Below are 56,651 nucleotides of genomic sequence, written 5' to 3' on the forward strand. Positions count from 1 at the left end.
TCCAATACCTGCATTTAGGCTAAATTGCTCACTAATATCTACATTTCCACCTATGATGATTTGTCCATAAGTTTTTTTCTTATCATTACCTTTGATGATAAAATTTGAATTTGATCCAACAAATCCAGCTACATAATCATCTCCATTATTCATTACATATTGTTCTATTTTTGGAGTGATAAATAAATACGATGTTTCGCTCATATATTTTCTAAATTCAGCACCAAGTTCTAAAGATATGGAATTATTTGTCATACTTTGAACATCTTTTGCAAACATACCACTTTCTTTATAACTTGGAGTGTGTGCGTAGTAGTAATTTATACCAGCAAAAGGCTTGATGAATAATGATGATGAATTTGGATTAAAAATTCTACCGGCATTAGCACTTAAACCAAAGAATTTACTATCAAAATCAGCCTTATTAGAATCATTTAACATTACAACACTTTGATCTGTTGGAGAAATTTGCCCGTAAGCTCTTAGATTAATTTCCCATTGATCGTTTGGATTAATTAAAGAATAAATACCAAATTGATAGTTATCTGATTTTTGTTCCATAACTCCATCTTTGATAGTTGAATCAGCATAAGTAAAGTAAAAACCAAGCAAAGCATTATCATTGATTTTTCTATCAGCACCTAGTGTAAATCCATATAAAGCACCACTATCTCCATCTATGATATTTGCACCACCAAAAACATTACCCCAAAAGCTATTATTAAATGAAGAATTTCCATAATAATTATAAACATCGCTTGCTAGTGCTGCTATATGGGTTGTAGCAAATTTTTCTACTAAAGCTTTATCTTGATAAGGATTTGAAAGTTTTGCTATTCTTGTTCCAATTGCTAGGTCATTTGCTACACCTATAGATGAATTAACAGAAGAATTTTGAGCATTATTTACTATAGCTTTTGCACTTGCTTTTGTATTTGTGGTAAGTGTGTTTAGATTTTTTCCTGTGGTATCTAGAGTGAGTTCTGCGATAGCATCATTGCTAAGTTTAGAATCTAAAATACTATTTAGCATATTTACAGCTAAATTTTTATTTTCTAAGCTAACATCTTTCATATTTTCAACTAAATCACTACCATCAAATTTTCCACCATTATCTTGTATATCTTGGATTTGTTGTTCTAATTTTTTAATTTGGTCCTGTAGTTCTTTTTCTGCTTGTGCTATGGCTTCAAGCATAGCATCATCGCCAATATATCCTGGTTTTTGGTAGGAATTTTTATTATATTCTTCATCATATTTTATATTCTTTTTTATATTCTCAAAAGTATCTAAGGCTTCTTTTCTAATATCAATTTCAGATTTTAATATTTTTGATAAATCTCTTACATTTTCATTAGCACCACCGCTAATTAAAAGACTTTTGCCATCATTAGAAACACTAAGTTTATAATCTGTAAATTGAGCCAAATCAGTATCTTCAAAAAATACATTTTTTGGTAGTAAATTGCTTGTTTCAAGCATGCTTGTTATATCTTTAGTATATAGTGCCGTTACTAAGTTTTTATCTATATCTTGGTTAAAACTACCTGTAGTTTTTATAGCTACATAGTTGTTTATACCTAAATTTGAAACACTATTTGTGCTTATGCCTATAGCTGAATCTTTTATATTTACATCTCCATCTACAGAGATTAAGCCACCTTTTTTATTTGCATCAAATATACCAATAAAAGAATTATTTACATTTAAATTTCCCTGTATGCTCATATAGCCATCTTTTTCGCCATATCCATTCCATACATCTAAACTAGGTCTATCAAGTTCTTCGTTGCTTATATTATCATTTGTTATAGGTGAGCTACCATTAAGTGTAACATTTCCTTTTATATTAAAAGCTTTATTTGCTTCTAATGTAGCTCTATCAGAATTTAAAATGATTTCTTTTGCTTCTAAATTAACACTATATAAATCATATTTTGCTTCATTAGTTGAAGTGCTACCTACATCTATCCAGTCTGAATCAGATCCTATGGTTAAAACGCCACTTGTTTTGATGTTAAATTCATTTATAGGCTTATCATGATTTTCTCCACCATAGTATGATTGAATATCTGAAGGGCTTATTTTTAATTCTATATTTTCTTTAGAATCTAAACTCCAAATTCCATCTTTATAGTTAAAAAAATCAGAAAAATTTCCATGATTTATTTCTTGAGCTAAAGCAGCACTGCTTAATAAAGCACTAATGCTAACTCCCATTAAAACTTTACTTGTGTAATAAGAAAGTTTCATTTGATTACTCCTTGTAAATTTAAATTGAAAAAAGCATTATACCCCCCCCCATAAATTTAAGTTTAAAGTAAACGAAAATCTGTAAAAAACAAATAACAACTAGTAAGAATTTTTACTTTAGCTTGTTAAAATAAGCAATAATTTTTAAAACAAAGGTAAATTATGAAAATTTCTGTGCTTATTTTGGCTGCTGGACTTGGCACGCGTATGAAATCACAAAATCCAAAAGTACTTCAAAAAATTTGCTCAAAAGCAATGATTTTACATATTTTAAAACAAGCATATAAAATTAGTGATGATGTATGTGTGGTGCTTTCTCATCAAAAAGAAAAGGTTGAACAAGTTGTTTTAGAGTATTTTCCAAATACACGCTTTTTAGAACAAGACTTGCAAAATTTTCCAGGTACTGCAGGGGCTTTAAGGGGTTATGAGAGTAAGCATGAAAAAGTATTGATTTTATGTGGCGATATGCCTTTAGTTAAAGCAGATGGTTTAGAAAAAATAGCTTTAAATGAGAGTGATTTTAATGTGGCAGTTTTTGAGGCAAAAGATCCAAAAAGTTATGGAAGAATAGTTTTAAAAGAAAATAAAATTCAAAAAATAGTAGAAACAAAAGATGCAAGCAAAGAAGAGCTTGCTATAAACATTTGCAATAGTGGTGTTTATGCTATAAAAGCACAAATTTTAAAAGAAGTATTGCCTTTGATAAAAAATGATAATAAAGCTAAAGAGTATTATTTAACCGATGCGGTTTATTTAGCAAAAGAAAAGGGCTATGAAATCGATGCGGTGTTTGTAAATGAGCAAGATTTTATGGGGGTAAATGATAAAATTGAGCTTTGCCTAGCTCAAGATCTTATGCAAGAAGCGATTAAAAAAGAATGGATGAAGCAAGGAGTGATTTTTCACATGCCTGCGACGACTTTTATTTCAGATGAAGTTGAGTTTGTAGGTGAGTGTGAAGTGTATGAAAATGTGCGTATAGAAGGAAAATCAAAAATCATTAATTCTATCATTAAAAGTTCAAGTGTGATTGAAGATAGTATAGTAGAAAATAGCGATGTAGGGCCTTTAGCGCATTTGCGTCCAAAATGCCAGCTTAAAAATACCCATATAGGAAATTTCGTAGAATGTAAAAATGCTTTATTAAATGGAGTTAAAGCAGGGCATTTGAGTTATTTAGGGGATTGTGAGATAGATGAGGGAACTAACATAGGTTGTGGTACTATCACTTGTAATTATGATGGGGTTAAAAAGCATAAGACCAAAATAGGTAAAAATGTTTTTGTGGGTTCAGATACGCAATTTATCGCTCCGGTTGAGATAAAAGATGAGGTAATCATCGCAGCAGGAAGCACCGTGTGTAAGGATGTAGAAAAAGGCTCTTTGTATATTAATAGAGCAAAGACGCAAATTATAGAAGATTTTTACTATAAAAAACTAGGTAAAAAATGAAAACAATCTTACTAGCAGTAAGTGGAAGCATAGCCTTTTATAAAGCTTATGAGCTGATTTCTTTATTAAAAAAAGAAGGCTTTAGGGTTAAAGTTTTGCTAAGTTTGGGAGTTTTAAAATTTGGCACTAAGCTTAGCTTTGAAGCTTTAGCGGATGAAATTTTATGTGAAGATAATGAAAGTTGGCAAAATACTAATAATCATATAGCTTTTAGTAAGACTTGCGATTGTGTGCTTTTTGCGCCTGCTAGTATAAATTCTATTAATAAATTAAACTATGGTATAGCAGATAATTTATTTATTCAAACTTTAATAGCAGTAGATAAAAATAAACCATTTTTAATCGCACCCGCTGCAAATACAAACATGTATTTACATTTTAGCACTCAAAATTCTTTAAAAAATTTAAAAGAGCAAGGTTATATTATCATTGATCCTATAGTTAAAACTCTAGCTTGTAAAGATGAGGGCTTAGGAGCTTTGGCTGAGCTTGATAGTATTATAAATGTTTTAAAAAGAAGTCTAATGCAAGAAGATTTTTTTAAAGATAAAAGTTTTATTGTAAGCGGTGGTGGCACTAAAGAAAAAATTGATGATGTAAGATGTATTAGTAATTTTTCAAGTGGAAAAATGGCAAAGGCGGTTGCTGATGCCTTGTATTTTTTAGGTGCTAAGGTGGTGCTAGTTAGCTCAGTAGAGTTTAAAACACCTTATAAATTAGAAAAATTTGAATCTTCTTTAGAACTAAAAGAAAAATTGCAAAAATACAAAGATTTTGATGCTTTAATTATGGCTGCTGCTGTGAGTGATTTTACTCTTGAGGCTTATAAGGGTAAGATTAAGAAAAATGAGCATTTAAACGGACTTGATTTAAAATTAAAGCCGAATGAAGACATCTTAAAAAATTTAGATTTTAAAGGCAAAAAAATAGGCTTTAAAATGGAATTTGATGCGCAAAATGCTTTAGAAAATGCTAAAAAATCTTTAATTAGTAAAAATTTAGATATGGTGTGTTTAAATGTCTTAAATGAGCAAATGAACTTTGGAAGTGATGAAAATAGCATTTGTTTTATCACTAAAGATAGTATCTTTGAAAGTTCTAAACAAAGCAAAGAAAAACTTGGTTTTGTTTTAGCACAAGAATTAAGGAAACTTTGGTGAATATCATCAATTCAACCTTACCTGTAAGAATGCAAATTTTAGAAAAACGCGCATATAATCGCTATGTATTGCTTTTAAACACTAAAAAGCTTGAAACAAAAAGTTTGATAGAGCTTGAAGTAGGGGAGGAATATTTAGCTGAAGTTTATGAAGATAAAGGCGTGATTTCTTTTAAAAATCTTTTGAAAAAGCCTAAAATTAGACTTTTTGAAGAAGGGACTGAACTCATAGAAAAGCTTTTACAAGAAGGTGATGAAAAAGCTTGGTATAAAAAATTCATTATCCAAAGACTTATGGAAAGCAAAAGCACATATGAGTTTGAAATTTATAAGGAAATGTTTTTTGCATTTTTTGAAGGAATTTATCATATACCTTTTGTTTATGAGGGAAATAGAGCTTTATTTGAAGCTAAGAAAAATGGAAATATTTTAGAGGTATATTTGTATTTTGAAATTTTTGGTGCTTTAAAAATTATAATTGATAATGGTAAAATCATACGCATACAAACACCTTTTGCCAAAGTAGCACATTTTTTAAACGAGTATTTTAAATTTGAAGTAGTTAATACGCTCAATCCTATGTTTGTTTTTAAAAGATTGATGGATATAAAGGGATAGAATGAATGAGTTAAAGCATCTTGCTGTAGTAATGGATGGCAATAGAAGATGGGCTAGAAAAAATGGACTTTTAGAAAAAATTGGCTATAGTCAAGGTGCTAAAGTTGTTGAAAAAATTATAGAAGTATGTATAGATGAAAAAATTCAAAATCTAACCCTTTATGCTTTTAGTACAGAAAATTGGCAAAGACCAAAAGAAGAAGTGGAGTTTCTTTTTAAGCTGTTAAATAAATATCTTGATGAATCTTTAAATAAATTTATAGCTAATGAAGTGCGTTTTAAAGCCATAGGAAATTTAAGTCTTTTAGATGAATTAACCTTAAAAAAAATACAAAATTTTCAAGAACAAACTAAAAATTACACAAAATTATGCGTAAATTTAGCTATTTCTTATGGAAGCAAGGATGAAATAGTTAGAGCGGTTAAAAAGGTGATTGAAAAAAATCTTGAAATTAATGAAGCAAATATACAAGCAAATCTTGACTTAAGTGAAGATGTGGATTTGTTTTTAAGGGTAGGGAGCGCTAAAAGAATTTCAAATTTTTTATTATGGCAATCAAGTTATGCAGAAATTTATTTTAGTCAAACCTTATTTCCCGCACTTACTAAAAAAGAAATCACAAATATCATTACTGAGTTTAAAAAACGCAAAAGAACCTTTGGTAAATGATATTTTTATTTTTATTACTAGGGCTTTGTGTGGGTTCTTTTGTCAATGTTTTGATTTTAAGAACGATTAATAAAGAAAGCATAATAAGCCCAAGATCAAAATGCCCTAAGTGTTTTAAAACTTTGAAATTTTATCATCTTTTTCCTTTGTTATCTTTTGTATTTTTAAAAGGCAAATGTGCCTTTTGTAAAGAAAGAATTTCTTTGATTTATCCTTTTAATGAATTTATTTGTGCGTGTTTGTTTGTCTTTGCTTTTTATTTAATTGAAGATGTTTTTCAAATTTTAATTTTTGCTTGTATGCTAGCTGTATTATTAGCACTTTCTTGGATGGATTATTATCTAAAAGCAGTGAGTGAGCTTTGGCTTTGGATTTTGTTTGTTTTAGCTTTTTGTTTTGATTTTTTGCAAAATGGTTTAAATTTAGAGGATTTTCAAGATAGCTTTTTATTTAGAGTGTGTTTTGGAGCGGGGTTAATTTTTATACTAAAAAGTGTGATTAATTTTATTAAAAATTTTAAAAAAAGAGATGAAATTTTAGAAAGTTTAGGGGAAGGTGATGTTATAATAATAGCTTTGATTTTTGGAATTTTTGGCTATGAAAAAGGCTTTTTGATTTTATTTATTGCAAGTTTTTTAAGTCTTTTGATGTTTATAAAAATAGCCAAGAAAGATTATCAAATGCCTATGATTCCTTTTTTATTTTGTGGAATTTTGATTAATCTAAGTGTAGAAAGTATATTATGAAACTAGTTTATAAGTATTTGCTTAATCAGTTTTTAAGTACAATGTTATCTTTATTTTTTACTTTATTTATTATTGTTTCGATTATTTTTTTTATACAACTTGCTAAAATTACTGCTTATATTGAAATTACTTTTTTTGAATTAATCAAATTATATATTTTTCTTTTACCAAAGATATTAATTTTTACTCTACCCATATCTTTTTTCATAGCTTTGACTTTAGCCTTTTATAGGCTTTCTAGGGAAAATGAAAGCACAGTGTTATTTGCTTTGAGTATAGCTCCAAGTATGATAGCAAGTTTTTTTGCAAAAATTGCAGCTTTAGTAAGTACTTTTATGCTTGTGGTGGTTTTGGTTTTTATACCTATATCTTTTGAACTTTTTGATAATTTTGTAGATTATAAAAAAATTAGTGCTAAAGTAAGTATAAAAACAGGGGAATTTGGACAAAGATATGGAGAATGGCTTGTTTTTATCGATGCCAAAAATTCTGATGAAACTTATAAAAATATCATAATGTATCATCCAAAGAAAAACCCACAAGATAAAGAACAAGTGATTTTAGCCAAAGAAGGAAAGTTAGAAACAAATGATGGGGTTATTACTTTTAAGCTAGATGAAGGAAAAGCTTATGAGATTAAAGAAGAAGATTGGCATATTTCTAGTTTTAAAAATTTATTAATTAAAAGTAAACTTTCTTCTAAAGAATTAAATACTCAAAGTTTTTATGGGTATTGGTCTGATGTAACAAGCAATAAAGAAAAAGCAAAAGAATTTGTTATTTATATTCTTATAGCTTTATTTCCTTTAGCTAGTGTGCTTTTTGCACTCTCTTTTGGTATAGTAACTTATCGTTATGAAAAAGGTTTTGCTTATTTTGGAATTTTTGTGATTATTTTTGCTTATTTTACGCTTTTGATTAGTTTTTATAATCCTCCTTTTGTAGCTATTGCTGTGATTTTTTCAAGCTTTTTAATTACTTCTTTGTTTTATTTTAAAGCAAAAATTGCAAGTAAGTATTAATGCTTTTAAAATTAACTTTTTCTTATGATGGTTCTAAATTTCAAGGTTCAGCCACCCAACTACATAAGCTTAGTGTCCAAGATACCTTAGCGCAGGCCTTGTCGCATTTGGGTATTTATGAAAAACCTTTATTTGCTTCAAGAACTGATAAAGGTGTGCATGCATTTAATGCAGTCGCTTGTGTAAAAGCAGGAGAACATTTTAAAGATTTTGTATATTTAAAAAATAAAATCAATCATTTTGCACACCCATTTATACATATAAAGCATATCCAAAGAATGCAAGAAAATTTCCAAGTGCGTTTTGATGTGCAAAAAAGAGCATATCGCTATATTATAAGTCATGAAAAATATAATCCTTTTTTAGCCTCATATGTGCATTTTTATCCAAAAATAAATATTAAATTAGCCAAGGAAATTGCTTTTTTATTTGAAGGAGAGCATAATTTTAAACTCTTTCAAAAAGAAGGTTCTGATAATAAAACAAGTATAAGAAAAATGTATAAAACTAGAGTTTATGCTTATAAAAATTACACTGTGTTTTATTTTGAAGCAAATGGTTTTTTAAGATCTCAAATTAGAATGATGATGGCAAGTATTTTAAAAGTACTAGAAGGAAAAATGAGTAAAAATGAGCTTTTAGAGCAAATCAATGCTAAAAAAGCTCATTGTAGATTTTTAGTTCCTGCTAGTGGTTTGTATTTGAGTAAGATTTCTTATTATAATAATGCATGATTTTTTTATGTATAAAAAATGAAAAAAGAATGATCAAGGTCCCTATGCAAAAAGGTAGTAGCTCTACATCTACTCCAAAAATACTCATATTGATAAAAATACTTATAGGTATAATGGCATTATTCATCAAGGCTAAAACCCCGCTATCTACTTCAGTGGAGCCTTTGTTCCATAAAAAATATCCAAGTCCTGAAGCAATAGTCCCAAGATAAATCAAAGCTATCCAAGAACTTAAATTGGATGGTAAATTATTATAATCTCCAAAAAATAAAAAAGCAGGTAAGGTTATACTGGTTGCGCCTAAATAAAAATAAGCGAAAGCTTCTTTTTGATTTAAATTTGTATTTTTTTCTAATAAAATTTTATAAAAACTTTGTCCAGCGCCAAATACTAAATTAGCTCCTTGAATAAGTAAAAAGCCATATAAAAAATTAGAGTTAATATTATCAAATTTAACTACAAAAGCACCTACAATACATATAAAAATACTTATAAAATATAAATATCTAAGATTTTTTGAAAAAAGCCCATAAAAAAGTACAACATAAAAAGGTGTAAAAATCGTAAAAAGTGCCACTTCGCTTACACTTAAATATAAAAAAGAATGATAATAAAATAAATTCATCACACCAAGTTGTAAAGCTCCAATGCTTATGAGTTTTAGTTTTAAATGCAAATTCAGCTTAAAATTTAAAAAAGGTAAAAATACTAATAAAGACAAAAAAACTTTTGCAAATGCAGCAAAAAAACTATCCATTTCTAAGGTTATAAAATGCCCAATTAATGGAAAAGAAAAAGCCCAAATAAAACTTGCTAGTAATAAACTTGGCATTTTAAAGCACACCTTCTAATTTAAGTAAAGCTTCTTTGATAAATAAACCACCATTGTATCCGCCTAAGTGATTTTTAGCTACCACTCTATGACAAGGTATAAAAATTGCAAGTTTGTTTTTAGAATTTGCATTACCTACCGCTCTAAAAGCTTTTGGATGATTGACAAAAGAAGCAATTTCTTGATAGGTTTTAGTTTGTCCATAGGGAATTTTAATTAAAGCTTTATATACTTTTTGCTCAAATTCGCTCCCCTGAAGAGCTAGGGGTGTATTAAAGAAAAAAAGTTTTTTATTAAAATAAAGGTCTAACTCTTCTAAGGCTTGTTCTAAAATAGTGTGTTTATCTTTAGTAAAATTGGGCTTATATGTTATAAAATCAACATTGATAAGTTTATTTTCATTGCTCTGCAAAAGAATATAAGCAAAACTAGCTTTGTAAAAACTTTGATACATTTTTTCCTCATTTTAAAATAATCATTGTATGAATTTTAAATTAATTAATTGTTATTAAAGCAAAAATTTAGTTAAAATAGTGATTTAATTTATATCAAAGGAAAATATTTGAGGATTTTATTATTTAGTTTGATTATAAGTTTAAATGCATTAGCTTTAGATTACACTTGCGGGTATGTCAAAGAAAATAAGATGGATTTTTTTAAAGAGTTTAAACCACAAGTTTCTCAAGATTTTGCTCAAGTAGATTTAAATTGCGATTTTTCTTTAAAAAATAATCAAATTACAAAAAGATTATATGAGCTTGCTAATGAAATTAGAGGAAGTAATAGTGCCTGTATGGGAGGGGAATATTTTAGCGATTTGAGAAAATTTGATTTTAAATTATTAGAAATTGCGCTTGATCCGCAAGTTTATCAAAAAACTTTACAAGATCCTATAATACTTGAAGAAAAATTTGCAAAATTAAAAGCTTATTTTAGATTTTGGGCTTATCAAAGTATAGGAAATTTTAAGCTCTTTAAGGAATTTTGGAAAGAGTATAATAATGCGATTAATCCTTTAACAAAATATTTTCAAAACGAATTTAATCTAGATAAAGCAAGTGCTATTTACTTTGCTAGTAATGCTTTGAATGAATTTTTAAATTGGGCAGTTGGTGAGACTAAAATCTTTAAAGATATTTCGGACTTTGAAAAATTTGTGGCTAATAAAAACAACTCTTTAGAACAAATAAAAGAATATATTTATTCTAAAAAAATTAGCAATTTAGAATTAAATAATGGTTTTAAATCTGCTTTGTTAAACAATAGAGAAAGTCAAATTATAAGTGAGTTTATAAAATTAGGTGTAAAAATAAATGAAGGTTATGAGTCTGCTTTGTTTTTTGCATTAGATAGTGCAGATAATGTCAAGCTTTTATTAGAAAATGGAGCTATTATTGATTATAGAAATTCTTTTGGAAAAACACCTTTGTTTTATGCAGTTGAATATAACAATTATAAGGTCGCAAAAGTTTTGTTAGAAAATGGAGCTAATGTAAATCAAAAATACATTAACGATAATGAAAAACTTTCTATTACTAGTATGGGAAGCAATACGCCATATTTCATTACTTTATGTGCACTTGAGCATACTTCTAAAAATATTTTTATGCATGGAGCAAACTATGCAGATGTAAAAATGCTTAAGTTACTTATAGATTACAAAGCAAATTATAAAGAAATTGATGATTTGGGATTTAATGCTCTTGATTTTGCCATAATTGCAAAAAAAGAACAAAATATTAAATATCTAAAAAAACTTGGTTTAAAGGAAAATGAGAATTTAATGCTATATGAAGAGACACAGCCATGAAAATTGCTTTAATAACTGGAGTAAGTTCAGGTTTTGGACTAGAGAGTTTAAAAGCTTTAATAGAACTTGATTATAAAGTTATAGCTATAGCAAGACGCAAAGATAGATTAGAAAAACTACAAGAGCTTTATGGGGATAAAATTTATCCCATAGAACTTGATGTTAGAGATAAACAAGCAGTTTTTGCATCAATTGAAAATTTACCTCAAGATTTTGGCAATATTTCTTTGCTTGTTAACAACGCAGGTCTTGCTTTAGGTTTAAATGAATTTGATTCTTTGGATATTGAAGATATTGAAGCCATGGTAGATACTAATATCAAAGGCTTTTTATATGTAGCAAGAGCTGCTTTACCTTTACTTAGAAAAGCAAAAAATGCCCACATAATTAATCTTGGCTCAATTGCAGCTAATGTGCCTTATTATGGAGGTAATGTTTACTGTGGAACTAAGGCTTTTGTGGCGCAATTTTCCAAAGCTTTAAGAACGGATTTGCGTGGAAGTAATATAAAAGTAACAAATATCGCTCCAGGGCTTTGTAAAACTGAATTTAGTGAAGTGAGATTTAAAGGTGATATTAAAAAAGCTGATGAGGTTTATGAAAATACTAAATATATCAAAGCTGAAGATATAGCAAAAATTATTACTTTTATCGTTAGCTTACCTGAGCATATTAATATTAACGAAATAGAGCTTATGCCTGTGACTCAAACATGGGCAGGAACTTTTAGCGAAAAAATATAAAAACTTAAGGATAATTATGAAAATTTTTTATTTATTATTAGCTCCTTTGTTGTTATTTGCTGATGCACAAGCAAATGCAGAACTTTTTGGAGCTTGGACGCTTTTACCACCGGTGATAGCTATTATTTTAGCTTTTGTTACTAAAGATGTAGTACTTTCGTTATTTATTGGTGCATTAAGTGGTACTTTTATGTTAGGACTTATTGAAAATAGTATTTACCATGCTATCATTGCTTCTTTTACAGGCTTTATTTCCAAAGTGGTAAATGCCATGGCAAGTCCGGGTAATGCAGGAATTTTATTGCAAGTTTTAACTATAGGTGGTGTTGTAGCTCTTATTACCAAAACAGGGGGGACAAAAGCAGTAGCTCTTTGGCTTTCTACTAAAGCTAAACAAGCAAAAAGCTCACAATTTGCTACTTGGTGCATGGGAATTTTTATTTTCTTTGATGATTATGCCAATTCATTAATCGTAGGTCCTATCATGCGTCCGGTAACAGATAAATTTAGAGTAAGCCGTGAAAAGCTTGCTTTTATAATGGATGCAACTGCAGCACCAATTACCGGTCTTGCTATCATTTCTACTTGGATAGGACTTGAAATTTCTTTAATTCGCAGCGGATATGATCTAATTGATAATGCAACTTTTGCACATTTAGGTGTAGTAAAAGAAGAAATTAACGCTTTTGAAATCTTTGTACAAACCTTACCTTATAGATTTTATAATCTTTTTATGTTGATTTTTGTTGTTTTGACTATTTATACAGGTAGGGAATTTGGACCTATGTTAAAAGCTGAACTTAGAGCTAGAGCAGGTAAATTTTCTCATGGTCATGAACAAATTGATAATATAGAAGATAAGGTCTTAGAGCCAAAAGAGCATGTAAAATTACAAGCTTCTAATGCTATTATACCTTTGGCTGTTTTGATTGTGTTTTCATTTATAGGTTTTTATTTTAGTGGTTATAATGCCTTAGATGATGTGAGTGTTAAAGCACAAATTGATGCAGCACCGTTTAGTTTATTTGCTTTTAGAGAGACTTTTGGCGCAGCTGATGCTTCAGTTGTATTGTTTCAAGCAGCACTTTTAGCTACCATAGTGGCTATTATTTTGGGAATGTATAGAAAAATATTTACTTTAAAAGAAGCTATTGCGGTTTGGACTCATGGCTGGAGAACTATGATTATGACTGTGATTATTTTACTTTGTGCATGGTCATTAGCTTCTGTGATTAAAGATTTGGGAACTTCTAAATATTTAATTGACTTATTTTCAGATAAAACACCTCTTTATTTGCTTCCTACAGCAATTTTTATTTTTGCTTCTATTATTTCTTTTTCAACGGGAACTAGTTATGGAACTATGGGTATTTTAATGCCTTTGGCTATTCCTTTAGCTATGGCTGTTGGGGTTCATAATGAATTAAGCGGAGCAGAGTTGCACCAATATATGATTATTAATATTTCAGGGGTTTTAACAGGAGCTATTTTTGGAGATCATTGCTCACCAATTTCTGATACAACTATACTTTCATCTATGGGAAGTAAGTGTGATCTTTTAGCTCATGTTAGTACACAAATGCCTTATGCTTTGAGTGTTTGTGCTATTAGTATACTTTGCGGTTATTTACCGGTAGCATTAGGACTTAATGTATGGCTAGGACTTGTTTTTGGAATCTTAGCTATGATAGTTTTACTTTTTGTGGTTGGCAAAAAGGTAGATGCGTAAATGCATTTTGAAGAAAAAATTGCTTTAAACAAAGCATTGTTTTCTTCTTTATATGATGGAGAAATTCAGTGCTTTAAATCACCTTTAAAAGCTTATAGAACTAGGGCGGAATTTTCTATATATCATCATGAAAATGGGAAAATTTCTTATGCAATGTTTGAAAATAAGAAAAAAATTCCTATTGAAAATTTTGATATAGCAGATGAAAAAATTCAAAAATATATGCCTATTTTATTAAATAATCTAAATGAAAATTTAAAAGAAAAGCTTTTTGGAGTAGAGTTTTTAGCTACAAAATTAGATTTAAGTATAACTTTACTTTTCCATAAAAATATAGAGCTAATCACACAAGATTTACAAGAATTAGCAGAAAAATTAAATCTCAAGCTCATAGCAAGAAGTAGGGGTAAAAAACTTGTATTTAATGGAGAAAATTTAAGACAAATTTTAAATATCAATACAAATGAATTTTTATATGAGTTTAATAATGATTGTTTTATCCAACCCAATACTTTTATTAATGAAAAGATGATCGAATGGGTTGTATCTTGTGTAGAGAGTGATTTTAAGCAAGATTTATTAGAGCTTTATTGTGGTTATGGAAATTTTACCATAGCTTTAGCAAGAAATTTTAAAAAAGTTTTAGCAACTGAAATTTCTAAGAAAAATATTGAGTTTGCTTTAAAAAATTGCGTTTTAAATTCTATTGAAAATATAACTTTTACAAGGCTTTCTAGTGAAGAGTTAAGTCAAGCATTGAAAAAAGAAAGGGAATTTAATCGCTTAAAAGACATAGATTTAGATGGTTTTAAAATATCTCATGTCTTAGTTGATCCTCCAAGAGCAGGACTTGATTTAAGCGTGATTAAACTTATTAAAAATTATGAAAATATCATTTATATATCGTGCAATCCTATCACTTTAAAAGAAAACCTTGAGAAATTATGCAAAACTCATAAAATATCCAAATTTGCATTTTTTGATCAATTTGCAAACACAAATCATCTTGAATGTGGTGTTTATTTGAAAATCAAATAACAATATAAAACATTAATTTTGCACATATTACAATAATTATAGTAAAAATAAACACAATAGGATGAATATATGCATGAAAAGGATTTTGTTTTTTTAAGATTATTTTATAAAAAAGAGAAAATAGTATTAATATAAAAATACAAAAAGCAAAGAATATTTTGCAAATAAATATCCAATTTAATGAATTTAAGTGAAAATGAGCTAAATATAAACCACTAAGAAATAAAATCAATACAATAGGTGGCATTATTTTAATTGTATTTTTTATATCCAAATTTAATTTTCTTAATAAGAATACATCGGTAAATAAAAATCCTATAAAAAATATAGCACAAAATAAATGTATTATTAGTATATAAGGATAAATATCGATCATGATTACAACCTTTATTGCGATAATTTTTAATATTTTACAATACTCAGTGGTAAAATTTATTGACTTATGTTAAATTATATTAAGCATTATAAAATAATAATGCAAGTTTTATTATATAAATAAAGTCTCTAAAGTCATAGTTTAATCTAAGCTAAATTGAGTTTGTCAATACTACAAATATTTGTAAATTTAAAATATTATAACAAAGTTACAAGCTTTAATTTTTTTGATATTTTTTATCTTAAATGCAGAATGTATTTAAGGAAAAAACTTATATAAGTTAGAATTTATGTAATCTTTGTTACTATTAAAATAGTTGATTTAATCAATTAATTTTTACAAAGGATTTCTCATATTTTTTCAAAAAATTACTTATACAAATAGAAAAATACTCTATAAGGTCAATGAAATTTTGAAGCCATTTGGATTGAAATCAAGCGATTGGAGAGTTTTTGTTTATTTAAGCCATCATCAAAATAGCACTTTAGCTCCAATATGTGAATTTTATCAAATGGATAAAGCTATACTTTCTAGAGTTGTTTCCAAACTAGCAAAACTTGAATATATAGAGTTTTTAAAAGCTGATGATAAAAGAGAAAAGATCATTACTTTAAGTGCCAAGGGTAAAGAAATTTTTTTTGATGCAAATGTTTGTATAAGAAAATATGAAAAAGAAATCTTAGATATATTAGATGAACAAGATCAAGAAGTGCTTTTAAAATTACTTGATTATATCAATGAAAAAATTTAAGAAAGGTTTTTTCATGGGTCTTAGTAAGAAATATAATTTATTTAATATAAATTTTTTCTGTATTTTTGGGATAAATTTTGTTATTTGTCTTGTTTTTTATATGAGTACTATTTCTAGTACAGATTATGTTTTGGGTGTTTTAAATCTTCAAACTAGCACCGCAGGACTTATAATGGGTGCTTTTGTTATAGGTGCTTTGCTTTCTAGACTTTATTTTGGTTCTATTATTGATGGTATTAATATAAAAAAAGTGATTATATTTTCACTTTTATTTTATCTTTTTATTAATTTAATGTATTTGAAATTTTATAATGTGTATTTTTTGGTATTGATACGCTTTTTAGCTGGAGTTTGCTATGGAATTTGTTCTTGTGCTTGTGGGGCAGCTATTGCTAGAATAATACCTAGTAATAAAAGAGGAATTGGTATAGGGTATTATGCTACGAGTGTTGTTTTAACTTCAGCTTTAGGGCCTTTTTTGGCCATAAAACTTGACTCTATCAACTTATTTCAACTAAGCTTTTTAATTGCAAGTGTGAGTATTATCTTTGCATTGGTTTTATCAATTTTTTTAAAAGTAAGAAGATTTAAAAAACATTATCATGTAAAAAGAAAATTTAGTATTTATAATTATTTTGAAAAATCAGTTTTAAATTTAGCTTTGATTACTTTTTTGATCGCATGTCCTTTTGGAGCTATTATAGCTTATATGAGTGCTTATACTCAAAGTTTAAATTTAAGCTTTGCTGGATCTATGTTTTTTGTAATATATGCTGGATTTTCTATAGTTTTTAGACCTCTTGCTGGAAAGGTATTTGATAAACATGGAGCTAATATTGTAATAATTTTTTCATTATTTAGTTTTATATTGTGTTTACTTTTACTTGCGTTTGCAAAAAATTTTTATATGATTATTATCGCCGGTATATTTTGTGCACTAGGTTATGCAAATGCTACTTCAAGTGCACAAGCTTTGGCTATCAAACTAGCTCCTAAAGAAAAAATGGGGTTAGCTAATTCTACTTTTTTTCTATCTTTGGATTTTGGCATAGGAGTTAGTCCTTATCTGTTGGGTATTGTTGAACCAAGTATAGGTTTTGCTAATGTCTATGCACTTTGTGCTGTACTTGTTTTGTTTGCTCTTGTTTTATATTATTTATTAATAGTTAAAAAAACTTTTTGTTAATTTTATTTTAGATACAATGCTTTTTTTAAAAATAAGGAAAAAGCATTGTGTGATACTCATAAAATACTAAGTTCTATGAAAAATATCGCCATTATAGGACTTAGTCCTAATCAAGAAAAACCTTCGTATTTTGTAAGCAAATATTTACAAGATTTATCTTATACAATTTATCCTATCTATCCTAAAGAAGATTTTATTTTAAACGAGAAAGTTTATAGAAATTTAAGGGAAATTTCTTTTGAAATCGACACGGTTGTAATGTTTAGAAAAGCAAGTTACGCAAATGAAATTTTTGAAGATCTTTTAGCTAAAAATGTTAAAAATTTTTGGATGCAACTTGGTATTATTAACGATGAAATAATGCAAAAATGTAAAAAATTTGGTATAAATTGTGTTCAAGATCGTTGTATCAAAATAGAATTAGATAAAAAAGGTAAATCATGATTGAGTTAAATAAAATTTATCAAGCAAAGCAAAAAATTGCAGATTTTGTATTAAAAACCCCTTTGGTGCACTCTTCTTTTTTAAGTGAGTTTTTAGATACTGATGTTTTTCTAAAATGTGAAAATTTACAAAAAACAGGTGCTTATAAAATCAGAGGTGCTTATAATGCTATTGCTAATTTAAGTAAAGAACAAAAGCAAGCAGGTGTAATAGCTGCAAGCGCTGGAAATCATGCACAAGGAGTTGCAATTAGTGCTAAAAAATTTGGGATAGAAGCTGTGATTGTTATGCCTGAAGCTACACCTTTGCTAAAAGTAAGTGCGACTAAAAATTTAGGTGCAAAAGTGATTTTAAAAGGAGATAATTTTGATGAGGCTTATGCTTATGCGTTAAATTATGCTAAAGAACATCATTTAAATTTTATTCATCCTTTTGAAAATGAAAGTATTATAGCAGGGCAGGGTACTTTAATGCTTGAAATGCTTGATGAAATAAGTGATTTAGATATGATTTTAGCTCCAGTTGGTGGTGGAGGTTTGATTAGTGGAGTGGCGAGTGCTGCTAAGCAGATTAATCCTAATATAAAAGTTATTGGAGTAAGTGCTAAAGGAGCTCCTGCTATGTATGAGAGTTTTAAAAGTAAAAAAATAATCAATTCAAAGGCTGTGAGAACCATAGCTGATGGTATTGCGGTGCGTGATGTAAATAAAATTAATTTTGATATTATTCTTGAATGTGTTAATGATTTTATTCAAGTTGATGATGAAGAAATAGCTAATGCGGTGTTGTATTTACTTGAAAAACACAAAATCACAGTTGAAGGTGCTGGAGCATCAGCAGTTGCTGCACTTTTACATAAAAAAATAGATTTAAAAAATCATAAAAAAATAGGCGTGATTTTAAGCGGTGGAAATATTGATGTACAAATGTTAAATATTATCATAGAAAAAGGTTTGTTTAAAGCTTTTAGAAAAATGCTTATCAATGTTACTTTGGTTGATAAACCAGGAGCTTTGAGTATTTTGAGTGATGCTATAAAAGAAGCTCAAGCTAATATAGTTAAAATTGATTATGATAGATTTTCCACTAAGCTAGAATATGGCGATGCGATGATTTCAATTACTTTAGAAACAAAAGGAAAAGAACATCAAGAATTAGTCAGAAAGATACTTTATGACAAAGGTTTTAATTTCAATGAAATTTTATGATAAATGAAATATAATATTTTGTAAATAAATTATAAGGAAAAAAATGTCGCAAGAAAAAATTTTAGAACCAGATACATTAATAACCTCTAAGACAGATTTAAAAGGGGATATTATTTATGCTAATGATGATTTTTTAAAATATGCGGGTTATAAAATGGAGGAAATTTTATATAAACCTCACAATATTGTGCGTCATCCTGATATGCCAAAAACTGTTTTTAAATGTTTATGGGATTATATACAAGATGGAAAAGAAATTTTTGCTTTTGTTAAAAATAAAACCAAACAAAATGATTATTATTGGGTTTTTACTAATGTTACAGCTTCTTTTGATGAACAAGGAAATATTATAAATTATTATTCAGTTAGAAGAAAACCTAAAAGAGAGGCAATATCAACCATAGAGCAAGTTTATAAAATTCTTTTAGAAATAGAAGAAAAAGATGGTATAAAAGCCGGAGTGGATGAACTTGTTAAGATAGTTAATTCTTATGGTATGAGTTATAATCAATTAATTTTAGAGCTTCAAAGATGAATTTGATAAATTTTGTTTATAAATTATTATTTTATATTGAGATATAATTACTCCCATTTTAATTTTAAACTAAGGAGATTGTGTTATGTCTTCAGAAAAAATTCTAACCTCGGATGTTTTAATAACATCAAAAACTAATTTAAAAGGTGAGATTATTTATGCAAATGAGGATTTTTTGAGATATTCTGATTATAAAATTGAGGAAATTTTATATAAACCTCACAGTATCATGCGTCATCCTGATATGCCAAGAACGGTTTTTAAATATTTATGGGATAACATTCAGCTTAAAAAAGAAGTTTTTGCTTTTGTAAAAAATAAAACAAAATATAATGATTATTATTGGGTTTTTGCTAATGTAACTGCTTCATGTGATGAAAATGGAAACATTTTAAATTATTATTCAGTTAGAAGAAAACCTAATGTTGATGCTATCAAAACAATAGAAGAAATTTATAAAGTTCTTTTGTTGAAAGAAAAAGATGGTGGTATTAAATCTGGAATAGAAGAGTTAAAAGCAATAGTAAAATCTTATGGGGTGACCTATAATGAACTAATGATGAAAATTCAAAAATAAAAAAGGATTTCTTATGAAAAATATTTTGTTTCTTGGTATAGTTTTAAGCATAGTAGCCTGTATTAATTCTTTGTTTTATGCAGAGTTTATTTCCTTAGGTTTCTTTTTAGTTTTGTTTTGTTTATTTATATATGGATTGTTTATTTTAAAAAAAGAAGAACAATTTAGCGATAAGATTTTACATCTTAGTAGAGAGTTAAAAAATGGTAATTTTGATTCAAGAATTGTATATATTAAATGTGCTAATAAAAAATTAAAAGAAATTGCTGATAATCTTAATAATACAATAGATGGTTTAGAAGCTTATTTAAGAGAGATAAATACTTCAATTGCTTGTTCTCAAAAAGGTGAATATTTTAGAAGAGCTATCCCTGAAGGTTTAAAAGGTATTTTTGTTCATAATATTAACTTTATTAATAAAGCTTTAGATGATATAGAAAAAACAGGAAAATCTGTTTTTAAAAATGCTTTATCAAGAGAACTTATGGACTTGAGTTTAAATAGTCAAAATAAAAATTTAAACGATTTGTCTTCTGCATTAAATAAAATCATCAAACTTATGAGAGAAGTTTTTGGTGATATTAGAATAATCTCAAATACAGCACAAAAAAATGGTTTAGAAGTAGGTAATTTACAGGATTCAATTTCATCAATGATGCAAGTGGCTGATGAAAGTAAAAATGCTGTAAATACTTTTGCATCTAATGCTCAGAGTATCAATGCAATTGTTGAGGTAATTAGGGATATTGCAGATCAAACTAACCTACTTGCATTAAATGCAGCTATTGAAGCAGCTCGTGCGGGAGAGCATGGTAGAGGTTTTGCTGTGGTTGCAGATGAAGTAAGACAACTTGCTGAAAAAACACAAAAAGCAACAGGTGAAATTACTTTAGCAATTCAAGTAATGAATCAAGAAATTGCTTCTATACAAGAAAATAGCGAAAAAGTGTTTGATATTGCAAATTCTTCTGATAGTAAAGTTGCTGATTTTAGTGAGGCATTTAAAGAATTAGAGGATAAAAGCTCTCATTTAGGAAAAGAATTTGTTAATTTTGCTTCTGATTTAACTCTTTCTGCAATGAAAATAGATCATATATTATATAAATCTGATGTTTATTTAACTCTAAATGGTTCTCAAGAAAATCTTCAAAATCTAGATCCTATTTCAACTTTATGTAAAGATGAAGATGCAAAAAGTATTTTCTGTCCTTTAATTTCTCAAAATGAAATGGAGGTTAAGAGTGAGAAAATACAAAGTGCGGCAAGTAAAGCTATAAAAATAGCTAAAAAGGACAACATATCAAAAGAAGATTATGACTCTATTATTAATGATATAAGAGAACTTGAAAATGAAAGTAGAGTAGTTATGAATAAATTAGAAGCTTAAAGCTTCTAATTTAGATAAGAGCTATTTTTAAAACTTCTTGTAAATTTTTCACCCCAATAATTTTCATATTTTTTACTACTTCTTCAGGAATATCTTTTAAATCTCTTTCATAGTTTTTATGTGGGATAATGGCTGTTTTAATATCAGCTTTATAAGCAGCAATAAGTTTTTCTTTTAAACCACCTATTGGTAAAACATTGCCCATTAGATCAATTTCTCCAGTCATTGCAACATTTGATTTTACTTTCTTGTCGCTAAAAATAGAAGCAATGGCTGTGGTAATAGTTATGCCTGCACTTGGTCCGTCTTTTGGAGTGGCTCCATCTGGTACATGAATGTGAAGATTGTATTGATTGTATATGTTTTCATCTTCTTTGTAGAAAAGTTTCTTTGAGACTTTAATTTGTTCATCATCGATTAAATTCTTAACAAGACTTTGAGCAATTTTTGCTGATTCTTTCATTACATCACCTAAGCTCCCTGTTAAAGTTAGATCACCTTTGCCTTTGATTTTAATGGCTTCGATTTTCAATACATCTCCACCTACTGCAGTCCAAGCAAGTCCATTTACCTGTCCGATTTTATTTTCTTTTTCGTGCTTTTCTATTTCAAAGATTTTTTTACTTAAAAAATCTTTTAAATTTTTATCATTAATTTCAATATTTTTAATATCTTTTTCTAAAAGAAGTTTTTTAACACATTTTCTACAAATTTCAGCAATTTTTCTTCTTAAATTTCTTACACCTGATTCTCTAGTATATTCATTCACTATTAATTCTATAGCATCATCACTAAAGCTTATTTCTTCTTTTTTTAATCCATGTTTTTTTATTTCATCAGGTATGAGATAGTTTTTGGCTATTTGGAATTTCTCTTGAGGAGTGTAAGAGCTAAGTTCTATAAATTCCATTCTATCTTTTAGAGCAGGTGGAATTAAACTTGCATCATTTGCAGTAGCTATGAAAATGATTTTGCTTAAATCGATGTTAAAATTTAGATAATAATCTCTAAATTTAGTATTTTGTTCAGGATCTAAGATTTCAAGTAAAACTGCACTTGGATCTCCTCTATGATTGCGACTTAGTTTATCAATCTCATCAAGCACAATTACTGGGTTGCTTTGTTTTGCTTCTATAAGTCCTTGTATAATGCGTCCTGGCATAGCTCCTATATAGGTTCTTCTATGTCCTCTTAGTTCATTAACATCTTCTAAACCACCTAAAGCTATGCGCACTAACTCTCTTTTTAATGCCTTTGCGACTGAATTTGCTAAAGAAGTCTTGCCAACACCAGGAGGACCAACTAAGCACAAGATGACTTTTGCACCATCTCTATCTTTAATCTTGCGTTTTTCTAAAAGTTCTTTAACTGCAAAGTATTCTTCAATACGCTCTTTTGGTTTTTCTAGGGCATAGTGATCACTATTGAGTTGTAAAGATACATCTTTTAAATTTAGTTTTTTCTTTGAGGAGTGCTCAAAAGGTATATCTAAAACCGTTTCTATGTAAGTTTGCACCATAGAAGCTTCTGAATTATCTTGATGAATTCTTTCATATTTTTGAATTTGCTTTTTGATTTCTTTATAAGCCTCTTCATACATAAAAGCTTTTTTCTTTTCTAATTTTTTATTATATTCCTCTACTTCGCTTTCTTTTTGTATATCGCTTCCAAGCTCTCTTTGAATTTGTTTGAGTTGTTCTTTTAAAAAGTATTCTTTATTAACCTTGTCAATTTTAGAATGAACTTTATTTTTGATTTCTTTTTGGATTTTATTTGCTTCAATTTCTTTAGCTAAATAATCAATTAAATTTAAAAGCTTGGTTTCTAAATTAGTTTCGATAAAAAATTCATAAGCTTGTTGTTTTTTGATTTTAATAGAATTTAATATTAGATCACAAATTCTGCTAGGCTCGACATCTTCTTCTATAGTTCTTAAAAGATCAGGTGGAAAATAATGACTCACAGTCGATAAAGCTTTTGCTTTTTCTCTAACTACTTCTATAATAGCTTCTTTTTTTGTATTGCAAATTGGCTCTTGGTGAATTAAATCAACTAAAGCATATAAAGGATCATCCGAAATTCTCTCAACAATCTTGGCTTTTGCATATCCTTGGAATAAAATTTTAATCCTGCCATCAGGCAGTGGAACTTTTCTCATAATACTCCCAATGACACCACAATCATATATATCATCAAAGCCACGCCCACCTTCAATTTTTGATGGTGCCACAAAAATCATACTTTCATTTTGTAAAGCGGTATCCAAGGCTTTAATATTTTGCATATCATTTAAAAAAATAGGTGTTATCATAAAAGGGTATAAAAAAAGCTCATCTTCTACAAGAATGGGAAGTTTTGTTGGATAGTTTTGAGTATTTTCTAATTTCATTACATTATACCTTCTTCAAATATTTTTCTATACCATGGAAGTTCTGGTTTAATCATATCGATTTTATTAAAATCGGAATTTTCGATTTTTTGCTTATAAATCTCATAGCTTTGTTCTCTGTTTTTTTTCTGATATAACTCTGCTATACTTGTATCAAGGTAAAAAACTGCAAGATTAAATTTAGTTAGCATAGTATCGATTAAATCATTATATTGTACATTAGGATAGTTTTGATTATATTCTTTGATTTCTTCTATTGTTTTTAGCATTAAAGCTTGGTTACGATTTGGAACAGCAAAAGAGTCAAATTTAGCTTTGATTTTTAAATATCTTATATAAGCTACATTTTTAGAATCACCAAATTTGTTTAAATATTCATCAAGATAAAAATTTGCCATTTCATATTCTTCTTCGCTAATATGAGCTTGAGCTAATATAAGTAAAGTTTGTTCTAATAATGGATCAGCAATATGCTCACCTGCCATTGAAGTATAGTGTTTATCAGCTGCTTCAAGATTTTTTTCTTGTAAATCTTTTATAATTTGTTGATACCATTCCATAGAACTTAGATTATATAAATCTTCAGCTTTTTTCGAGCTACATGCTCCTAAAAATAAACCTGCAATAATAAGTGAAAAAATAAAAAGTTTTTTCATTATGTTACCTTATAAATTTAATAATTGTAATTATAATGTTTTTATGTTTATGAAATTGTTAATTTTTAAAACTAAAATTATAGTCAAAAACTCTTAATTAGTGTAATTTTTAAAATTGGAACTAAAATTGCTTAATGAGTTGTAATTTCTTAGTCAATAGATTTTAGGAGGCAAGATGAACTTAGAAGTTAAATGTCCTATTTTAGGTTTTGAAGATACCAAAAATATGAATTTTTATAAAATAGACGAGGTTTTTTATAGACTTAAAAGCCTTGATGGTAAAGATTTTTCTTTTGTGATGATTGATCCTTATATGATCCGTCCTGATTATGATTTTGAAGTGCCTGATTATTATCAAGAATTATTAGCTTTAAATGAGCAAACTAATTTTGGTGTGTTTGTTATAGTAGCTATTAATGAGCCATTAGAAGAATCTACGGTAAATTTTTTAGCACCTGTTGTGATGAATTATGATAATAACTCTTTAGTGCAAGTGATTTTAGATACAAGCAAATATCCTAATTATTTTCAGTCTGAAAAGATTTCAGCTTTTATTAAACAAACAAAATAATGTCTGAAATTTATATTTTAGGAAATGGTGCTATGGCAAGTGCTATAGCTAAAGGTTTAGAGGATACTTATAAAGTAGTTATTGTTGCTAGGGATTTAAAAAAAGCCAGTGGTTTAAATTTAAAAGTATTATCGTATGATGAGTTTGATATGGATAATAAAAATATTATTTTGGCTTTTAAACCTTATGCATTAGAAGAAGTAGCTGTTAAATTAAAAGGCAAGGCAAGATGGCTTATTTCGGTTTTAGCAAACACTACTTTTGAGCGGCTTCATTGTATTGATGCACAAAATTATGTGAAAATTATGCCAAATACAGCAGCCGAATTTAAAGCTTCTACAACTGCTTATTTAATGGAAAAAGATTTATTTAAAGATGAAATTTTATCTTTGCTAAATACTTTTGGTAAAGCCATAAGTTTGCAAAATGAAAAAGAATTTGATATAGCTATGGTTTTGAGTGGTTGTGCTCCTGCATTTTTGGCTTTGGTAGCAGAAAGTTTAGCTAATGCAGGTGTGAAAAATGGTTTAAAAAATGAGCTTAGTTATGAGCTTACTCGTGCAAGTTTTGAAAGCTTTAATGCTTTGTTTAATCATGCTCATCCTGCTATTATTAAAGAAAAAATTTGTTCTCCAGCAGGAGTAACTATAAAAGGAATTGAAGCTTTGGAAAAAAGAGCTTTGCGCGGTGCCTTTTTTGAAGCTTTTAATGCAAGTTTAAATAAATGAAGCAAGCTTTTAGTCTCCTAGAGCTTGCTTTTTGTATTGTAATTTTATTTTTTATTTTTGGATCTTATTATCTTGTATTTGCAAATAAATCTTTAAATGTTATATGGCAAAATCAAACCCTTTTTAATGAAGAAAAAGAATTGCTAAAGAAAATTCCTTCATATAAAGCAAAAGAGATAAATATAAATAATTACAACTTTTTAGAATACACTAGTGATGAATTTAAACTCAAATCTTTAAAAATAAAAGATTTATCCTATAAAGAAGCTTTTGTAGATGAAAAAGGCTTTTAGTTTATTGGAACTTGCGTTAAGTCTTGTTATTTTGGGTATTTTGATTACTATTTTAATTAATCCAGCTATGTATATTTATAATTATAGTTTTAATGTTAAAAAATCTAGTGAAATATTTTTTGATTTAAATCAAGCTTTACTTAGCATGGAGAAAATTTATAATTCTTGCTTGAATGCAATATTTACAAGTAATTCTTTTGAGTGTTATATGAGTGCAAATGATGATATTTTTTATGATTTGTCATTAAAAAAATTAAACTTCAGTGGTATTATTTTAGAAAATAATGAAAGTTTTTTTAGCCCAAAAAGTAATTTGCATTTTATAGAAAATGGAATTTCTGAAGGAATTTTGAGCAATTATAAAGATATGCATAGTATGAAGAAGTTGAAAATATATACTAGTGATTATATGTATATTTATGATATAAAAAATTCAAAAATCTATAAAATATTAGTTGATGATAGAGAAAAAATCAATTTTTTTGATGAGAGTTTTAGTGGATTTTATACTATTTTATATGCTTATATTAAGGTGTATTTGAAAAATAAAAATATTTATATGCAAATTGATGATTTAAATCATAACAAACAAGTATTTTTATTAGCTCAAAATATTTCAAAACTTATTTTCAAGCATGATGGTGAGTTATTAAAAATTACAATTTGCAGTAATACTCAAAATAGATGTTTAGATAAATGGATGCTTTTGTGAAAAAATCATTTGCAATGATATATACAATATTTTTTATTTTATTTATTTCTTTTATTATGGCGTTTATAATAAAAATTTCTTCATATCCACCAAGAATTATGAAAGATTTAACGCTTTATACCCAAGGAAATATTTTACTTCATGATGCTAAAGAGTTTGCTAAATATTTTTTATATCAAGCCTATTTGGAGGGTAAAGAATGCTTAAGTGAATATAATTTTGAATATAATAATATAAAAATACGAATTGATTATGCTTATCCTTTGGGTGAATGTAAAAATAATAAATTAATTGCAAAGTATATTCATGCAAAAAGTATTGTAGCGGTAAATATTAGTGTGTTGTTAAATACTAATAAAGCAGTAAATGAAGAAGTGTTTTTACAAAAAAGTTTTTTTATTTATCCTAGGTAGATTGAATGTAAGTTTGAACCCCAATAGCTATCATTTTTACTCCCATAGCCATAATAAAAACTAAAGCAATGCGCGAAAAAACATAAAGCACAAGCTTACCGATAACTTTTTCAATAGTAGCTGAAAAGTGAAATAAAGCAAAAATAAAAGCAAAAGTAAGTAATACAGAAGCTATGGCTATAGCTAAATTTTGATCTTCTGAAATAACTACTATGGTAGAAAGTGTTCCAGGTCCTACAAGCATAGGAAATGCCATTGGCACTATACTTTTTTTTAATAATTCATTGTGGCTTAATCCTTGATAGTGTTGAAATTGAGTGCTTGATGGGGTGAAAAGTAGATTTTTTGTACTCATAATGATTAAAATCAAACCACCTGCAACTCGTAAATCATTAATATCTATTTTAAATAAATATTTCATGATAAATGGTCCAGAAAGTAAAAAAACTAAAACAATACAAAATGCAGTGTAAATGATATTTCTAAAAAGTTTTTTTCTTATATCAGCATCTAAACCTTCAGTCATTGCAATAAATTGTGGAAGATTTCCAAAAGGATTTAAAACTGCTATAATAGCAACGGATGCAAGTAAAATAACATAAATTTCAGATTCTATATCTGAAAACATAAAACAACCTTTTTATTTTCCCAAGCTTAAAAAGCTTGGGTTTGATTTAATAATTATAGTCCTTCAAAAGGATTGGTAACAACTTCTTTTCTATCTACGATATAAGGGATAAGTGCTACATGTCTTGCACGCTTAATAGCAACTTCAACCATTTCTTGGTGTTTTTTGCTAGTGCCTGTTAAACGGCGTGGCATGATTTTAAATCTTTCTGATAAAGCATGTTTTAGCAATGCTGTATCTTTATAGTCTATAAAATCAACTTTAGCTTCAGTATATTTACAATATTTGCGTGAGTATTTTCTTTTTTCTGCCATGTTTTTTCCTTTAAAATGGTAATTCTGTATCATCATCATATTTATCAATATCAATTTCCTTCATAGGGGCTTCCTTTTGAGGATTTTGATAGGTATTATTAGATGAATTTGTTCTAGTTTGTACTTGAGCATAAGGATCAAAGCTTTGTTGTTGATTAAAATTTTGATTATAACCATAATTTTGATTTTCAAAATTACTTTGTTGATTATTTTGTACAGTTGAACCTAGCATTTCTAAATTTTCAACTTGAATACTATGCTTTGATCTGTTTTGTCCATTTTGATCGCTCCATTGCTCAAATCTCAAACGACCTTCGATTAAAATTTTACTACCTTTATTAAGGTATTGATTAGCAATTTCTGCAGTTCTTCCAAAAAAGCTAATGTCGATAAAGCAGGTTTCCTCTCTTTTTTCTCCTGTATTTGTACTAAATCTTCTTGTTACAGCTATAGCAGAAGAGCCTATTGCGCTACCTGATGGAGCATAACGCATTTCTATGTCCCTTGTAAGATTCCCTACTAAAACGACTTTATTAAACATTAATTAGCCTTCTGTACTTTCACTAGCTTTAATTTCTTTTTTATTTTGTTTGATACCCTTGCTTAGTCTTTCCCAAGCTGCAATTTCTTTTTTATTTTCATATTTTACGATTAAAAATCTGATTACTTCTTCAGTGATTCTTAATACCCTTTCAAGCTCTGCTATTAAATTTGTAGGAGCTTTGAAATAAATCACAAAATAAGTTCCTCTTTCGTATTTTTTAATTTTGTACGCAAGTTTTCTTGTTCCCATTGGAACTACGCTTTCAATTTCTGCGCCATTTTTTGTAAGGACTTCTTTTACGAATTCCAACTTAGCACTTACTTCTTCTTCTGTAAGTGTTGGTTTTAATATGAATAAAACTTCATAATGTCTCATTTAATTTCTCCTTATGGATATAAAGCCTAAAATTTTAGGCAAGGATTTTGCATAAAATGCAAATTTCATTTTACCATAAGTTTTCTTAATTTAACTTTTTAATATGGAGCTAAGTTGTAAAAGTGTTGCGATTAAAAATTCTTTTTTTTCTATTTTAGAATTCTTTTTTAATTCATATTCGCAATTACAAAGTGTCAGAAAGATATTTTTATATTGTGATATTTTGATCACAAGAGCTTGTTTTTGAAGATTTTGTGCCACAGAAATAGGTGGAGCATAGCCTAAAATTTCTTTCAAGTCTAAATTTCCATAAATTTTAACATGTAAAGCTATTTTAAAAAGTCTAGAAAAATTTGCATATAAGGCATTAATCAATGCTATTTCATTGTAATTTTCTAAAATATTTTCAAGTTCATTCCTTAAATCTTTTTTTTGCATTAATTTATCAAAAAAACTTTCAAAACTAATAGTACTTAAACTATAACAATGCTCTTGGATGATTTTTTCATCGATATTTAGACCACTAAATTTATTTAACTCATTAGCCGCTAAATATAAATTTTCATTAAAATTATAAAAAAGAGTATAAAGGGCATTTTGAGTAATGTTAATATTTAATTCTTTAGCTTTTAAAGCTAGTAATTCCATGCCTTCCTTAGCTGAATTTACTTTATAAAATCTACAAAAATTATTAGCAAAAATTTTCTCCGCTTCACTTTGTTTGGAACTTTCATCATAAATTTCAAGTAAAAAATAATTATCTTGCGAATTTTGACAAAGCTGTAAAAGTTGCTTGAGTTCTTTACTTGGGATTTTCTTTTGAGTTTTGATTTCTAGCAATTTTCTTTCGCTAAATAAGGAAGCGCTAGATAAATAATCATATGCTTGCTTAAAATCATATTCTTCAAAATAAAATCTTAAACTCTCATCAAAAGAGTATTTGTCTTTAATAAATTTAGTATAAAGCTCTATTTGGAAATTATCCGCTCCATAAAGTAAGAAATAATTAGGAAAACTATTACCATTAAGCAAACTTTGGAGTTGATTTTTATACATTTTGGTTTCTTTCTAAACTAAAATTCTTGGTGATTTTGCCAAAAATTTTAGCACTAACAATATCTACTTCAGTGATTTCTACTTCTATATTTTCTAATAAATTTGCCCTTGAACCTATGATGGTAATCAAAGCTCCCTTAATTTCATCATTTAATTTTACTTGCAATGAACTTTGATTTTCTACCACTAAAGCCTTAAATCTTTTTCCTATATTTTCTTTTGCCCATCTTGCAAATTTTCTATCCATGAAATGCCAAGCAACTTTATCTGCTTCTCTTTCTAATAAGCTTAATTCCTCACAAGTGCTTTGTATGTTTAAAAGCAAATAATTAAACATTTTTTCATCATTATTGATTTTAGCTTTTAAAAGTCTATGCAATATAAGATCAGAATATCTTCTAATAGGACTTGTAAAATGGGTATATTTATCAAAACCTAAGCCAAAATGCCCTGCATTTTCACTAGAATATTCTGCTTTTTTTTGCGCTTTGATGATGAGTTTATCTACTTCTTCTCTTATATTTAGCTCATTTGCTAAGACTTGAATGTCTTTAAATAATTCTATGACATTATTTTTAGGATTAATATCTATACTAAGTGTTGAAAGATCAGCTAGCAATTGATCTATTTTTTTATAATCAGGATTTAAATGATTTCTAAAAACTCCTATATCAATGAGTTTTGCTGCAGCTTTATTAGCTAAAAGCATGCAATCTTCGATTAAATTATGCGAGGCAGTGTCATTTTCAAGGCGTGTTTTTATGAGTTTATTATTTTCATCTAAAGTCATTCTTAGCTCTTGGGTTTTAAACTCACAAGCATTTTTTAATCGTTTTTTTCGTAAATTTTGAGTGATTTTGAAAACCTCATAAAGCCAATTGATTGCGCCTAAATCTTCTTGCGTTTGTAAATACTCATCAACTTCATCGTAATTAAAACGGCGTTTTGAGTTGATAATAGTCTCAAAAAGCTCTTCTTTAATCACTTCATTGTTTTGATCTAAGCTTATTTTAAAACAAAATGCTAACCTATCTTCATTAGGTTTTAGTGAGCAAATATTTTCACTCAAAGCTCTTGGTAACATAGGTATAGCAATATGAGGAAAATAAATCGAAAAACCCCTTGATCTTGCTTCTTTATCAATGGCACTATAAGCATGCACATAAGCACTTACATCAGCTATGGCTACATAAATAGCATGCTCATTTTTATCATAATAAATTGCATCATCAAAATCTTTTGCATCAATTGGATCAATGGTACAAAAATTTAAATTTCTAAGATCTTTTCTTGATGGATACATACTCGCATCAACTTCATTTCCATAAGCTCTTGCTTCATTTTCACATAAATTATCAAAAACTGCATTTTTATTAAAAAGTGCTAAGGAAATTTTTTCATCTACAAAATCATCATCAATATGCCCTATCACTTCAGTGATATTATTATCATGATTTTCTATTTTTAAAATAGTTCCTAAAGGTAGAGTTTTTAAGGATTTTTGAGAGGCTTTTAAGGCATATGTGAGTCCTGTTTGAATATTTACTCCAAGGACTGCTTCGCCGTATTTTTTAGTTATAACCAAAGAAGTTTCATGGGCTCTTTTAAGTATTAAGATAACTTTAACACTTGGACGCTTTTTTTTAAGAGGAAGTAATTTTGCCACAACTATGTCAGCATAATTCGCTCCTTTTAAATTTTTATTTTCTATGAGCAAATCACGCTTAAAAACAGGATCAAAACTTTCTAAAAATCCTGTTCCATTAGCTGAAATATCAATCTTACCAAAAGTAAAGCCATCTTTTAAATAGTATTTGTTTTTATAAAATTTAATAATATCGCAAGTTAGCAACTCTCTAATGATTTGTTTGCTTTTATTGGTAATTTCATCAGCATTTAGACCATAGCTTAGTTGATTAAATAATTCTTTCATAATACTCTTTATAGTAATTTTTCAAAACTTAAATTTTATCATAAAAGGATTAAATTTATATTTTTTAGTTATAATCTTTGCTTTAATTTTAATTTTAGGAGTGCATAATGGCTGTGTCAATTTATTATGATAAAGATTGTGATGTTAATTTAATAAAATCAAAAAAAGTAGCTATTATAGGTTTTGGCTCTCAAGGTCATGCTCATGCTATGAATTTAAGAGATAGTGGTGTAGAAGTGATCATAGGCTTAAAAGAGGGTGGGCAAAGTTGGGCAAAAGCTCAAAAAGCAAATTTTATAGTAAAAAGCGTAAAAGAAGCTACTAAAGAAGCAGATTTGATTATGATTTTAGCTCCTGATGAAATTCAAAGTGAAATTTTTAATGAAGAAATTAAAACTGAATTAAAAGCAGGTAAAACTCTAGCATTTGCACATGGATTTAATATCCATTATGGACAAATTGTTGTTCCAAAAGGTATAGATGTGATTATGATAGCTCCTAAAGCTCCAGGTCATACTGTAAGACATGAATTTAGTATAGGCGGGGGCACTCCTTGTTTAATTGCTATCCACCAAGATGAAAGTAAAAATGCTAAAAATTTAGCTTTAAGTTATGCTAGTGCTATAGGTGGTGGTAGAACAGGTATTATAGAAACGACTTTTAAAGCTGAAACTGAAACAGATTTATTTGGCGAACAAGCGGTGCTTTGTGGAGGACTTAGTGCTTTAATCCAAGCTGGTTTTGAAACCTTAGTTGAAGCAGGGTATGAACCTGAAATGGCGTATTTTGAGTGTTTGCATGAAATGAAATTAATTGTAGATTTGATTTATCAAGGTGGTATTGCTGATATGAGATATTCTGTTTCTAATACTGCTGAATATGGAGATTATATCACAGGACCTAAGATTATTACCAAAGAAACTAAAGAAGCTATGAAAGGTGTTTTAAAAGATATACAAAATGGAAGTTTTGCTAAAGATTTTATCTTAGAAAGAAGAGCGAATTTTGCAAGAATGCACGCAGAGCGTAAATTAATGAATGATTCTTTGATAGAAAAAACAGGACGCGAACTTCGCGCTATGATGCCTTGGATTAGTGCTAAAAAATTAGTTGATAAAGATAAAAACTAATTTGAAAACTATAAATAAAAAATACAAAGTGCTTTTAGCGCTTTGTCTTGTCGTAATTGGAATTTTTCTTTTTGCATTTGGAGCTTTGTTTTTAAAAAAAGAAGAAAATAAAGGTTTAGATTACAATCAAACAATAAACAAAAAAGAACCATTACCTATAATAGAACAAGAAAATAATTTTAGTTTTAATGATATAAATTTGACTTTAGAAAATGAAAATTTAGAATTTTTAGATAAAAATATTAGTGAAATTTTAAATTTGAACCCTGTAAATACAGAGTTAAATCAAACTAAAGAAGATAATCAAACTTCAATTTTAGAAGTAATAGATCAAAATACAAGCAAAGAATCAAAAAATGAAGAGCAAAATATATCAGATAAAAGCGAGGATAACAAAACTCAAATTCTAGCACAAAAAAATACCAAGCCTCGTCTAGCAATTATTATAGATGATATGGCAAGTCACACTCATGTAGATATGCTTAAAAAAACAAATTTAAAATTAATCCCATCTTTTTTTCCACCTGATAAACGCCATCCTTATACAGCTGAGTTTGCAAAGGATTTTGACTTTTTTATGGTGCATTTGCCTCTTGCTGCTATAAAATATGACAAGGCAGAATTAAACACTTTACACCCTAGTGATGATATGGAAAAAATAAGCAAGCGCATTGCTTTTGTAAAAGAACAATTTCCAAAAGTAAAATTTATTAACAACCATACAGGAAGTTTATTTACTGCAAATAAGCAGGCTATGGAAAAATTATTTAATGCTTTTAAACAAAATGATTTTATTTTTGTAGATTCAAGAACCATAGGAAATTCTAAAGCTAAAAATTTAGTAAGTCAATTTAATCAGCCTTATATAGCCAGAGATGTTTTTTTAGATAATGAAGATGATATAGCATATATTAAAAATCAACTCAAACAAGCAGTAGAAGAGGCAAGAAAGAAAGGTTTTGCTATAGCTATTGGTCATCCAAGAGAAAAGACTTTTAAAGCTTTGGTGCAAAGTAAAGATTTGTTAAATTCAGTTGAACTTGTATATTTAAATGAAATTTATTGAGAATATTGAAGATTTTAAAAATCTTTTAAATCCACCTTCAAAGATTTATTATAAAGGCAATTTAGAGCTTTTAAATGCTAGAAAAGTAGCTATTATAGGTTCTAGAAAAATGAGCGTTTATACTAAAAATTGTCTCATTGAGTTAGTATCTTTGTTAAAAAAGACTAAGGTTTGTGTAGTAAGTGGTGGGGCTTTGGGTGTGGATATCCAAGCAGCTAAAATAGCTTATCCTCAAACTATAGCCATATTTGTTAATGGACTTGATGAGATTTATCCAAAAGCTAATACAAATGAAATTTTAAATATTTATGAAAATGCATTAGCTTTAAGTGAAAATGAAGCAAAATATAAAGCAAAGCCATATGATTTTTTATTAAGAAATAGGCTTATTATTGCTTTAAGTGAGGTTGTTATAATAGCTCAAGCTGATTTAAAAAGTGGTTCTATGCAAAGTGCAAGGCTTGCTTTGAGTATGAATAAACCTATATATGTATTACCTCATAGGAAAGGTGAAAGTGAAGGAACAAATTTACTTTTAGCCACAAAAAAAGCAAATTTAATTCATAATTTTGAGGAATTTGCAAAAATGTTTGGAGAGCTTTATCAAGAGCAAAGTGAGGATGATTTGTTAAGCTTTTTAAAGCATGAAAATGATTTAGAAAAAGTTTTGAAAAAATTTGGTGATAGAGTTTATGAATATGAACTTGAGGGTTTGGTGGAAATTTCTGGAGTGAAAATAAGAGCTTACATATGAATACTTTAGCGTTAGATATAGGTTTAAAGCGTATTGGTGTTGCTTTGTGTATTAATAAAAGCATGGCCATGCCACTTGAAGCTATCATTAGAAAAAACCGCAATCAAGCAGCAAATGAGGTAAAAAAATACATTAAAGACTATGATGTAAATACTTTGGTGGTAGGAATTCCTTTGGGCGGATCTAGTGAAGATGAAATGCGAAAAAGAATAGAGCATTTCATATCTTTACTTGGTTTTGATAAAGAAGTTTTTTTTGTTGATGAGAGTTTTAGCTCTAAAAACGCACAAGAGCTCGGTGTAGTGAATTTAAAGAAAAAAGATGGCAAACTTGATTCTTTAGCTGCATATTTATTTTTAAAGGATTTTTATGGCCTTGCTTGATTTAAATACAGCTTTAGATGAAATTTATACAAAAGAGCAAAAAGAACAAATCCTTCAAAGTTTTAATCAAGAAAAATATGTCAATATTTTTAGAAATTCTTTGCTTATTGACAATGAAAAACTAGAAGAAATTCTAAATGAAAAAAATATAAAATTTAAAAAAATTGATTTGTATTGTTATAAAATACCTAGTATTTTTAAAAGCAAATTAAGCTCAATGAATGCTTTTAATGAGGGTAAGTTTTATATACAAAATTATTCTTCGTATTTATGTGCTAAAACCTTGGGCGTTAAAGCTGGTGAGAGTGTATTAGATATGTGTGCAGCTCCTGGTGGAAAAAGTTTAAATTTGGCCAATTTTATGCAAAATGAAGGTTATTTAGCAAGTTGTGAATTATCTAAAACACGCTTTTTTACCTTAAAAACAACTATGGAAAATTATCAAGTTAAAATTGCAAAATGCTTCTTAAAAGACGCACGCACTATAGGTAAAGCTTGTCCTTTGAAATTTGATAAAATTTTGCTTGATGCGCCTTGTTCAACTTTTGCAAAAATGGGTTTTGAAATACAAAAAAACACAAAAGAAATTAAGCAAATAGCAAATTTGCAAAAAAAACTTTTACATTCAGCATTACTAGCCTTAAAACATGGTGGGGAATTGGTTTATAGTACTTGTACATTTTTAAGAGAAGAAAATGAAGCTGTTTTAGAAAATGCGTTAAGAAATGAAAATTTTAAATTAGAATTACTAGATTTTGATTTATTAAATGTTAACTTCATTAATGCAAAAAGTGATGATTTTGACTTGTCATTTGCCAAAAGAGTTTTACCAGATAATTATGCAGATGGGTTTTTTATAGCAAAAGTGAAAAAACATTAAAAATCAATAAAATTAAATGTGAAAAATATTTTTACTCATAAAACTTAAAGTGCTATTTTTAGATACTTAGAAGCTAAAATCACATCGTGAAACTCTTGTGAATAAAATATTGAAATTTTGAAAACTTAAATTAAAGAAGTGGTAAATAACTAAAATAAAATATATTAAAGATAAATAAGCACGAGGCTTATTTATCTCTTAAATTTAATTCGCTGATTAATTTAGAATAAGCTTGATAATCTTTTCTTTTTAGATAAGATAAAAGTCTTTTTCTTTGACCAACAAGCTTTAAAAGACCTAAACGAGAAGAAAAATCTTTTTTGTAGATTTTTAAATGTTCTGTTAAATCTGAAATTCTTGCACTTAAAAGTGCGATTTGAACTTCTGGAGAACCAGTATCTCCTTCTTTTCTAGCAAATTTTGCAACTATTTCTGCTTTTTTAGCCGAATCTAAAGCCATAATAGACCTCCTGAGCGGTATTTAAAATAAAAAGTGCAATTATAACTAAAAAAACAAAAAAAATGCTGAAATTTAAAAAATAAGAAATTTAATATTTAACAACACATATTTTTGATATAATTAAAATTTTTATTTAAAGTTAAAAATAGATATTGTTTATTAATATTTCAATGAAAGGAAAAAAGTGTTATTTACCAAAGCTAGCGAATATGCTTTATTGTCTTTAATTCATATAGCAAAATCCCAAGAACCGCAAGATGTAGATACTATGTCAAGTGTTTTAGATATACCAAAAAGTTTTTTGGCGAAAATTTTACAAGCACTTGCCAAAGACGCACTTTTGAAATCTTATAAGGGTGCTAAAGGTGGATTTATGCTTGTTAAAAAGCCAAGTGAATACACTTTAAAAGAAATTATTAATAGTGTAGAGAAAAAATCTATCAATGTATTTGAGTGCAGTAATGGAATTTGTCCTTCGCAAAAAGAAGAAAATTGTAAAATTATGCCTGTGTTGGTGAAGCTTCAAAATAAGATAGATGATTTTTTAGTTTCTATTACTCTAGAGGATATTATTCAAAATAATGGCTAAAAGGGATATTTTTAGCTTAGTATTGCCTTGGATTGCTCCACTTGTTGCACCTATTTTAAAGGCAAAGAGTCTAACTATAGTAGCTGTAATTATTGCAATTTTAGCTATTATTATAGTACCTTTACCAAGTATAGTTTTAGATTTTTTTCTTGCTTTAAGTATAGCAATTTCAGTTTTAATTATTTTAATTTCTTTATATATACCAAAACCTACAGATTTAACAACTTTTCCAACTATGATTTTAATTATTACGCTTTTTAGACTTTCACTTAACATAGCTACAACGCGTATGATTTTAAGCGAGGGTCATCAAGGTCCAGCTGCTGTTAGTGATATAGTGGCAAGTTTTGGTGAATTTGTTGTTGGTGGAAATTATGTTATAGGTATGGTTGTTTTTTGTATTTTAGTTTTAATCAATTTTATGGTTGTAACTAAAGGTAGTACAAGGGTTTCTGAAGTTCAAGCAAGATTTACTCTTGATGCAATGCCAGGTAAGCAAATGGCTATTGATGCGGATTTAAATGCAGGTTTGATTGATGAAAAAACTGCACGCGCAAGACGCCAAGAAATCATAGCTGAAGCAAATTTTTATGGAGCAATGGATGGTTCTTCTAAATTTATAAAAGGGGATGCTGTTGCTGGGATTATTATCACCATTGTAAATTTAATCGGTGGGTTTATGATAGGTTATTTTCAGCATGATATGGAGCTTGGAGAATGTGCTTCAACTTATACTATATTAACAATAGGTGATGGGCTTGTTTCTCAAATTCCTGGACTTATAACTTCAACGGCAACTGCAATTATCATCACGCGTGCTAGTAAAGATGAAGATAATTTTGCTGAAGGTTCTATCAATCAGCTTTTAGGGGAATACAAAACTTTATTAATTGTAGGTTTTGTTTTATTTATTTTTGCTTTAGTGCCCGGTTTACCGCATTTTTCTTTAGGCTTTATGGCTTTGGTGTTTTTAGGACTTGGTTATATGATAAAGCAAGTGCAAGAGGGTAAAATTCAAATCAATGCAATTTCAGCTAAAAAGTCTCAAGAAACCCATGAAGAAGAACAAGCTAAACCTCAAAAACGCAGCGAAGAAGAAATCTTAAAAGAAGAAGAAAATAAAATCACAGATATTTTAAAATTAGAAATTTTAGAATTAGAATTAGGTTATGGGCTTATCAAACTAGCAGAAAGTGAATTAACAGAGCGTATTAGATCAACAAGACGCAATATAGCTCAAAGTTTAGGTTTTTTAATGCCAAAAATTAGAATTAGAGATAATTTGCAATTAAAACCAAATGAATATACTTTTAAACTCAAAGGTGTAGGTATAGCTAGTGCTGAAATTTATCCTGATAAATATCTAGCTATGGATAGTGGTTTTATCACTGAACCTATCGAAGGTATAGCTACTAAAGAACCTGCTTTTAATTCTGATGCTTTGTGGATAGAATCATCCTTAAAAGATGAGGCAACGCTGAATGGTTATATTGTAATTGATCCAGCAAGTGTGATTTCAACCCATATGAGTGAGCTTATAAAAGCTAATGCTTCAGAGCTTTTAACTAAACAAGAAGTGCAAAATTTATTAGATAAAATCAAAAATGATTATCCTATCGTGGTAGATGATTGTTTAAGGGTTGCTAGTATAGGTTTAATTCAAAAAGTTTTAAAAGCTTTACTTAAAGAGCATATTCCTATTAAAGATATGCTTACAATTTTAGAATCAATTAGTGATATAGCTGAAGTAAGCAAGAGTTTGGATATGATTATTGAGCATGTAAGGGCTTCTTTAGCAAGAGCAATTACAAATTTATATGTGGATGAAAAAGGGCAAATTAGCTTTTATATTTTTGATGCTGCTGCGGCTGCAAAATTAATGGAGCATGTGCAGTTTAAAGATGGTTCGTATCATTTAATGATAAATGTAGCCCAAACTGGTGCTTTAGTAGAAGCTTTAAAAGCTGAACTTGCAAGTGTGGCAAATACAAGAATTAAGCCTTTCTTGCTTTGTGTTGAGCCACAACTTAGAAAATTTATCGCTGATATTTGTTCTAATTTTGGTATTAATATTACAGTTTTAAGTTTTGCTGAGATTGCAGAAAATACTAAATTTGAAACAGAAGGTATTATAAAAGTTGATAATTTATAAAGGAAAAATATGAAAATTTATCATCTTTCACATACGGATTTAGATGGTTATGCTTGTCAGTATGTGCTAGATTTTTATTTTAAGAATTGTTATTTTTATAATTCTAATTACGGTAAAGAAATTAATGAAAATTTTAATGTGATTTTTAAAAATATAGAGGAAGATTTAAAGCAAAATCCTAATGAAGAATTTGTGATTTTAATCACGGATTTAAATTTAACATTAAGTCAATGTGAAGATTTTCAAAAAGCCATAGAAGGTAAAAAAATCAAACTTTTACTTTTAGATCATCATCAAAGTGGCTTAGAATGTATGCAAAAATATCCTTGGTATTTTTTAGATGATAAAAGATGTGCTACTAAGATTGTTTATGATTTTTTTAGTAAATGTTATGGTGAAAATAAGGCTTTGTCAGAATTTGTGGATGTGGTAAATGCAGTAGATATTTGGTTGAGTGAAGATGAGAATTTTGAACTTGGAAAAGTACTACTTGGTATGGTTTCTGGAGCAAAAGAAATCAATAGGGTAATGTTTGCACAAGAAAATATCAAATATCTTTTTTATCTTTTTGATGTTTGTAGAAAATACATTCATCAAAAAAATGCTCATATTAATTTAGATGATGATTTGCATGGCTTAAAAAAATCTTTTTTTAAAAAAGAAAATGATGATACCTTAAGCAATTTAATTTCAAAATTTGTGGTAGAAAGACTAAGTGTAAATAAAGAAAAATTTAGTGTATTTTATAAAGGAAGTAAAGGTTTATTAACTTCAAATATAGGCAATACTTCCGTAATTGGAAATGATTTTTTAATGCAAAATCCTGATTTTGATTTTTTTGTTGATCTTAGCTCGAGAAAAACCTTAAGTTTTAGAGCAAATAATAAAATCGATGTGAGTTTGATGGCTAAAAGTTTGGTCAATGGGGGAGGGCATAAAAATGCTAGCGGTGGATTGTTTGCTGCGTATAAAGATAGCTCTAACTATGATTTCATAAAAGCACAATTTGTAGATTTAATTAAAAGTAAAGAATTAAAGGAAAATAATGAAAACAAATCATGATCTCAAAGAAGAAATAGAAAATTTACAATATGAATTAAGCATAGTTTTAGAAGCAATGCTCTTGTTTGCTGGGGTAAAAAGAGCAAAATTAGAAAAAGCAATTGGAGTTTATATTGATTGTATTGATGAAGTTTGTCAAAATACCCAAAAAGAAGGAGTTGATGAGATCTTAGAAGTAGTGGAGTACTTAAAAATTCATCATAAAGATTTATTTGAATGAAAAATTTATTATTGCTTTTTATAGGAATTTTTTCTTATGCAAATATCTATGAAGATTTAAGTGATTTTGCTTATAATAAACAAAACACGCTAAATTTAAGCTCTAGTCAAGCTTTATTTTTAGAATACAAACAAAACAAACAAGCTTGTGTGGATATAGTACTTGCTAAAGATAAGGCTTTCGTGGTTAAAATTTATCCATTGTGTAAAAAATTAAACGAAAAAAGTCTAAATGAATACTTAAATACGCAATTTATAAGTTTATACACTAAAGATTTATCAAAACTAAGAAAAGAAATTGCTGATATTAAAAATATTATGCGCGATTTTATGATTTATTATACCTTACATCAATCTTTTGCAAATGAAATTAAAAAAATGAGTAAAAATGATAAATTACAAGCGTATGAACTAGATGAGAAAAAAGGTGGAAAAATTCTCTACAAGGTCAATGATCAAGCTTGTGTAATTTTTGATTTATATTTAGATGAAAATTTGCAAGCTAGTATGCAAGTAAGTGGAATGGAAAATTTGGATAAAACTTGTATGGAGTTAATCTCATCCCCTGATTTTAAAGACTTATCTTTTACAAAAGAGGGTATGAGAAAATATAAATTAAAAAACTAATCTAAAAAATCTTAAATAATATAACTTTAAAATTCTACTTAAAGCCATTTTTTTTCTTTCTATATTGGAAAACACATAAGCTTCAAGATCTTGCTTTTCTCTTAAAGTAAGATTTTTCATTATTATAAACCTTTTAAAAAATATTGCTAGACGCAATTATATTATCTTTTCTTTTAAAAAAACTGAAAAATAAGTTTTTATATATTATATATAAATGGCTAAATAAACTTTAGTTATATAGACTAAATAATTTTAAATATTTTTATTTAAAAATAACTTGACATTATTATACTAAAGTTGTATAATTATCTTGTCACTTAAAAACATTGAGTGCTAAAATAAAAAATTTAAGGTTTTATAGTGAAGTCTTATAGTAAAAAAGATTTAATTTTAAAAACTATCATTGAAACCTATCTAGAGGGTAATAACCCTGTGGGTTCTAATGAGTTAAATCATAAAGTTAGCATACCTGCTTCTACTATAAGAGTTTATTTTAAAAAATTAAGTGATGAAGGTGTATTAACGCAACTTCATATTAGCAGTGGTCGCATACCAACTTTTAGTGCTATGAAGGCTTATTGGTATGAGCAACTTTGCGAAGATGAGATTGTGATTAACGATCTTGCATTGTTGGAGTTTTTGCTTGATAAGTTTGAAATTTATACCTTAGTTTATGGTGGCGATGAGCTTATTTTGCAAGATATTACCAAGGTTAATGATAAATTTATCATACTTGATTTTGGACAAAATGAGTTGGTTTTAAGATTTAGCCAAGATAGTCTGGTTTTCTTACAAAGACTTATAGGGCTTGATCTAAAAAGTATTGAAAATTTAGCTTTTAGAGTTGAGTTTAAAGAGTTATTGGAAAAAATAACTATGCTAAAAGAAGCTATGGTTTATTATAGATATAATGAGAGTAAAGCTTATCAAATTTATCAAAATGATGAATTTGCTAAGCTTTTATCTCCTCAAATTGGATTTTATTTTAACGATAAATTGCAATTTGATCCTTTATTTGAAGAGGGTTTTATGGGATTAAAGCTTAAGAGTACATTTTTAGGCAAAGAATCTAATGTGGTTTTTGCTGGTAGTGTGTATTCTGATTTTAAAACAATGTTAAATATTATAAAGGAGGCTGCGTGAGCGAAGAAAAGCAAAATGAGCAAATACAAGAAGAAGCAGTGGAAAATTCAGAAAATCAAAACAATGAATTAGAAAAACTTCAAGCAGAGTATAATGAGTTAAAAGATACTTATTTAAGAGCAAATGCTGAATTTGAAAATATCAAAAAAAGAATGGAAAAAGAAAAAATTTCAGCAACAATTTATGCAAATGAAAGTTTTGCTAAAGATTTGCTTGATGTAGTTGATGCATTAGAGGCGGCTATTAATGTAGAAGCTAATGATGAATTAAGTTTGAAAATAAAAGAAGGGGTTCAAAACACTTTAGACTTGCTTTTGAAAAAACTTGAAAAACATATGGTTAAAGCAATAGAAGCAAATGGTGAGTTTGATCCAAATTTACATGAAGCGATGTTTCATGTTGAAAGCGCTGATCATGAAAGCAATCATATTGTCCAACTTTTACAAAAAGGTTATATGATGAATGATAGAGTAATTAGATCAGCAAAAGTTAGTGTTGCAAAATAAAATTTAATAAAAAGGATAAAAAATGGCAAAAGTTATAGGTATAGATTTAGGTACAACAAATTCTTGTGTGAGTGTATATGAAAGAGGCGAGAGTAAAGTTATCCCAAATAAAGAAGGTAAAAACACTACTCCTTCAGTAGTTGCTTTTACAGATAAAGGTGAAGTTTTAGTTGGAGATAGCGCTAAGCGTCAAGCTGTGACTAATCCTGAAAAAACTATTTATTCTATAAAAAGAATTATGGGTTTGATGATCAATGAAGAAGCAGCAAAAGAAGCTAAAAATCGCTTACCTTATCATATCACAGAGAGAAATGGGGCTTGTGCGATTGAAATAGCAGGTAAAATTTATACTCCACAAGAAATTTCAGCAAAAGTTTTAATGAAATTAAAAGAAGATGCAGAAGCTTTCTTGGGTGAAAAAGTAGAAGATGCGGTTATTACTGTTCCAGCGTATTTTAATGATGCACAAAGAAAAGCTACAAAAGAAGCAGGACAAATTGCAGGATTGAATGTATTAAGAATTATTAACGAACCAACTGCAGCAGCTTTGGCTTACGGACTTGATAAAAAAGAAAGTGAAAAAATTGTAGTTTATGATTTAGGCGGTGGTACATTTGATGTTACTGTGCTTGAAACAGGTGATAATGTTGTAGAAGTTTTAGCAACAGGCGGTAATGCATTTTTAGGCGGTGATGATTTTGATAATAAATTAATCGATTTTTTAGCAAATGAGTTTAAAGATGAAACAGGTATTGATCTTAAAAACGATGTAATGGCTTTGCAAAGATTAAAAGAAGCAGCTGAAAATGCTAAAAAAGAATTAAGTTCAGCTAATGAAACTAATATTAATTTACCATTTATCACAGCTGATGCAAGTGGCCCAAAACACTTAACTAAGACTCTAACAAGAGCTAAATTTGAAAGTATGATTGATGGTTTAGTTGCTGAAACTATTAGCAAAATTAATGAAGTAGTAAAAGATGCAGGGCTTGATAAAAGTGAAGTAAAAGAAATCGTTATGGTGGGTGGTTCTACTCGTGTTCCACTAGTACAAGAAGAAGTTAAAAAAGCCTTTGGAAAAGAGCTTAATAAATCAGTAAATCCTGATGAAGTTGTTGCAATAGGTGCGGCAATTCAAGGTGCGGTTATTAAAGGTGATGTTAAAGATGTATTATTGCTTGATGTTACTCCGCTTTCTTTAGGTATTGAAACTTTAGGTGGTGTGATGACTAAAATCATCGAAAAAGGTACAACTATACCAACTAAAAAAGAGCAAGTTTTCTCAACTGCTGAAGATAATCAAAGCGCAGTTACTATCAATGTTTTACAAGGTGAGAGAGAATTTAGCCGTGATAATAAATCTTTAGGAAATTTCAATCTTGAAGGAATTCCACCAGCACCTCGTGGTATGCCACAAATTGAAGTAACTTTTGATATTGATGCAAATGGTATTTTAACAGTTAGTGCAAAAGATAAAGCTACAGGTAAGGCTCAAGAGATTAAAATCACAGGTTCAAGTGGATTAAGTGAAGAAGAAATCAACAACATGGTAAAAGATGCAGAGCTTCACAAAGAAGAAGATAGAAAACGCAAAGAAGCAGTAGAAGCTAGAAATGCTGCTGATAGCTTGGTACATCAAGTAGAAAAATCTTTAAGTGAGCTTGGAGATAAAGTAGGCGATGATGATAAAGCAAATATTCAAAAAGCTTTAGATGAGTTAAAAGAGACATTGAAAAATGCTAATGCTTCTAAAGAAGAAATCGAAGGCAAAATGAAAGCTTTAAGTGAAGTTTCTCATAAATTAGCAGAAAATATGTATAAAAAAGAAGAACCAAACGCTCAAAAGAAAAAAGATGATGATGTAATTGATGCTGAAGTTGAGTAAAAACTAAACTAGAAGCCTTGTTGCTTCTAGTTTAATCAATATATTTTTTACAATCTTCCTTAAAATAATTTCTATCAAATCTTGCAAAATTATCATTATTTGGCACTTTATAACATTCGCTGAAATTTTTAGCCTTAAGAATTTTGATATAAAAACTAGGAATGGCTATGTTGTTTTTAATGCGTTTTGGCTTATCATCATAAAGTACTAAATTTAAGACTTCTAATTCTTTATTTTTCTTTGCTAAATATCTTTCTCTTTGTTCGATTTCATTCCAAATTTCTGCATTAATATCTTTTTTTTGCGGAGTGATATTGCTCATTAAAAAAGTGCTAAGTTGGGCTTGTGGGGTTGCATTCATGGATTGATTTGGTACAACATGCCCTCTTGTATAACCACTTCTTAGATAATCCTCCCAATAAGTTCTATACTTTTTAGGAATATTGGTATCATCTTTAAATTTTGGACGTTTTTTGATGTGCCCTTGATTTAAAATTTTAGCTTCTAGTTTATAAGCAATTGCCTTAGTGCCTTTATAATTATAATCATAACAATTAATATAATAATATTTATCCATTAATAAAGAGCAGTCTTTAAAATAAGCTTTAAAGCTAGGATGTAATTCATATTGAGTATAAGCAAAAGAGCTTAAAGCTAAGGCGCAAAGTGTTAAAACTTTTTTCATGCTAAAAGCTTTCTTACCATTTCATTAAGTCTTTTACCATCAACGCTCGCACCAAAAGCTGCTTTAGCTTCTTTCATCAAAATACCTTGTTCTTTTAAAGAGCTAATTTGTAGTTTTTCTATAAGTTTTTTTAGCTCACTTTCTAATTCCTCATCGCTAAGTTGTTTTGGTAAATAAGCACTTAAAATAGCTACTTCTTGGAGTTCCTTTTGTGCTAAATCTTCTCTAGAACCTTTGCTAAAAGCAAGTGCAGCTTCATTTCGTTTTTTAATCTCACTCGCAATGATTTTGTATATTCTTTCATTATTAAGTGTGATTCTCTCATCAACTTCTATTTGTTTAAAGCTAGCATTAAGCGTTCTTAAAGTGTTTCTTTTAAAATCATCTTTATTACGCATAGCTTCTTTAATGTCTTCTAAAATTTGATCTTTTAAACTCATTTTTTCTCCTTTAAAATTTGATATTTTTAAAATGTGCTATACACACACCTTCTCTAACACCATCATCAATCACAATGAGCTTTTGCTTATTAAATAAAGCAAAAAGTATCATTGAGCCTGCTATGAGGTATTTTTTTCTATTTTCTCCAAGATAAATTTTAGCTTTTTCTTGTTCTAAATTCCAAATTTTTAATGCAAAATCAAAAAAATCTTTGCGTTTGAGTATTTTACCATTTACACTTTCTTCTAGGTAGTCTTTGTATTTTATGTTTTGTTTATAAGCACAAAGTGTGGTAGGTACTCCTGAATTTAGTATGAAAAAATTTCCTTTTAATTTTATATCTTTACTAAGATTAAAAGCTTTTAAGGCAAGTTGCTTTAAATGCGCAGGGTAGGGGCTTAGATGAATTTTTAATTTTTCATCTTTAATACGCACAAGATTTTGTGGATATTTTTTAAAAAATCTTACATAAGCACTTGGTTTTATGGCTTTAAAATGCATTTTTTCATAAAAACTAATGATTCCAAAATCATAACTTTTGCTAAACTTATCATTTGAAATTTCACAAGAAGCACCGCCCAAATCACAATAACTTAAGTCTTTTCTAAAAAGTTTAAGAGCTTTAAGACGCTCTTGCATACCTAAAACGCTTAGTTTTGCTTCGGTTTTTGCATCGATTAATTTTATATCAAGTTTAAATTCTTTTTGAATTTTTTCAAAAATAAGCTTAGTATTTTTTGCTTTTCTAAAAGCAGCTGTGGCGACTGCTTTAGCTTGACTTAAGTTATAATTTTTTTCTTTTAAGATTTTCAAAGCGCTAAAAATTCTTTCTATAGCTTCATCACTAATGGTGTCATTTTGCATATTTTTAGCTGCTCCTATGATAAATTCTTCGCTTTTTAATTTATTAAAATTCTCATCCATCAAAACAGCTCTTAATGTATTTGAACCCATATCAATACCTAGCACTAGCTCTCCTTAAAAAATTTAAAGTATAATAGCAAAAAACTTATAAGGAAAACTTATGCTTTTAGGGGTTAATATCGATCATATAGCAGTTTTAAGAGAAGCTAGAAAAGTAAATGATCCTGATTTGCTTGAAGCTGCGTTTTTGAGTGCAAATTTAGCTGATCAAATCACTATCCATGTAAGAGAAGATCGTCGTCATGCTAATGAGTTTGATTTAGAAAATATCTTAAAATATTGCAAATGTGTAGTGAATTTAGAATGCTCTATTGATATGATAGAATATGCTTTAAAATACAAACCCTCGCGCGTTACTTTAGTACCTGAAAAAAGACAAGAGCTTACAACAGAAGGTGGTTTAAATTTAGACAATGAAAAATTACAAGAAGCCATTAATGCTTTAAAACAAGAGCAAATCGAAGTTTCTTTGTTTATTGATCCAAATTTAGAAGATATTAATAAATCATCTTCTTTAAATGCTGATTTTATAGAGCTTCATACAGGATTGTATGCTAATATTTATAATGCATTATATACCAATATCAATCAAACTTCTTATGCATTGCCTGAATTAATTTTAAGTAAAAATGAACTCAAAAAGCTTTTAGAAAATGAACTCCAAAGATTAAAACAAAGTGCGAGTTTGGCTAAGGATTTAAATTTAAGAGTGGCAGCTGGTCATGGGCTTAATTATAAAAATGTAAAAAATATTGTGGATATTTTAGAAATAGAAGAGTTAAATATAGGTCAAAGCATAGTAGCAAGATCGGTTTTTGTAGGCTTAGAAAAAGCTATATTGCAAATGAAAGCTTTGATTAAAAGATGAAAAAAATTGCTATTAGCATAGGAGATTTAAATGGTATAGGTATGCAAATTTTATTATCTTGTCATGATGAGCTAGTAAAAATTTGTGAGCCATATTATTTTGTACATTATGAATTATTTCAAAAAGCAAATAAACTTTTGAAAATAAATCCTAAATCTAAAATCAATTTAGTTGAAATTTCTAATGCTTTAAAACCACATTTTGCTTTTAAAGAAGAAAAAGAAAATTTTTTAATTTATGAGTTTTCATATCAAGCTAGTAAAATTATTGATTTTGATTTTGAGTTAAATCCTGCAAATTTAGACGCTAAAAGTGGAGCTTATTCTTTTTTAAGTTTTGAAGGAGCTAGTTATTGCACGCATTTATTTTTAGATGCTTTAGTAACTTTACCGATTAATAAAAAAACTTGGCAAATGGGGGGAGTGAGCTATAAAGGTCATACTGAAGCACTAAGAAATTTTTTCAAACAAGATGCTATTATGATGTTAGGGTGTGATGAGCTTTTTGTGGCTTTATATACTGAACATATGCCTTTAAGAGATGTTTATAAAGAAATTAAGGCTTTTGAGCTTGCGCAATTTTTAATTAATTTTTATCAATGCACTTTATTTGAAAAAATTGGAGTTTTGGGTTTTAATCCTCATGCAAGCGATAATGGCGTAATAGGTGGAGAGGAAGAGCAAGAAATAAAAAAGGCCATAAGAATGGCAAATGTATTTTTAAAAGATCATGCATTAAATTTACAAAATTTAGAAAATGAATATTTTTTAAGTCAAAAAGAAAAAGAGTTTTCTTATAAGGAAAATATTTTTTTAAGTGAGCCTTTAGTGGCCGATAGTGCTTTTACTCCTTTTGCATTAAGTAAATGCAAGTATTTAGTCAGTATGTATCATGATTTAGCTTTAGCACCTTTAAAAGCTTTGTATTTTGATAAAAGTATTAATGCGAGTTTAAATTTACCCATAATTCGAACTAGTGTTGATCATGGAACAGCTTATGATAGGGCTTATAAAAATGAAAAAATAAACTTACAAAGTTATATGCAAGCAGTAAAATCTGCTTTACAATTTTTACAAATCAAAGAAAAAAATAAGTAAAAGTTACTAAAATATTCTTAAAATAATTTCTTAAGGAGAATGCTTGAGTAAAGACAATACCATTGCATTTTTTATTTTTATTGTAAGCGTTTTGTGTTTTTTTGTTTGGGGTTATAATTATATTCCTAATAATTCCATGATATTATTTATTCTTGCTAGTGTATTTGGAATTTTTATGGCCTTTAATGTTGGCGGCAATGATGTTGCAAATTCATTTGGCACTAGCGTGGGAGCTAAGACAGTTACTATCAAGCAAGCTTTAATTATTGCAGCAGTATTTGAATTAAGTGGAGCTGTGTTTGCAGGTGGGGAAGTAACTAATACTATAAGAAGTGGTATAGTGGTTTTACCAGATAGTGTTGATCCTATGGTGTTTGTATGTGTTATGCTTTCAGCTTTGCTAAGTTCAGGTATTTGGTTATTTATAGCAACAAAAAAAGGACTTCCAGTTTCTACTACTCATAGCATTATAGGTGGTATTGTAGGTTCAAGTATAGCTATGGGGTTTGTATTTTTTAATCAAGACCAAGCTTTTTCTATGGTAAATTGGAATGGTATTTATAAGATAGCTATGAGTTGGGTTATTTCTCCTTTACTTGGTGGACTTGTGGCGTATTTAATTTATGCTTATATTTATAAAAAAATACTTCAACCTTCGGCTTTGATTAATATGCAAATAAAAGAAATTAAAAAAGAAAAAAAGGAGTTTAAAGAAAATTTTTTTATCAATTTAAAAAACAAAAGTCAAGAAGAGCAAATTAAAGAATTAAGCGCCATTGTTTTAGATGACGATGAAAAAAGAAGTGAATATAAGTTAAAAATTAAAGAATTAAAAGAAAAAGAAAAAAATATAGATGTTTTTTCTAAAATGAAATTCCATGTTCCTTTGGTTGCAGGGATAGCTGCTTTAATAATAGCGTCAATGTTTTTATTTAAAGGTTTAAATAAAGTTTCTACTTTAGATATGGTGCAGAATTTATGGATAGTTTCTATTATTTCTATTTTTGCTTATATAGTTACTTTGGCTGTTGTAAGATTGATGAAAAAAACTGAAGTAAATAAAACTATAGAAAAGATTTTTTCGTGGTTTCAAATTTTTACTGCTTCTAGTTTTGCTTTTTCGCATGGAGCTAATGATATAGCTAATGCTCTTGGGCCATTTGCTGCGATTTTAGATGTGCTTAAAAACAACACCATTAATCCAAGTTCGCCAGTGCCATTTGCTGTAATGCTTATGTTTGGTATAGCTTTGGTTATTGGACTTTGGTTTTTAGGTAAAGAAGTTATTCAAACTGTTGGTTCAAAACTAGCAGAAATTAAGCCAACAACAGGATTTAGTGCTGAACTTGGTGCAAGTATTGTTATACTTTTAGCAACTCAACTTGGAATTCCAGTTAGCTCAACCCATATTTTAATCGGCGCCATTTTGGGTATAGGGGTGTTTAATAAAGATGCTAAATGGGGTATGATGAAACCTATTGGTTTAGCTTGGGTTATTACTTTACCAGTTGCTGGAATTCTTTCAAGTATTATTTTTGTAATTTTTGTAAATATAATCTTATGAGTTTAAACTCATAAGATATTTTTTAGCTTCATTTAAATTAGAGCTATTTATAAAATAATCAATTTTTGAAGGTTTTTTATATACTTTATCATAATATTCAAAAAGCATTTTTACACAAAGTTCTAAATTATTTTCTTCATAATTTTTACAAAGTTTTATCTTGAAGTCTTTACTGATATAGGGTGAGATTTTCTCAACACATTGATAAAACACTTTTTTATCCATTGGAGTATAGTTTTTTAAAACTCTTTGAATGCGTAAATTTATATCACACTCGCACCAAATTTTCTTAGCTTTTTGCATACTATTATATAAATTTAGTGGGATAGTTAAATTTCCAATTTGTCTGCTTTCAGCTTCTATAAAACAAGTTTTGTGAGTATAATCTTTTAAAAAATAAAACAACTTATCTTCAAAGGCTTTTTGGCTTGGTTGTTCTCCATAAATTTTACCAAAACTTGATCCTTGGTGATTAGCTAGTTTTTCTAAATTTAAAGCATTGTTTAAAGTTTGGATTAAATCACTTTTACCACTTGCTGTATTGCCACAAAGACATAAAAACTCAATATTTAAATCTTTCCTAAAAAACTCACTCACATAACTTCTATAGGCCTTGTATCCACCTTCTAATCTTACAACTCTATAACCAAGTTCAGCCAAGATTAAAGCAATAGCTTTTGATCTTTTACCACCTCTTGCACAATAAATTCCCACCAAAGAACCTATTTTATAATTTTGATAAAGTTTATTAATATGTTCACTCATATTTTTACAAATATAACTTGCACCTTTTGCTTTAGCTAAGCCTTTATTTTTCTTATAAAGTGTGCCTATTTCTTCAAATTCATTATCATTTAATGCGTAGTAATTTTGCGCAGATTTTATATGAGCAAGTTTGTATTCTTTGGGACTTCTTACATCAATTAAAAGATCAAAATTAAATTTTAAAAAATTTTCAAAATCAACTTCTTTATACATAATCTTTAAAAGCTTTGCATAAGGTGGTATAAACTTTTCCCAAATCACTCCCACAAACTCTAGTTTGTCCTATGGTAGTGATAAAATTTGTATCCCCTTGCCATCTTGGGATTAAATGATAATGACAATGCGGCGCTATGCCAGCTCCTGCTGCACTGCCTAAATTCATACCTATATTAACACCCTTAGCATGAAAGTTTTCTTTTAAAATTTTAACTCCAATACGCACAAAATGGCTAATTTCTAGCCATGTATCATTATTTAAATCTTCTATATTTTCTAAATGATCATAAGGGATAATCATGAAATGACCCGGACTATAAGGGTATTTATTCATAATGCCAAAACATTCTTTAGCTCTAAAAATTACCCCAAGTTTTTCATCTTCATTGAGTTCATACTTACAATGACAAAAAGGGCAAAAATTTTTATCTTTATTATTAAAATAAACATCCCTCCAAGGTGCGTATAAATACTCCATCAACTCTCCTTTATGCAAGCATGCAGATTTTTGATATTTTTACTTATAAGAGCTTTATTTTTTGGTATCAAAGGTAATAGCTTTTCATCTTCTAATAAAAAAATTCTAGCTCCTGCTAAAATAGCATTATTAAGATCGCTTTTGCTTTCAATATAAAAAATGGCCTCTAAGCCAAGATGTATTGCAAAATTATAAAGTTTTTTTAGTTGCATAGTTTTTAGTATTTTAGGAAATACAATAAACGCATCAGCTCCATATACCAAGCTTTCCAAAATTTGATATTCATCAAAAATAAAGTCAAATTGCACAATGGGTTTGTCATGATAGCGTCTAAAAAGACTTAAATTTTGTATGTCTTGATTAAGCAAAGGACTTGTTGGTAAAACGATAGCATCAAAATTTTCATGATTAAAATTTAAATCTTTGGAGTATAAAAAATGCGAAAGTTTTCTTTCAAGCAAAAGTGTGTAAATATCTTTAGGATAAAAAGCATTAGAAGCTAGGCTTCTGCCCAGCATATCATAAGGAAAAATTTCTTTTTTATTTTCTAGAATTTTTTGTGTTTTTGAAAAATGATCTTTTAAATCTATTGTTTTAAACATTTTTCAATGGCCTTTAAGTGATCTTTGCTTTCTTGGGAATTTGCAAATTCTTTATCGTGGAATGTTTTTTGTAAAATTTCATAAGCTTTTTTGCAATTTTTAAGTTTATAATAGCCCCAAGCTAAAGAATCTAGGTAGTAAAGATTTTGTGGTTCTTGTTCAAGTGCCCAGCCTACTAATTCTATGCCTTTTGCAATATCAATATCATATTCGATTAAGGCATAGCCATAGTAGTTTTGATATAAAGCATCGCTACGCACATCTACACTTTGTTCAAATTTTTTCATAATAGAAGCTAGAATTTTTGGATCCGTGATTTTTTTACTTTTAGAATCCATATAAATTTCAAATTCTAAAACCCCTGCCATAGAAAGGTATTTTTTATCTTTGCTAAGTTCATAATGTTTTAAAGCTATTTCGTAAGCTTTTTTATAATTTTTTGTTTGTGTATATAAGAAAATTTTAGTATCAGGATCTATGTTGTATTGTTGGACTAAATTTAGAGCTTGTTTATAATTTTTTTCTTGCACTAGTAATTCTATCATAGCATATATATATTTAATATCATTGTTGAGTTTATATAGTTTTTCAAGGGTTTGAATGCTTGCCTTATTGTTTTTTTGCTCTTGATAAATTTTTAAAAGTAGGGTGCATGTTTTAAGAGTGCATTGTGAATTTTTTACAAATTCTTCTAAAGCTTTTTTAGCTTGATCGATATTTTTATTTTTAATATTAATTTCAACTATTTTAAGTAATAAATTTTCATGTTCAAAAAGCTTATAAGCAAGATTGTATTGCTCTAAAGCTTTGGTGTATAAAGCTTTTTTAGCAAAAATATCACCTAGTATTTCATAGTTTCTATAATCTTGCTCTTCTTTAATGAGTTTATAAAGTATAGTTTCGGCTTGTTTATAATCTCCTATTTCAAAAAAATGCAAAGCATTTAATCTTGCAATAGCTGTATGATTTAAAAATTCTTTAGAGGCTTTTAAAAGTTCATCTTTTTGTTTTAAGTTAGCACCCAAAGCTAAAAGCAATGCTTTTTGCAAATAGATACTTTCATTATTTTCATGAAATAAATTTGTATAAATATCACATGCTTTTTGAAACTGTCCATGTTCTTCATAAATGAGTGCTTGTAAGATTTTATCTTCGCTTTTAGCCAAAGCAAGGTTTGTTAGGATAAAAACGATAATTAGTGAAAGCAAACCCCTATACATTCTTCTTTCAACTCCTCTTTGTGTGTTTTAAAATACTCCCAAAATGGAAAAGTTTTACATTGTTTTGGTCTATGCTTGTAAATTAAACATTTTTTATACATTGTATCAAAAAAAATACAACGATAGCCATTTTCATGCTTTACTTCTTTAAAACTATATTTAAATCCAACTTTGATAAGGTATTGTTCTTTAAAGGCTTCAAAGTTTAAATTTAAAAAAGCAGCAATAGCTTCTAGCTCTTCTTTGCTAGCATAGATATATCCACTTTCTCCAGTGCAGCATTTTCCACCGCATATTTTACAAGCATTTTCATCAAAAGAATAATCAAAGTTTTTTTCACATATCATAGCTTATAGTTCCTGTATTTTCATAAATTTCGCTAATTTTTGGATTTAAAACATTATTTTCATACATAAAAAGCGTAGGCATTATCACACAAGGGCTTTTATTATTTTTTTTAATATGCATTAAAACAAGCCTTGCATTAGTTTGTGTATTGGTGTGAATACATTGAAGAGAAACTAGTTTTAATTTAAATTGTTTTAAATAAGCACAAATTTCATCTAAAAAACTTGCCTCATAGCACATAAAAAAACTACCATTTGGCTTGATTAAAGTATTTATTTTAGCAAACATCTTCTCAAGCGGCATAAATTCTTGATATCTTGATATACATAAATGCAAATCTTGGCTTTTTTGTGTATTTTTTTTATAAAATGGAGGATTAGAGATTAAAAAATCAAATTTTATATCACTTTTATAGTTTAAAAAGTCTTCGCAAATGCTTTGAATTTCAAGTTTATTTTCTTTGGCATTTTTATAACTTAGTTTGATATTTTGCTCTTGAATATCTAGTAGATAAACTTTTGAATTTGGAAATTTTTGCTTTACTAAAAGTCCTAAAATTCCACATCCACATCCTATATCAAGGATATTTCCTTTTAAGTTATTTTTAGATAAAAAGTCAAAAAGTAAAAGGCTATCATTATTATAACGATAGCCTTTTGAATATTGAAAGAGTTTTAGCATTTATAAAGATGATCGCAGATTTTAAATGAATCATTTAAACCCACTACAATAGAAGCTCCGTTTTTACTCGCTATATCGCCTGCTACAAATAATCCTTTTACATTACTTTCTTTGTTTTCATCAAAGCTTGGCACACCTTTTTCATCAACTTCTATAGAGCATTTTTGTAAGAAATCAAGTGGAGTTGAACCACCAATAGCATAAATAATGCGATCATAAATTTCACTTGTATTGTTAGTGAAATTTACTTTAGCTTTGCCATTTTCATCTTCAATACCAGTTATATCTATGCCGAGTTTTGCTTTTACACTGCCTTGCTCAAAAGCTTTTTGAATATCTTCAAGATTAATATCGTTTAATCTTGAGAAAGTTTCTCTTCTATAGCAAAGTGTAACATCGTTATTTTTAGCTAAATCTATAGCGTATTCTGCTGCTGAATTTCCACCGCCTACAACTAAGATTTTTTCATCTTGGCTTGTTGAATTTGCATTAAAATTGATGATTTTTGTTAAAGTTATAGGTAAAGTATAGCTTGGTTTATTTGGCTTACCCATTCTACCTATGGCAATAACTGCATTTTTACAAATATAATTTTCATTTGCAGTACTAACGATGAAATTTTCTCCATCTTTTTTAACACTTTCAACTTCACTAGAAAGCTTTACTTCAAGATTATGCTCTTTGATAGCATTTTGGAAAGTTTCTATCGTACTTTCTCTAGTTCCATCTTCAAAATTTATATGCCCGTGATTTGTGCTATCACAACCTTTATAAGCTTTGTCTACTCTTTTACCTTCTTTGTAAAATTTTACTAAGGTTTGACAAATCGCATCAGCTTTTTCTAAAACAATAACTTCTTTATTTTTTATTTTAGCTTCTACTCCTGCTGCAATACCTGCAGGGCCAGCGCCAATAACTACCATATCAAAAATTTTCATTATTTCCCTTTTTTAATTTTTAGTTTATGTAAATGTATCAAAAAAACAATAATAAAAAATAAAAAACAGAAATTATTTTTATTTTGTAAATAAATTTTTTATGCTTATAAATTATTAAATTAATAAAATTTTATAATAAAGTAGATTAAAATGTGTAAAAAATATATTATTATAATATTTTTTGCATAAAATCACTTATATAAAAGCAAAAAAAACATAAAAATTATATATAGTATGCAAAAGGAGTTTTTGATGGGACAAAATACAGGACAAAGTTTAAAAAATAATTTTTTAACATTATTGTTATTATCCTTTTGCGGATCTATTATTTATGGTTTACCTTATTTTAGAAAGTATTATTATGATGATTATATGAGTCTTTATCATTTAAATAATTTTGAAATGGGGCTTTTGGGTAGTGCTTATGGATTGCTTGGTTTGTTTTCTTATGCTTTAGGAGGTTATTTAGCAGATCGTTTTGCACCAAAAAAATTATTGATTTTTTCTTTAATTGCTACAGGACTTGGTGGTTTATTGCATTTATATTTTACTTCTTTAAATACACTTTTGATTATTTATGGAATTTGGGGGATTACCTCATTATTAACTTTTTGGCCTTCTTTGATGAAAATAGTAAGGAGTTTAGCAAATTCTAAAGAACAAGCAAGGGCTTATGGAATTTTTGAAGGCGGTAGAGGAGTTGTTGGTGCTGCACATTTGGCTATAGCTACGAGTATTTTTGGATATTTTCAAACAAAAGCCTTAGCCGCACAAGGTATAGAAATGGTTATTGTGTTTTATTCTATAGCTCCTATCGCAAGTGCTATTTTATTGTTTTTTCTTTTGAAAGATGATATTAATGAGCAAAGTGAGAAGATTAAAATCAAAGACTTGGTTTTTCTTTTGAAAAATTCTGCTCTTTGGCTTGTGGTTGCTATTACTTTTTGTACATATTTTTTTAACATGAGTTTTTATTATTTTACTCCTTATGCAAGCAATGTTATAGGAACTTCTGCTGTTTTTGCAGCTATTTTAACGGTATTGGCTCAATATATTCGTCCGGTTTCTTCTGTAGCGGGTGGA

63 protein-coding genes (1 of these 63 running past the window's edge) are annotated in these 56,651 nt (G+C 28.2%); 40 read left to right on the forward strand and 23 right to left on the reverse strand.

The annotated features are described in order from the left end of the window. Positions 1-2,253: autotransporter outer membrane beta-barrel domain-containing protein (locus CAMP5063_RS01590; RefSeq protein WP_337194681.1), on the reverse strand; the 2,253-nt coding region annotated here is incomplete at its 3' end. 162 nt (positions 2,254-2,415) lie between these two features. On the opposite strand from CAMP5063_RS01590, the gene glmU reads away from it, so the two are divergent. The 7 genes from glmU to truA are packed head-to-tail and all read left to right on the forward strand — an operon-like array spanning position 2,416 to position 8,657. After that, positions 2,416-3,708, forward strand: coding sequence for a bifunctional UDP-N-acetylglucosamine diphosphorylase/glucosamine-1-phosphate N-acetyltransferase GlmU (gene glmU / locus CAMP5063_RS01595; RefSeq protein WP_337194682.1), 1,293 nt, complete (start codon positions 2,416-2,418; stop codon positions 3,706-3,708). Continuing rightward, positions 3,705-4,868, forward strand: a complete 1,164-nt coding sequence (gene coaBC, locus CAMP5063_RS01600; RefSeq protein ID WP_337194683.1) for a bifunctional phosphopantothenoylcysteine decarboxylase/phosphopantothenate--cysteine ligase CoaBC — start codon at positions 3,705-3,707, stop codon at positions 4,866-4,868. The genes glmU and coaBC overlap by 4 nt, the downstream gene beginning before the upstream one ends. After that, positions 4,865-5,485, forward strand: coding sequence for a hypothetical protein (locus CAMP5063_RS01605; RefSeq protein WP_220567271.1), 621 nt, complete (start codon positions 4,865-4,867; stop codon positions 5,483-5,485). Before coaBC ends, CAMP5063_RS01605 begins: the two co-directional genes overlap by 4 nt. Before the next feature lies 1 nt (position 5,486). Beyond that, positions 5,487-6,155, forward strand: coding sequence for a polyprenyl diphosphate synthase (uppS, locus tag CAMP5063_RS01610; RefSeq protein WP_263662527.1), 669 nt, complete (start codon positions 5,487-5,489; stop codon positions 6,153-6,155). After that, positions 6,152-6,901, forward strand: coding sequence for a prepilin peptidase (locus CAMP5063_RS01615; protein ID WP_220567266.1), 750 nt, complete (start codon positions 6,152-6,154; stop codon positions 6,899-6,901). The genes uppS and CAMP5063_RS01615 overlap by 4 nt, the downstream gene beginning before the upstream one ends. Beyond that, the gene (locus tag CAMP5063_RS01620) at positions 6,898-7,923 is read left to right on the forward strand and encodes an LptF/LptG family permease (RefSeq protein WP_263661815.1); all 1,026 of its coding nucleotides are present in this window, start codon (positions 6,898-6,900) and stop codon (positions 7,921-7,923) included. The genes CAMP5063_RS01615 and CAMP5063_RS01620 overlap by 4 nt, the downstream gene beginning before the upstream one ends. After that, positions 7,923-8,657 (forward strand): tRNA pseudouridine(38-40) synthase TruA, encoded by a 735-nt coding sequence (gene truA / locus CAMP5063_RS01625; protein ID WP_337194684.1) that lies wholly within the window; start codon positions 7,923-7,925, stop codon positions 8,655-8,657. The genes CAMP5063_RS01620 and truA overlap by 1 nt, the downstream gene beginning before the upstream one ends. Here the strand turns inward: truA and CAMP5063_RS01630 are convergent. Then, positions 8,611-9,489: an EamA family transporter gene (locus CAMP5063_RS01630; protein WP_337194685.1), complete on the reverse strand. Its 879-nt coding sequence runs from the start codon at positions 9,487-9,489 to the stop codon at positions 8,611-8,613. The two genes, truA and CAMP5063_RS01630, sit on opposite strands and share 47 nt — an antisense overlap. 1 nt (position 9,490) lies before the next feature. After that, a complete protein-coding gene (locus tag CAMP5063_RS01635) occupies positions 9,491-9,943 on the reverse strand; it encodes a methylated-DNA--[protein]-cysteine S-methyltransferase (protein ID WP_263660973.1) in 453 nt (150 codons plus the stop codon). A gap of 108 nt (positions 9,944-10,051) precedes the next feature. Here CAMP5063_RS01635 and CAMP5063_RS01640 point away from each other — a divergent pair, with 108 nt between their 5' ends. From CAMP5063_RS01640 to CAMP5063_RS08500, 11 genes are all read left to right on the forward strand, one after another. Next, entirely contained in the window at positions 10,052-11,299 is a 1,248-nt protein-coding gene (locus CAMP5063_RS01640) for an ankyrin repeat domain-containing protein (protein ID WP_442863206.1), read from the forward strand. After that, the gene (locus CAMP5063_RS01645) at positions 11,296-12,042 is read left to right on the forward strand and encodes an SDR family NAD(P)-dependent oxidoreductase (protein ID WP_337194686.1); all 747 of its coding nucleotides are present in this window, start codon (positions 11,296-11,298) and stop codon (positions 12,040-12,042) included. Before CAMP5063_RS01640 ends, CAMP5063_RS01645 begins: the two co-directional genes overlap by 4 nt. 16 nt (positions 12,043-12,058) lie before the next feature. Then, positions 12,059-13,771, forward strand: coding sequence for a Na+/H+ antiporter NhaC family protein (locus tag CAMP5063_RS01650; protein ID WP_220567257.1), 1,713 nt, complete (start codon positions 12,059-12,061; stop codon positions 13,769-13,771). Continuing rightward, complete coding sequence (gene trmA, locus CAMP5063_RS01655) at positions 13,772-14,809, forward strand: tRNA (uridine(54)-C5)-methyltransferase TrmA (RefSeq protein WP_337194687.1); 1,038 nt, start codon at positions 13,772-13,774, stop codon at positions 14,807-14,809. A 788-nt stretch (positions 14,810-15,597) separates the two neighbouring features. Further along, positions 15,598-15,936, forward strand: a complete 339-nt coding sequence (locus CAMP5063_RS01660; protein ID WP_337194688.1) for a MarR family winged helix-turn-helix transcriptional regulator — start codon at positions 15,598-15,600, stop codon at positions 15,934-15,936. 13 nt (positions 15,937-15,949) lie between these two features. Continuing rightward, positions 15,950-17,122 (forward strand): MFS transporter, encoded by a 1,173-nt coding sequence (locus CAMP5063_RS01665; RefSeq protein ID WP_263659077.1) that lies wholly within the window; start codon positions 15,950-15,952, stop codon positions 17,120-17,122. Positions 17,123-17,197: 75 nt separating this feature from the next. Further along, on the forward strand, positions 17,198-17,566 hold the full coding sequence (locus CAMP5063_RS01670) for a CoA-binding protein (RefSeq protein WP_337194732.1): 369 nt from the start codon (positions 17,198-17,200) through the stop codon (positions 17,564-17,566). Then, positions 17,563-18,774: a threonine ammonia-lyase gene (gene ilvA / locus CAMP5063_RS01675; protein ID WP_337194689.1), complete on the forward strand. Its 1,212-nt coding sequence runs from the start codon at positions 17,563-17,565 to the stop codon at positions 18,772-18,774. The genes CAMP5063_RS01670 and ilvA overlap by 4 nt, the downstream gene beginning before the upstream one ends. A gap of 43 nt (positions 18,775-18,817) precedes the next feature. Beyond that, positions 18,818-19,309, forward strand: coding sequence for an energy taxis response protein CetC (cetC, locus tag CAMP5063_RS01680; RefSeq protein ID WP_133318778.1), 492 nt, complete (start codon positions 18,818-18,820; stop codon positions 19,307-19,309). Between the two features lie 85 nt (positions 19,310-19,394). Beyond that, entirely contained in the window at positions 19,395-19,886 is a 492-nt protein-coding gene (locus CAMP5063_RS01685) for a PAS domain-containing protein (protein WP_337194690.1), read from the forward strand. A 652-nt stretch (positions 19,887-20,538) separates the two neighbouring features. After that, complete coding sequence (locus tag CAMP5063_RS08500) at positions 20,539-21,273, forward strand: methyl-accepting chemotaxis protein (protein WP_412175534.1); 735 nt, start codon at positions 20,539-20,541, stop codon at positions 21,271-21,273. 10 nt (positions 21,274-21,283) lie between these two features. Here CAMP5063_RS08500 and lon read toward each other — a convergent pair whose 3' ends face one another. Further along, positions 21,284-23,662, reverse strand: a complete 2,379-nt coding sequence (gene lon / locus CAMP5063_RS01695; RefSeq protein ID WP_337194691.1) for an endopeptidase La — start codon at positions 23,660-23,662, stop codon at positions 21,284-21,286. Then, complete coding sequence (gene bamD, locus CAMP5063_RS01700; RefSeq protein WP_133318782.1) at positions 23,662-24,318, reverse strand: outer membrane protein assembly factor BamD; 657 nt, start codon at positions 24,316-24,318, stop codon at positions 23,662-23,664. Before bamD ends, lon begins: the two co-directional genes overlap by 1 nt. 175 nt (positions 24,319-24,493) lie before the next feature. On the opposite strand from bamD, the gene fliW reads away from it, so the two are divergent. From fliW to CAMP5063_RS01725, 5 genes are all read left to right on the forward strand, one after another. Continuing rightward, a complete protein-coding gene (fliW, locus tag CAMP5063_RS01705; RefSeq protein ID WP_012661666.1) occupies positions 24,494-24,889 on the forward strand; it encodes a flagellar assembly protein FliW in 396 nt (131 codons plus the stop codon). Next, positions 24,889-25,617 carry a pyrroline-5-carboxylate reductase gene (locus CAMP5063_RS01710; RefSeq protein WP_337194692.1) on the forward strand — a complete coding sequence of 243 codons (729 nt, stop codon included), beginning with the start codon at positions 24,889-24,891 and terminating at the stop codon, positions 25,615-25,617. Before fliW ends, CAMP5063_RS01710 begins: the two co-directional genes overlap by 1 nt. Next, the gene (locus CAMP5063_RS01715) at positions 25,614-25,910 is read left to right on the forward strand and encodes a hypothetical protein (protein WP_337194693.1); all 297 of its coding nucleotides are present in this window, start codon (positions 25,614-25,616) and stop codon (positions 25,908-25,910) included. Before CAMP5063_RS01710 ends, CAMP5063_RS01715 begins: the two co-directional genes overlap by 4 nt. Then, positions 25,894-26,622: a prepilin-type N-terminal cleavage/methylation domain-containing protein gene (locus tag CAMP5063_RS01720; RefSeq protein WP_263661810.1), complete on the forward strand. Its 729-nt coding sequence runs from the start codon at positions 25,894-25,896 to the stop codon at positions 26,620-26,622. Before CAMP5063_RS01715 ends, CAMP5063_RS01720 begins: the two co-directional genes overlap by 17 nt. A gap of 98 nt (positions 26,623-26,720) precedes the next feature. Then, positions 26,721-27,035: a hypothetical protein gene (locus tag CAMP5063_RS01725; RefSeq protein ID WP_337194694.1), complete on the forward strand. Its 315-nt coding sequence runs from the start codon at positions 26,721-26,723 to the stop codon at positions 27,033-27,035. On the opposite strand, the gene CAMP5063_RS01730 is transcribed toward CAMP5063_RS01725, so the two are convergent. The 6 genes from CAMP5063_RS01730 to CAMP5063_RS01755 all read right to left on the reverse strand — a co-directional run bounded on the left by CAMP5063_RS01730 (position 27,028) and on the right by CAMP5063_RS01755 (position 31,885). Continuing rightward, positions 27,028-27,663: a MarC family protein gene (locus tag CAMP5063_RS01730; RefSeq protein ID WP_337194695.1), complete on the reverse strand. Its 636-nt coding sequence runs from the start codon at positions 27,661-27,663 to the stop codon at positions 27,028-27,030. The two genes, CAMP5063_RS01725 and CAMP5063_RS01730, sit on opposite strands and share 8 nt — an antisense overlap. A gap of 53 nt (positions 27,664-27,716) precedes the next feature. Continuing rightward, positions 27,717-27,977, reverse strand: a complete 261-nt coding sequence (rpsR, locus tag CAMP5063_RS01735) for a 30S ribosomal protein S18 (protein ID WP_039618521.1) — start codon at positions 27,975-27,977, stop codon at positions 27,717-27,719. A gap of 10 nt (positions 27,978-27,987) precedes the next feature. Beyond that, positions 27,988-28,518, reverse strand: coding sequence for a single-stranded DNA-binding protein (locus CAMP5063_RS01740; RefSeq protein WP_133318788.1), 531 nt, complete (start codon positions 28,516-28,518; stop codon positions 27,988-27,990). A gap of 3 nt (positions 28,519-28,521) precedes the next feature. After that, positions 28,522-28,896 carry a 30S ribosomal protein S6 gene (gene rpsF / locus CAMP5063_RS01745; RefSeq protein ID WP_133318789.1) on the reverse strand — a complete coding sequence of 125 codons (375 nt, stop codon included), beginning with the start codon at positions 28,894-28,896 and terminating at the stop codon, positions 28,522-28,524. Between the two features lie 90 nt (positions 28,897-28,986). Then, positions 28,987-29,952, reverse strand: coding sequence for a DNA polymerase III subunit delta (gene holA / locus CAMP5063_RS01750; protein ID WP_337194696.1), 966 nt, complete (start codon positions 29,950-29,952; stop codon positions 28,987-28,989). Beyond that, positions 29,945-31,885 (reverse strand): ribonuclease R family protein, encoded by a 1,941-nt coding sequence (locus tag CAMP5063_RS01755; protein WP_337194697.1) that lies wholly within the window; start codon positions 31,883-31,885, stop codon positions 29,945-29,947. Before CAMP5063_RS01755 ends, holA begins: the two co-directional genes overlap by 8 nt. 107 nt (positions 31,886-31,992) lie before the next feature. Here CAMP5063_RS01755 and ilvC point away from each other — a divergent pair, with 107 nt between their 5' ends. Genes ilvC through CAMP5063_RS01780 form a run of 5 tightly spaced genes read left to right on the forward strand, consistent with a single transcriptional unit; the run spans position 31,993 to position 36,098 of the window. After that, on the forward strand, positions 31,993-33,015 hold the full coding sequence (gene ilvC / locus CAMP5063_RS01760) for a ketol-acid reductoisomerase (RefSeq protein WP_337194698.1): 1,023 nt from the start codon (positions 31,993-31,995) through the stop codon (positions 33,013-33,015). Between the two features lie 28 nt (positions 33,016-33,043). Further along, entirely contained in the window at positions 33,044-34,081 is a 1,038-nt protein-coding gene (locus tag CAMP5063_RS01765; protein ID WP_337194699.1) for a divergent polysaccharide deacetylase family protein, read from the forward strand. Beyond that, positions 34,068-34,835 (forward strand): DNA-processing protein DprA, encoded by a 768-nt coding sequence (locus CAMP5063_RS01770; protein ID WP_337194700.1) that lies wholly within the window; start codon positions 34,068-34,070, stop codon positions 34,833-34,835. The genes CAMP5063_RS01765 and CAMP5063_RS01770 overlap by 14 nt, the downstream gene beginning before the upstream one ends. Beyond that, on the forward strand, positions 34,832-35,218 hold the full coding sequence (gene ruvX / locus CAMP5063_RS01775) for a Holliday junction resolvase RuvX (protein WP_263664421.1): 387 nt from the start codon (positions 34,832-34,834) through the stop codon (positions 35,216-35,218). The genes CAMP5063_RS01770 and ruvX overlap by 4 nt, the downstream gene beginning before the upstream one ends. Next, entirely contained in the window at positions 35,205-36,098 is an 894-nt protein-coding gene (locus CAMP5063_RS01780) for an RsmB/NOP family class I SAM-dependent RNA methyltransferase (RefSeq protein WP_337194701.1), read from the forward strand. The genes ruvX and CAMP5063_RS01780 overlap by 14 nt, the downstream gene beginning before the upstream one ends. Before the next feature lie 187 nt (positions 36,099-36,285). Here CAMP5063_RS01780 and rpsO read toward each other — a convergent pair whose 3' ends face one another. Further along, positions 36,286-36,558, reverse strand: a complete 273-nt coding sequence (gene rpsO / locus CAMP5063_RS01785) for a 30S ribosomal protein S15 (RefSeq protein ID WP_012661650.1) — start codon at positions 36,556-36,558, stop codon at positions 36,286-36,288. Between the two features lie 184 nt (positions 36,559-36,742). Here rpsO and CAMP5063_RS01790 point away from each other — a divergent pair, with 184 nt between their 5' ends. From CAMP5063_RS01790 to CAMP5063_RS01810, 5 genes are read left to right on the forward strand one after another with little or no spacing between them, the layout of a single operon-like run. Continuing rightward, positions 36,743-37,147, forward strand: a complete 405-nt coding sequence (locus CAMP5063_RS01790; RefSeq protein ID WP_220567238.1) for an Rrf2 family transcriptional regulator — start codon at positions 36,743-36,745, stop codon at positions 37,145-37,147. Beyond that, the gene (gene flhA, locus CAMP5063_RS01795) at positions 37,140-39,299 is read left to right on the forward strand and encodes a flagellar biosynthesis protein FlhA (RefSeq protein WP_133318796.1); all 2,160 of its coding nucleotides are present in this window, start codon (positions 37,140-37,142) and stop codon (positions 39,297-39,299) included. The genes CAMP5063_RS01790 and flhA overlap by 8 nt, the downstream gene beginning before the upstream one ends. Before the next feature lie 9 nt (positions 39,300-39,308). Then, positions 39,309-40,361 carry a DHH family phosphoesterase gene (locus CAMP5063_RS01800; protein ID WP_039618500.1) on the forward strand — a complete coding sequence of 351 codons (1,053 nt, stop codon included), beginning with the start codon at positions 39,309-39,311 and terminating at the stop codon, positions 40,359-40,361. Further along, on the forward strand, positions 40,345-40,581 hold the full coding sequence (locus CAMP5063_RS01805; protein ID WP_337194702.1) for a hypothetical protein: 237 nt from the start codon (positions 40,345-40,347) through the stop codon (positions 40,579-40,581). The genes CAMP5063_RS01800 and CAMP5063_RS01805 overlap by 17 nt, the downstream gene beginning before the upstream one ends. Further along, the gene (locus CAMP5063_RS01810; protein WP_337194703.1) at positions 40,578-41,207 is read left to right on the forward strand and encodes a hypothetical protein; all 630 of its coding nucleotides are present in this window, start codon (positions 40,578-40,580) and stop codon (positions 41,205-41,207) included. The genes CAMP5063_RS01805 and CAMP5063_RS01810 overlap by 4 nt, the downstream gene beginning before the upstream one ends. Here CAMP5063_RS01810 and CAMP5063_RS01815 read toward each other — a convergent pair. Then, a complete protein-coding gene (locus tag CAMP5063_RS01815) occupies positions 41,196-41,327 on the reverse strand; it encodes a hypothetical protein (RefSeq protein ID WP_256374638.1) in 132 nt (43 codons plus the stop codon). The genes CAMP5063_RS01810 and CAMP5063_RS01815 overlap by 12 nt on opposite strands. A gap of 240 nt (positions 41,328-41,567) precedes the next feature. Between CAMP5063_RS01815 and CAMP5063_RS01820 the strand changes: the two genes are divergently transcribed. From CAMP5063_RS01820 to dnaK, 3 genes are read left to right on the forward strand one after another with little or no spacing between them, the layout of a single operon-like run. Continuing rightward, entirely contained in the window at positions 41,568-42,350 is a 783-nt protein-coding gene (locus tag CAMP5063_RS01820; RefSeq protein WP_258107533.1) for an HrcA family transcriptional regulator, read from the forward strand. Next, positions 42,347-42,856, forward strand: a complete 510-nt coding sequence (gene grpE, locus CAMP5063_RS01825; RefSeq protein WP_337194704.1) for a nucleotide exchange factor GrpE — start codon at positions 42,347-42,349, stop codon at positions 42,854-42,856. The genes CAMP5063_RS01820 and grpE overlap by 4 nt, the downstream gene beginning before the upstream one ends. A gap of 22 nt (positions 42,857-42,878) precedes the next feature. Further along, the gene (gene dnaK, locus CAMP5063_RS01830) at positions 42,879-44,741 is read left to right on the forward strand and encodes a molecular chaperone DnaK (RefSeq protein WP_114640400.1); all 1,863 of its coding nucleotides are present in this window, start codon (positions 42,879-42,881) and stop codon (positions 44,739-44,741) included. A 31-nt stretch (positions 44,742-44,772) separates the two neighbouring features. On the opposite strand, the gene CAMP5063_RS01835 is transcribed toward dnaK, so the two are convergent. Genes CAMP5063_RS01835 through CAMP5063_RS01845 form a run of 3 tightly spaced genes read right to left on the reverse strand, consistent with a single transcriptional unit; the run spans position 44,773 to position 46,836 of the window. Continuing rightward, on the reverse strand, positions 44,773-45,426 hold the full coding sequence (locus CAMP5063_RS01835) for a DNA/RNA non-specific endonuclease (RefSeq protein ID WP_258107532.1): 654 nt from the start codon (positions 45,424-45,426) through the stop codon (positions 44,773-44,775). Then, positions 45,423-45,866 carry a GatB/YqeY domain-containing protein gene (locus tag CAMP5063_RS01840; RefSeq protein ID WP_263666179.1) on the reverse strand — a complete coding sequence of 148 codons (444 nt, stop codon included), beginning with the start codon at positions 45,864-45,866 and terminating at the stop codon, positions 45,423-45,425. Before CAMP5063_RS01840 ends, CAMP5063_RS01835 begins: the two co-directional genes overlap by 4 nt. A gap of 10 nt (positions 45,867-45,876) precedes the next feature. Further along, complete coding sequence (locus CAMP5063_RS01845; protein ID WP_337194705.1) at positions 45,877-46,836, reverse strand: Ppx/GppA phosphatase family protein; 960 nt, start codon at positions 46,834-46,836, stop codon at positions 45,877-45,879. 55 nt (positions 46,837-46,891) lie between these two features. Between CAMP5063_RS01845 and CAMP5063_RS01850 the strand changes: the two genes are divergently transcribed. From CAMP5063_RS01850 to CAMP5063_RS01860, 3 genes are read left to right on the forward strand one after another with little or no spacing between them, the layout of a single operon-like run. Next, positions 46,892-47,659, forward strand: coding sequence for a pyridoxine 5'-phosphate synthase (locus CAMP5063_RS01850; protein WP_337194706.1), 768 nt, complete (start codon positions 46,892-46,894; stop codon positions 47,657-47,659). Further along, entirely contained in the window at positions 47,656-48,756 is a 1,101-nt protein-coding gene (gene pdxA, locus CAMP5063_RS01855; RefSeq protein WP_337194707.1) for a 4-hydroxythreonine-4-phosphate dehydrogenase, read from the forward strand. The genes CAMP5063_RS01850 and pdxA overlap by 4 nt, the downstream gene beginning before the upstream one ends. A 43-nt stretch (positions 48,757-48,799) precedes the next feature. Then, complete coding sequence (locus CAMP5063_RS01860; RefSeq protein WP_263725683.1) at positions 48,800-50,320, forward strand: inorganic phosphate transporter; 1,521 nt, start codon at positions 48,800-48,802, stop codon at positions 50,318-50,320. Here CAMP5063_RS01860 and mnmH read toward each other — a convergent pair. The 7 genes from mnmH to CAMP5063_RS01895 are packed head-to-tail and all read right to left on the reverse strand — an operon-like array spanning position 50,315 to position 55,568. Then, a complete protein-coding gene (gene mnmH, locus CAMP5063_RS01865) occupies positions 50,315-51,298 on the reverse strand; it encodes a tRNA 2-selenouridine(34) synthase MnmH (protein WP_337194733.1) in 984 nt (327 codons plus the stop codon). The two genes, CAMP5063_RS01860 and mnmH, sit on opposite strands and share 6 nt — an antisense overlap. Next, complete coding sequence (locus tag CAMP5063_RS01870; protein ID WP_263666181.1) at positions 51,291-51,779, reverse strand: HIT family protein; 489 nt, start codon at positions 51,777-51,779, stop codon at positions 51,291-51,293. Before CAMP5063_RS01870 ends, mnmH begins: the two co-directional genes overlap by 8 nt. Then, the gene (locus CAMP5063_RS01875) at positions 51,779-52,381 is read right to left on the reverse strand and encodes an indole-3-glycerol-phosphate synthase TrpC (protein WP_263737243.1); all 603 of its coding nucleotides are present in this window, start codon (positions 52,379-52,381) and stop codon (positions 51,779-51,781) included. Before CAMP5063_RS01875 ends, CAMP5063_RS01870 begins: the two co-directional genes overlap by 1 nt. Then, the gene (locus tag CAMP5063_RS01880; RefSeq protein WP_220567118.1) at positions 52,366-53,601 is read right to left on the reverse strand and encodes a tetratricopeptide repeat protein; all 1,236 of its coding nucleotides are present in this window, start codon (positions 53,599-53,601) and stop codon (positions 52,366-52,368) included. Before CAMP5063_RS01880 ends, CAMP5063_RS01875 begins: the two co-directional genes overlap by 16 nt. After that, positions 53,577-53,948, reverse strand: coding sequence for a YkgJ family cysteine cluster protein (locus CAMP5063_RS01885; RefSeq protein WP_263659104.1), 372 nt, complete (start codon positions 53,946-53,948; stop codon positions 53,577-53,579). Before CAMP5063_RS01885 ends, CAMP5063_RS01880 begins: the two co-directional genes overlap by 25 nt. Continuing rightward, positions 53,938-54,630 (reverse strand): tRNA1(Val) (adenine(37)-N6)-methyltransferase, encoded by a 693-nt coding sequence (locus CAMP5063_RS01890; protein WP_263659105.1) that lies wholly within the window; start codon positions 54,628-54,630, stop codon positions 53,938-53,940. The genes CAMP5063_RS01885 and CAMP5063_RS01890 overlap by 11 nt, the downstream gene beginning before the upstream one ends. After that, positions 54,624-55,568 (reverse strand): NAD(P)-binding domain-containing protein, encoded by a 945-nt coding sequence (locus CAMP5063_RS01895; RefSeq protein WP_263660070.1) that lies wholly within the window; start codon positions 55,566-55,568, stop codon positions 54,624-54,626. Before CAMP5063_RS01895 ends, CAMP5063_RS01890 begins: the two co-directional genes overlap by 7 nt. Before the next feature lie 252 nt (positions 55,569-55,820). On the opposite strand from CAMP5063_RS01895, the gene CAMP5063_RS01900 reads away from it, so the two are divergent. Then, positions 55,821-56,651, forward strand: the 5' portion of a protein-coding gene (locus CAMP5063_RS01900) for an MFS transporter (RefSeq protein ID WP_337194708.1). 420 nt of this gene lie beyond the right edge of the window; only the first 831 of its 1,251 coding nucleotides appear in the window; the start codon lies at positions 55,821-55,823; its stop codon lies beyond the right edge, outside the window.

This window comes from Campylobacter sp. RM5063 (assembly GCF_024723655.1).
Lineage (GTDB): Bacteria > Campylobacterota > Campylobacteria > Campylobacterales > Campylobacteraceae > Campylobacter_D > Campylobacter_D lari_D.

Excerpts from the sequence above, each read along its gene's own strand:
- glmU (WP_337194682.1), top strand. The coding sequence starts at position 2,416 with ATGAAAATTTCTGTGCTTATTTTGGCTGCTGGACTTGGCACGCGTATG.
- coaBC (WP_337194683.1), top strand. The coding sequence starts at position 3,705 with ATGAAAACAATCTTACTAGCAGTAAGTGGAAGCATAGCCTTTTATAAA.
- uppS (WP_263662527.1), top strand. The coding sequence starts at position 5,487 with ATGAATGAGTTAAAGCATCTTGCTGTAGTAATGGATGGCAATAGAAGA.
- CAMP5063_RS01615 (WP_220567266.1), top strand. The coding sequence starts at position 6,152 with ATGATATTTTTATTTTTATTACTAGGGCTTTGTGTGGGTTCTTTTGTC.
- CAMP5063_RS01620 (WP_263661815.1), top strand. The coding sequence starts at position 6,898 with ATGAAACTAGTTTATAAGTATTTGCTTAATCAGTTTTTAAGTACAATG.
- truA (WP_337194684.1), top strand. The coding sequence starts at position 7,923 with ATGCTTTTAAAATTAACTTTTTCTTATGATGGTTCTAAATTTCAAGGT.
- CAMP5063_RS01630 (WP_337194685.1), bottom strand. The coding sequence starts at position 9,489 with ATGCCAAGTTTATTACTAGCAAGTTTTATTTGGGCTTTTTCTTTTCCA.
- CAMP5063_RS01635 (WP_263660973.1), bottom strand. The coding sequence starts at position 9,943 with ATGTATCAAAGTTTTTACAAAGCTAGTTTTGCTTATATTCTTTTGCAG.
- CAMP5063_RS01645 (WP_337194686.1), top strand. The coding sequence starts at position 11,296 with ATGAAAATTGCTTTAATAACTGGAGTAAGTTCAGGTTTTGGACTAGAG.
- CAMP5063_RS01650 (WP_220567257.1), top strand. The coding sequence starts at position 12,059 with ATGAAAATTTTTTATTTATTATTAGCTCCTTTGTTGTTATTTGCTGAT.
- trmA (WP_337194687.1), top strand. The coding sequence starts at position 13,772 with ATGCATTTTGAAGAAAAAATTGCTTTAAACAAAGCATTGTTTTCTTCT.
- CAMP5063_RS01665 (WP_263659077.1), top strand. The coding sequence starts at position 15,950 with ATGGGTCTTAGTAAGAAATATAATTTATTTAATATAAATTTTTTCTGT.
- CAMP5063_RS01670 (WP_337194732.1), top strand. The coding sequence starts at position 17,198 with ATGAAAAATATCGCCATTATAGGACTTAGTCCTAATCAAGAAAAACCT.
- ilvA (WP_337194689.1), top strand. The coding sequence starts at position 17,563 with ATGATTGAGTTAAATAAAATTTATCAAGCAAAGCAAAAAATTGCAGAT.
- cetC (WP_133318778.1), top strand. The coding sequence starts at position 18,818 with ATGTCGCAAGAAAAAATTTTAGAACCAGATACATTAATAACCTCTAAG.
- CAMP5063_RS01685 (WP_337194690.1), top strand. The coding sequence starts at position 19,395 with ATGTCTTCAGAAAAAATTCTAACCTCGGATGTTTTAATAACATCAAAA.
- CAMP5063_RS08500 (WP_412175534.1), top strand. The coding sequence starts at position 20,539 with ATGATGCAAGTGGCTGATGAAAGTAAAAATGCTGTAAATACTTTTGCA.
- lon (WP_337194691.1), bottom strand. The coding sequence starts at position 23,662 with ATGAAATTAGAAAATACTCAAAACTATCCAACAAAACTTCCCATTCTT.
- bamD (WP_133318782.1), bottom strand. The coding sequence starts at position 24,318 with ATGAAAAAACTTTTTATTTTTTCACTTATTATTGCAGGTTTATTTTTA.
- fliW (WP_012661666.1), top strand. The coding sequence starts at position 24,494 with ATGAACTTAGAAGTTAAATGTCCTATTTTAGGTTTTGAAGATACCAAA.
- CAMP5063_RS01710 (WP_337194692.1), top strand. The coding sequence starts at position 24,889 with ATGTCTGAAATTTATATTTTAGGAAATGGTGCTATGGCAAGTGCTATA.
- CAMP5063_RS01715 (WP_337194693.1), top strand. The coding sequence starts at position 25,614 with ATGAAGCAAGCTTTTAGTCTCCTAGAGCTTGCTTTTTGTATTGTAATT.
- CAMP5063_RS01720 (WP_263661810.1), top strand. The coding sequence starts at position 25,894 with ATGAAAAAGGCTTTTAGTTTATTGGAACTTGCGTTAAGTCTTGTTATT.
- CAMP5063_RS01725 (WP_337194694.1), top strand. The coding sequence starts at position 26,721 with ATGAAAGATTTAACGCTTTATACCCAAGGAAATATTTTACTTCATGAT.
- CAMP5063_RS01730 (WP_337194695.1), bottom strand. The coding sequence starts at position 27,663 with ATGTTTTCAGATATAGAATCTGAAATTTATGTTATTTTACTTGCATCC.
- rpsR (WP_039618521.1), bottom strand. The coding sequence starts at position 27,977 with ATGGCAGAAAAAAGAAAATACTCACGCAAATATTGTAAATATACTGAA.
- CAMP5063_RS01740 (WP_133318788.1), bottom strand. The coding sequence starts at position 28,518 with ATGTTTAATAAAGTCGTTTTAGTAGGGAATCTTACAAGGGACATAGAA.
- rpsF (WP_133318789.1), bottom strand. The coding sequence starts at position 28,896 with ATGAGACATTATGAAGTTTTATTCATATTAAAACCAACACTTACAGAA.
- holA (WP_337194696.1), bottom strand. The coding sequence starts at position 29,952 with ATGTATAAAAATCAACTCCAAAGTTTGCTTAATGGTAATAGTTTTCCT.
- CAMP5063_RS01755 (WP_337194697.1), bottom strand. The coding sequence starts at position 31,885 with ATGAAAGAATTATTTAATCAACTAAGCTATGGTCTAAATGCTGATGAA.
- ilvC (WP_337194698.1), top strand. The coding sequence starts at position 31,993 with ATGGCTGTGTCAATTTATTATGATAAAGATTGTGATGTTAATTTAATA.
- CAMP5063_RS01770 (WP_337194700.1), top strand. The coding sequence starts at position 34,068 with ATGAAATTTATTGAGAATATTGAAGATTTTAAAAATCTTTTAAATCCA.
- ruvX (WP_263664421.1), top strand. The coding sequence starts at position 34,832 with ATGAATACTTTAGCGTTAGATATAGGTTTAAAGCGTATTGGTGTTGCT.
- CAMP5063_RS01780 (WP_337194701.1), top strand. The coding sequence starts at position 35,205 with ATGGCCTTGCTTGATTTAAATACAGCTTTAGATGAAATTTATACAAAA.
- rpsO (WP_012661650.1), bottom strand. The coding sequence starts at position 36,558 with ATGGCTTTAGATTCGGCTAAAAAAGCAGAAATAGTTGCAAAATTTGCT.
- flhA (WP_133318796.1), top strand. The coding sequence starts at position 37,140 with ATGGCTAAAAGGGATATTTTTAGCTTAGTATTGCCTTGGATTGCTCCA.
- CAMP5063_RS01800 (WP_039618500.1), top strand. The coding sequence starts at position 39,309 with ATGAAAATTTATCATCTTTCACATACGGATTTAGATGGTTATGCTTGT.
- CAMP5063_RS01805 (WP_337194702.1), top strand. The coding sequence starts at position 40,345 with ATGAAAACAAATCATGATCTCAAAGAAGAAATAGAAAATTTACAATAT.
- CAMP5063_RS01810 (WP_337194703.1), top strand. The coding sequence starts at position 40,578 with ATGAAAAATTTATTATTGCTTTTTATAGGAATTTTTTCTTATGCAAAT.
- CAMP5063_RS01815 (WP_256374638.1), bottom strand. The coding sequence starts at position 41,327 with ATGAAAAATCTTACTTTAAGAGAAAAGCAAGATCTTGAAGCTTATGTG.
- dnaK (WP_114640400.1), top strand. The coding sequence starts at position 42,879 with ATGGCAAAAGTTATAGGTATAGATTTAGGTACAACAAATTCTTGTGTG.
- CAMP5063_RS01835 (WP_258107532.1), bottom strand. The coding sequence starts at position 45,426 with ATGAAAAAAGTTTTAACACTTTGCGCCTTAGCTTTAAGCTCTTTTGCT.
- CAMP5063_RS01840 (WP_263666179.1), bottom strand. The coding sequence starts at position 45,866 with ATGAGTTTAAAAGATCAAATTTTAGAAGACATTAAAGAAGCTATGCGT.
- CAMP5063_RS01850 (WP_337194706.1), top strand. The coding sequence starts at position 46,892 with ATGCTTTTAGGGGTTAATATCGATCATATAGCAGTTTTAAGAGAAGCT.
- pdxA (WP_337194707.1), top strand. The coding sequence starts at position 47,656 with ATGAAAAAAATTGCTATTAGCATAGGAGATTTAAATGGTATAGGTATG.
- mnmH (WP_337194733.1), bottom strand. The coding sequence starts at position 51,298 with ATGTATAAAGAAGTTGATTTTGAAAATTTTTTAAAATTTAATTTTGAT.
- CAMP5063_RS01870 (WP_263666181.1), bottom strand. The coding sequence starts at position 51,779 with ATGGAGTATTTATACGCACCTTGGAGGGATGTTTATTTTAATAATAAA.
- CAMP5063_RS01875 (WP_263737243.1), bottom strand. The coding sequence starts at position 52,381 with ATGTTTAAAACAATAGATTTAAAAGATCATTTTTCAAAAACACAAAAA.
- CAMP5063_RS01880 (WP_220567118.1), bottom strand. The coding sequence starts at position 53,601 with ATGTATAGGGGTTTGCTTTCACTAATTATCGTTTTTATCCTAACAAAC.
- CAMP5063_RS01885 (WP_263659104.1), bottom strand. The coding sequence starts at position 53,948 with ATGATATGTGAAAAAAACTTTGATTATTCTTTTGATGAAAATGCTTGT.
- CAMP5063_RS01890 (WP_263659105.1), bottom strand. The coding sequence starts at position 54,630 with ATGCTAAAACTCTTTCAATATTCAAAAGGCTATCGTTATAATAATGAT.
- CAMP5063_RS01895 (WP_263660070.1), bottom strand. The coding sequence starts at position 55,568 with ATGAAAATTTTTGATATGGTAGTTATTGGCGCTGGCCCTGCAGGTATT.